The sequence below is a fragment of the Clostridium sp. UBA1652 genome (assembly GCF_002320975.1).
Lineage (GTDB): Bacteria > Bacillota > Clostridia > Clostridiales > Clostridiaceae > Clostridium_T > Clostridium_T intestinale.
Genome location: NZ_DCLI01000052.1, coordinates 1 through 57,671 on the forward strand (window position 1 = coordinate 1; position 57,671 = coordinate 57,671).

At 29.8% G+C, this 57,671-nt stretch carries 62 protein-coding genes (1 of these 62 running past the window's edge); 44 read left to right on the forward strand and 18 right to left on the reverse strand.

All coding sequences use genetic code 11. The annotated features are described in order from the left end of the window. The first annotated feature begins 394 nt into the window (after positions 1 to 394). The 18 genes from B3N22_RS10030 (at position 395) to B3N22_RS10115 (ending at position 18,528) form a co-directional block, all read left to right on the forward strand. Complete coding sequence (locus tag B3N22_RS10030) at positions 395 to 1,948, forward strand: sigma-54 interaction domain-containing protein (RefSeq protein ID WP_238902978.1); 1,554 nt, start codon at positions 395 to 397, stop codon at positions 1,946 to 1,948. A gap of 4 nt (positions 1,949 to 1,952) precedes the next feature. Beyond that, positions 1,953 to 2,141, forward strand: a complete 189-nt coding sequence (locus tag B3N22_RS10035) for a hypothetical protein (protein WP_286906765.1) — start codon at positions 1,953 to 1,955, stop codon at positions 2,139 to 2,141. 474 nt (positions 2,142 to 2,615) lie between these two features. After that, the gene (locus tag B3N22_RS10040) at positions 2,616 to 3,194 is read left to right on the forward strand and encodes a DUF1097 domain-containing protein (RefSeq protein WP_238902974.1); all 579 of its coding nucleotides are present in this window, start codon (positions 2,616 to 2,618) and stop codon (positions 3,192 to 3,194) included. A gap of 431 nt (positions 3,195 to 3,625) precedes the next feature. After that, positions 3,626 to 4,492, forward strand: a complete 867-nt coding sequence (locus tag B3N22_RS10045; RefSeq protein WP_238902972.1) for a hypothetical protein — start codon at positions 3,626 to 3,628, stop codon at positions 4,490 to 4,492. A gap of 337 nt (positions 4,493 to 4,829) precedes the next feature. Further along, positions 4,830 to 5,483 (forward strand): acetate CoA-transferase subunit alpha, encoded by a 654-nt coding sequence (gene atoD, locus B3N22_RS10050; protein WP_238902971.1) that lies wholly within the window; start codon positions 4,830 to 4,832, stop codon positions 5,481 to 5,483. Next, positions 5,483 to 6,142: a 3-oxoacid CoA-transferase subunit B gene (locus B3N22_RS10055; protein ID WP_073022398.1), complete on the forward strand. Its 660-nt coding sequence runs from the start codon at positions 5,483 to 5,485 to the stop codon at positions 6,140 to 6,142. The genes atoD and B3N22_RS10055 overlap by 1 nt, the downstream gene beginning before the upstream one ends. Before the next feature lie 24 nt (positions 6,143 to 6,166). After that, the gene (locus tag B3N22_RS10060) at positions 6,167 to 6,505 is read left to right on the forward strand and encodes a cupin domain-containing protein (protein WP_073022397.1); all 339 of its coding nucleotides are present in this window, start codon (positions 6,167 to 6,169) and stop codon (positions 6,503 to 6,505) included. 25 nt (positions 6,506 to 6,530) lie between these two features. Beyond that, positions 6,531 to 7,316 (forward strand): SDR family NAD(P)-dependent oxidoreductase, encoded by a 786-nt coding sequence (locus B3N22_RS10065; RefSeq protein WP_073022396.1) that lies wholly within the window; start codon positions 6,531 to 6,533, stop codon positions 7,314 to 7,316. Positions 7,317 to 7,396: 80 nt separating this feature from the next. Beyond that, the gene (locus B3N22_RS10070; RefSeq protein ID WP_073022395.1) at positions 7,397 to 8,332 is read left to right on the forward strand and encodes a cyclase family protein; all 936 of its coding nucleotides are present in this window, start codon (positions 7,397 to 7,399) and stop codon (positions 8,330 to 8,332) included. A 111-nt stretch (positions 8,333 to 8,443) separates the two neighbouring features. Next, on the forward strand, positions 8,444 to 9,280 hold the full coding sequence (locus B3N22_RS10075; protein WP_238902969.1) for a beta-keto acid cleavage family enzyme: 837 nt from the start codon (positions 8,444 to 8,446) through the stop codon (positions 9,278 to 9,280). Positions 9,281 to 9,304: 24 nt separating this feature from the next. Beyond that, the gene (locus tag B3N22_RS10080; protein WP_238902967.1) at positions 9,305 to 10,240 is read left to right on the forward strand and encodes a 3-hydroxyacyl-CoA dehydrogenase family protein; all 936 of its coding nucleotides are present in this window, start codon (positions 9,305 to 9,307) and stop codon (positions 10,238 to 10,240) included. Between the two features lie 195 nt (positions 10,241 to 10,435). Continuing rightward, the gene (locus B3N22_RS23705) at positions 10,436 to 10,504 is read left to right on the forward strand and encodes a hypothetical protein (protein ID WP_286906883.1); all 69 of its coding nucleotides are present in this window, start codon (positions 10,436 to 10,438) and stop codon (positions 10,502 to 10,504) included. 14 nt (positions 10,505 to 10,518) lie between these two features. Continuing rightward, positions 10,519 to 10,584, forward strand: a complete 66-nt coding sequence (locus tag B3N22_RS23710; RefSeq protein WP_238902983.1) for a hypothetical protein — start codon at positions 10,519 to 10,521, stop codon at positions 10,582 to 10,584. Between the two features lie 696 nt (positions 10,585 to 11,280). Then, positions 11,281 to 13,950 (forward strand): sigma-54-dependent transcriptional regulator, encoded by a 2,670-nt coding sequence (locus B3N22_RS10095; RefSeq protein ID WP_238902966.1) that lies wholly within the window; start codon positions 11,281 to 11,283, stop codon positions 13,948 to 13,950. A gap of 208 nt (positions 13,951 to 14,158) precedes the next feature. Further along, positions 14,159 to 14,476, forward strand: coding sequence for a PTS sugar transporter subunit IIA (locus B3N22_RS10100; RefSeq protein WP_286906771.1), 318 nt, complete (start codon positions 14,159 to 14,161; stop codon positions 14,474 to 14,476). 87 nt (positions 14,477 to 14,563) lie between these two features. Further along, complete coding sequence (locus B3N22_RS10105) at positions 14,564 to 14,869, forward strand: PTS sugar transporter subunit IIB (protein WP_021803337.1); 306 nt, start codon at positions 14,564 to 14,566, stop codon at positions 14,867 to 14,869. A gap of 49 nt (positions 14,870 to 14,918) precedes the next feature. After that, positions 14,919 to 16,196: a PTS sugar transporter subunit IIC gene (locus B3N22_RS10110; protein WP_286906774.1), complete on the forward strand. Its 1,278-nt coding sequence runs from the start codon at positions 14,919 to 14,921 to the stop codon at positions 16,194 to 16,196. A gap of 73 nt (positions 16,197 to 16,269) precedes the next feature. Next, a complete protein-coding gene (locus tag B3N22_RS10115; protein ID WP_238902962.1) occupies positions 16,270 to 18,528 on the forward strand; it encodes a glycoside hydrolase family 2 protein in 2,259 nt (752 codons plus the stop codon). A 300-nt stretch (positions 18,529 to 18,828) separates the two neighbouring features. Here B3N22_RS10115 and B3N22_RS10120 read toward each other — a convergent pair whose 3' ends face one another. After that, complete coding sequence (locus B3N22_RS10120; protein ID WP_238902961.1) at positions 18,829 to 18,990, reverse strand: hypothetical protein; 162 nt, start codon at positions 18,988 to 18,990, stop codon at positions 18,829 to 18,831. 450 nt (positions 18,991 to 19,440) lie between these two features. Between B3N22_RS10120 and B3N22_RS10125 the strand changes: the two genes are divergently transcribed. The 6 genes from B3N22_RS10125 to B3N22_RS10150 all read left to right on the forward strand — a co-directional run bounded on the left by B3N22_RS10125 (position 19,441) and on the right by B3N22_RS10150 (position 22,668). Beyond that, positions 19,441 to 19,704 carry a CD3324 family protein gene (locus B3N22_RS10125; RefSeq protein ID WP_286906777.1) on the forward strand — a complete coding sequence of 88 codons (264 nt, stop codon included), beginning with the start codon at positions 19,441 to 19,443 and terminating at the stop codon, positions 19,702 to 19,704. A 102-nt stretch (positions 19,705 to 19,806) separates the two neighbouring features. After that, positions 19,807 to 20,703, forward strand: coding sequence for a GNAT family N-acetyltransferase (locus B3N22_RS10130; protein ID WP_286906778.1), 897 nt, complete (start codon positions 19,807 to 19,809; stop codon positions 20,701 to 20,703). A 305-nt stretch (positions 20,704 to 21,008) separates the two neighbouring features. After that, positions 21,009 to 21,236 (forward strand): hypothetical protein, encoded by a 228-nt coding sequence (locus B3N22_RS10135; protein WP_238902958.1) that lies wholly within the window; start codon positions 21,009 to 21,011, stop codon positions 21,234 to 21,236. Positions 21,237 to 21,248: 12 nt separating this feature from the next. Continuing rightward, a complete protein-coding gene (locus tag B3N22_RS10140) occupies positions 21,249 to 21,992 on the forward strand; it encodes an AAA family ATPase (RefSeq protein ID WP_286906779.1) in 744 nt (247 codons plus the stop codon). Positions 21,993 to 22,054: 62 nt separating this feature from the next. After that, positions 22,055 to 22,306, forward strand: coding sequence for a kinase to dihydroxyacetone kinase (locus B3N22_RS10145; protein ID WP_181602473.1), 252 nt, complete (start codon positions 22,055 to 22,057; stop codon positions 22,304 to 22,306). A gap of 53 nt (positions 22,307 to 22,359) precedes the next feature. Beyond that, positions 22,360 to 22,668 carry an MGMT family protein gene (locus B3N22_RS10150; protein WP_286906782.1) on the forward strand — a complete coding sequence of 103 codons (309 nt, stop codon included), beginning with the start codon at positions 22,360 to 22,362 and terminating at the stop codon, positions 22,666 to 22,668. Positions 22,669 to 22,794: 126 nt separating this feature from the next. On the opposite strand, the gene B3N22_RS10155 is transcribed toward B3N22_RS10150, so the two are convergent. The 3 genes from B3N22_RS10155 to uxaC are packed head-to-tail and all read right to left on the reverse strand — an operon-like array spanning position 22,795 to position 26,114. After that, positions 22,795 to 23,652 (reverse strand): SDR family oxidoreductase, encoded by an 858-nt coding sequence (locus B3N22_RS10155; RefSeq protein WP_286906784.1) that lies wholly within the window; start codon positions 23,650 to 23,652, stop codon positions 22,795 to 22,797. 1 nt (position 23,653) lies between these two features. Next, positions 23,654 to 24,709 (reverse strand): mannonate dehydratase, encoded by a 1,056-nt coding sequence (gene uxuA / locus B3N22_RS10160; protein WP_286906786.1) that lies wholly within the window; start codon positions 24,707 to 24,709, stop codon positions 23,654 to 23,656. Between the two features lie 13 nt (positions 24,710 to 24,722). Further along, positions 24,723 to 26,114, reverse strand: coding sequence for a glucuronate isomerase (uxaC, locus tag B3N22_RS10165; protein ID WP_286906788.1), 1,392 nt, complete (start codon positions 26,112 to 26,114; stop codon positions 24,723 to 24,725). A gap of 132 nt (positions 26,115 to 26,246) precedes the next feature. Between uxaC and B3N22_RS10170 the strand changes: the two genes are divergently transcribed. Then, positions 26,247 to 27,107, forward strand: a complete 861-nt coding sequence (locus tag B3N22_RS10170) for an AraC family transcriptional regulator (RefSeq protein ID WP_286906790.1) — start codon at positions 26,247 to 26,249, stop codon at positions 27,105 to 27,107. Between the two features lie 33 nt (positions 27,108 to 27,140). On the opposite strand, the gene B3N22_RS10175 is transcribed toward B3N22_RS10170, so the two are convergent. Beyond that, positions 27,141 to 28,370, reverse strand: a complete 1,230-nt coding sequence (locus B3N22_RS10175; protein ID WP_286906793.1) for a helix-turn-helix domain-containing protein — start codon at positions 28,368 to 28,370, stop codon at positions 27,141 to 27,143. 153 nt (positions 28,371 to 28,523) lie between these two features. Between B3N22_RS10175 and B3N22_RS10180 the strand changes: the two genes are divergently transcribed. Together B3N22_RS10180 and B3N22_RS10185 are read left to right on the forward strand one after the other, a co-directional pair. Next, complete coding sequence (locus tag B3N22_RS10180) at positions 28,524 to 29,171, forward strand: bifunctional 4-hydroxy-2-oxoglutarate aldolase/2-dehydro-3-deoxy-phosphogluconate aldolase (protein WP_286906795.1); 648 nt, start codon at positions 28,524 to 28,526, stop codon at positions 29,169 to 29,171. Positions 29,172 to 29,185: 14 nt separating this feature from the next. After that, entirely contained in the window at positions 29,186 to 30,133 is a 948-nt protein-coding gene (locus B3N22_RS10185; RefSeq protein ID WP_286906797.1) for a sugar kinase, read from the forward strand. A gap of 531 nt (positions 30,134 to 30,664) precedes the next feature. Here the strand turns inward: B3N22_RS10185 and B3N22_RS10190 are convergent. Continuing rightward, positions 30,665 to 31,501 (reverse strand): CPBP family intramembrane glutamic endopeptidase, encoded by an 837-nt coding sequence (locus B3N22_RS10190; protein WP_286906799.1) that lies wholly within the window; start codon positions 31,499 to 31,501, stop codon positions 30,665 to 30,667. A gap of 540 nt (positions 31,502 to 32,041) precedes the next feature. Here B3N22_RS10190 and B3N22_RS10195 point away from each other — a divergent pair. Further along, entirely contained in the window at positions 32,042 to 33,355 is a 1,314-nt protein-coding gene (locus tag B3N22_RS10195; protein ID WP_286906801.1) for a sensor histidine kinase, read from the forward strand. Between the two features lies 1 nt (position 33,356). Next, complete coding sequence (locus B3N22_RS10200; RefSeq protein ID WP_286906803.1) at positions 33,357 to 34,085, forward strand: LytR/AlgR family response regulator transcription factor; 729 nt, start codon at positions 33,357 to 33,359, stop codon at positions 34,083 to 34,085. 698 nt (positions 34,086 to 34,783) lie between these two features. Here B3N22_RS10200 and B3N22_RS10205 read toward each other — a convergent pair. From B3N22_RS10205 to B3N22_RS10220, 4 genes are all read right to left on the reverse strand, one after another. Next, positions 34,784 to 34,927: a hypothetical protein gene (locus B3N22_RS10205; RefSeq protein ID WP_286906805.1), complete on the reverse strand. Its 144-nt coding sequence runs from the start codon at positions 34,925 to 34,927 to the stop codon at positions 34,784 to 34,786. A 39-nt stretch (positions 34,928 to 34,966) separates the two neighbouring features. Then, a complete protein-coding gene (locus tag B3N22_RS10210; protein ID WP_286906807.1) occupies positions 34,967 to 35,164 on the reverse strand; it encodes a hypothetical protein in 198 nt (65 codons plus the stop codon). A 17-nt stretch (positions 35,165 to 35,181) separates the two neighbouring features. Further along, on the reverse strand, positions 35,182 to 35,397 hold the full coding sequence (locus B3N22_RS10215; protein ID WP_286906808.1) for a Blp family class II bacteriocin: 216 nt from the start codon (positions 35,395 to 35,397) through the stop codon (positions 35,182 to 35,184). Between the two features lie 79 nt (positions 35,398 to 35,476). Next, positions 35,477 to 35,944 carry a GyrI-like domain-containing protein gene (locus B3N22_RS10220; protein ID WP_286906809.1) on the reverse strand — a complete coding sequence of 156 codons (468 nt, stop codon included), beginning with the start codon at positions 35,942 to 35,944 and terminating at the stop codon, positions 35,477 to 35,479. A gap of 292 nt (positions 35,945 to 36,236) precedes the next feature. Between B3N22_RS10220 and B3N22_RS10225 the strand changes: the two genes are divergently transcribed. Beyond that, positions 36,237 to 36,533: a hypothetical protein gene (locus B3N22_RS10225; RefSeq protein WP_286906810.1), complete on the forward strand. Its 297-nt coding sequence runs from the start codon at positions 36,237 to 36,239 to the stop codon at positions 36,531 to 36,533. Positions 36,534 to 36,583: 50 nt separating this feature from the next. On the opposite strand, the gene B3N22_RS10230 is transcribed toward B3N22_RS10225, so the two are convergent. Then, entirely contained in the window at positions 36,584 to 36,772 is a 189-nt protein-coding gene (locus B3N22_RS10230) for a hypothetical protein (RefSeq protein ID WP_286906811.1), read from the reverse strand. 425 nt (positions 36,773 to 37,197) lie between these two features. Here B3N22_RS10230 and B3N22_RS10235 point away from each other — a divergent pair, with 425 nt between their 5' ends. From B3N22_RS10235 to B3N22_RS10245, 3 genes are all read left to right on the forward strand, one after another. Continuing rightward, the gene (locus tag B3N22_RS10235; RefSeq protein WP_286906812.1) at positions 37,198 to 39,414 is read left to right on the forward strand and encodes a peptidase domain-containing ABC transporter; all 2,217 of its coding nucleotides are present in this window, start codon (positions 37,198 to 37,200) and stop codon (positions 39,412 to 39,414) included. After that, positions 39,404 to 40,819 carry a beta-barrel domain-containing protein gene (locus tag B3N22_RS10240; protein WP_286906813.1) on the forward strand — a complete coding sequence of 472 codons (1,416 nt, stop codon included), beginning with the start codon at positions 39,404 to 39,406 and terminating at the stop codon, positions 40,817 to 40,819. The genes B3N22_RS10235 and B3N22_RS10240 overlap by 11 nt, the downstream gene beginning before the upstream one ends. A 169-nt stretch (positions 40,820 to 40,988) precedes the next feature. Next, entirely contained in the window at positions 40,989 to 42,656 is a 1,668-nt protein-coding gene (locus B3N22_RS10245) for an AAA family ATPase (RefSeq protein WP_286906814.1), read from the forward strand. Positions 42,657 to 42,703: 47 nt separating this feature from the next. Here the strand turns inward: B3N22_RS10245 and B3N22_RS10250 are convergent, their stop codons facing one another. From B3N22_RS10250 to B3N22_RS10260, 3 genes are read right to left on the reverse strand one after another with little or no spacing between them, the layout of a single operon-like run. Next, positions 42,704 to 43,552 carry a class II fructose-bisphosphate aldolase gene (locus B3N22_RS10250; protein WP_286906816.1) on the reverse strand — a complete coding sequence of 283 codons (849 nt, stop codon included), beginning with the start codon at positions 43,550 to 43,552 and terminating at the stop codon, positions 42,704 to 42,706. A 24-nt stretch (positions 43,553 to 43,576) separates the two neighbouring features. Continuing rightward, positions 43,577 to 44,098: a YjbQ family protein gene (locus B3N22_RS10255; protein ID WP_286906817.1), complete on the reverse strand. Its 522-nt coding sequence runs from the start codon at positions 44,096 to 44,098 to the stop codon at positions 43,577 to 43,579. A gap of 11 nt (positions 44,099 to 44,109) precedes the next feature. Next, entirely contained in the window at positions 44,110 to 44,796 is a 687-nt protein-coding gene (locus tag B3N22_RS10260) for a triose-phosphate isomerase (RefSeq protein WP_286906819.1), read from the reverse strand. 260 nt (positions 44,797 to 45,056) lie between these two features. Between B3N22_RS10260 and B3N22_RS10265 the strand changes: the two genes are divergently transcribed. From B3N22_RS10265 to B3N22_RS10275, 3 genes are all read left to right on the forward strand, one after another. Beyond that, entirely contained in the window at positions 45,057 to 45,782 is a 726-nt protein-coding gene (locus B3N22_RS10265) for a GntR family transcriptional regulator (RefSeq protein ID WP_286906821.1), read from the forward strand. Between the two features lie 199 nt (positions 45,783 to 45,981). Further along, positions 45,982 to 47,121: a Gfo/Idh/MocA family protein gene (locus B3N22_RS10270; protein ID WP_286906822.1), complete on the forward strand. Its 1,140-nt coding sequence runs from the start codon at positions 45,982 to 45,984 to the stop codon at positions 47,119 to 47,121. A 76-nt stretch (positions 47,122 to 47,197) separates the two neighbouring features. Continuing rightward, a complete protein-coding gene (locus B3N22_RS10275) occupies positions 47,198 to 48,046 on the forward strand; it encodes an aldo/keto reductase (RefSeq protein WP_414632230.1) in 849 nt (282 codons plus the stop codon). A gap of 64 nt (positions 48,047 to 48,110) precedes the next feature. Here B3N22_RS10275 and B3N22_RS10280 read toward each other — a convergent pair whose 3' ends face one another. Further along, positions 48,111 to 49,058 (reverse strand): ketopantoate reductase family protein, encoded by a 948-nt coding sequence (locus B3N22_RS10280; protein WP_286906823.1) that lies wholly within the window; start codon positions 49,056 to 49,058, stop codon positions 48,111 to 48,113. 168 nt (positions 49,059 to 49,226) lie between these two features. Between B3N22_RS10280 and B3N22_RS10285 the strand changes: the two genes are divergently transcribed. Continuing rightward, a complete protein-coding gene (locus tag B3N22_RS10285) occupies positions 49,227 to 49,775 on the forward strand; it encodes a TetR/AcrR family transcriptional regulator (RefSeq protein ID WP_286906824.1) in 549 nt (182 codons plus the stop codon). Positions 49,776 to 49,857: 82 nt separating this feature from the next. Here the strand turns inward: B3N22_RS10285 and B3N22_RS10290 are convergent, their stop codons facing one another. Next, positions 49,858 to 50,070 carry a DUF2922 domain-containing protein gene (locus B3N22_RS10290; RefSeq protein ID WP_286906825.1) on the reverse strand — a complete coding sequence of 71 codons (213 nt, stop codon included), beginning with the start codon at positions 50,068 to 50,070 and terminating at the stop codon, positions 49,858 to 49,860. A 38-nt stretch (positions 50,071 to 50,108) separates the two neighbouring features. Beyond that, positions 50,109 to 50,336, reverse strand: coding sequence for a DUF1659 domain-containing protein (locus tag B3N22_RS10295; RefSeq protein ID WP_286906826.1), 228 nt, complete (start codon positions 50,334 to 50,336; stop codon positions 50,109 to 50,111). A gap of 282 nt (positions 50,337 to 50,618) precedes the next feature. Here B3N22_RS10295 and B3N22_RS10300 point away from each other — a divergent pair, with 282 nt between their 5' ends. The 5 genes from B3N22_RS10300 to B3N22_RS10320 all read left to right on the forward strand — a co-directional run bounded on the left by B3N22_RS10300 (position 50,619) and on the right by B3N22_RS10320 (position 56,198). Beyond that, entirely contained in the window at positions 50,619 to 51,065 is a 447-nt protein-coding gene (locus B3N22_RS10300; RefSeq protein WP_286906827.1) for a hypothetical protein, read from the forward strand. 179 nt (positions 51,066 to 51,244) lie between these two features. Beyond that, a complete protein-coding gene (locus B3N22_RS10305) occupies positions 51,245 to 52,624 on the forward strand; it encodes a 6-phospho-beta-glucosidase (RefSeq protein WP_286906828.1) in 1,380 nt (459 codons plus the stop codon). 294 nt (positions 52,625 to 52,918) lie between these two features. After that, a complete protein-coding gene (locus B3N22_RS10310) occupies positions 52,919 to 54,262 on the forward strand; it encodes a DNA cytosine methyltransferase (protein ID WP_286906829.1) in 1,344 nt (447 codons plus the stop codon). 140 nt (positions 54,263 to 54,402) lie between these two features. After that, positions 54,403 to 55,110: a PmeII family type II restriction endonuclease gene (locus B3N22_RS10315; RefSeq protein ID WP_286906830.1), complete on the forward strand. Its 708-nt coding sequence runs from the start codon at positions 54,403 to 54,405 to the stop codon at positions 55,108 to 55,110. A gap of 242 nt (positions 55,111 to 55,352) precedes the next feature. Beyond that, positions 55,353 to 56,198, forward strand: a complete 846-nt coding sequence (locus B3N22_RS10320) for a Cof-type HAD-IIB family hydrolase (protein WP_286906831.1) — start codon at positions 55,353 to 55,355, stop codon at positions 56,196 to 56,198. A gap of 126 nt (positions 56,199 to 56,324) precedes the next feature. Here B3N22_RS10320 and B3N22_RS10325 read toward each other — a convergent pair whose 3' ends face one another. Then, positions 56,325 to 56,681 carry a NifB/NifX family molybdenum-iron cluster-binding protein gene (locus B3N22_RS10325; RefSeq protein WP_286906832.1) on the reverse strand — a complete coding sequence of 119 codons (357 nt, stop codon included), beginning with the start codon at positions 56,679 to 56,681 and terminating at the stop codon, positions 56,325 to 56,327. Positions 56,682 to 56,913: 232 nt separating this feature from the next. Between B3N22_RS10325 and B3N22_RS10330 the strand changes: the two genes are divergently transcribed. After that, positions 56,914 to 57,570, forward strand: coding sequence for a 4Fe-4S binding protein (locus B3N22_RS10330; RefSeq protein ID WP_286906833.1), 657 nt, complete (start codon positions 56,914 to 56,916; stop codon positions 57,568 to 57,570). 76 nt (positions 57,571 to 57,646) lie between these two features. Next, a protein-coding gene (locus tag B3N22_RS10335; RefSeq protein WP_286906834.1) for a DUF134 domain-containing protein crosses the window boundary here: on the forward strand, positions 57,647 to 57,671 show its 5' portion. 428 nt of this gene lie beyond the right edge of the window; the window shows 25 of its 453 coding nt (coding positions 1-25); the start codon lies at positions 57,647 to 57,649; its stop codon lies beyond the right edge, outside the window.

Below are 57,671 nucleotides of genomic sequence, written 5' to 3' on the forward strand. Positions count from 1 at the left end.
AAAGTTAAAAAGTTAAAAAGTTAAGAAAAAAGGAATCTAATGAGGCTAGATAAGAAGCCTCTACAGGGCAGTAGTGCAACTTATAATATTAAAGAATTGAATGTCGGAGAATTTTGAGATGTATTAATACAGAAATGAATTAAAGACAATACATTTTTGTATTAAAATATTTGTGTGAAATCAAGATTCTATATTATAATAATACATATATGAATTATTTGTAGGGTCTCCTAAGAAGATATATAAATATGAGTAATAGGCTTAAGGTAAGAAGATTCAAGGCTTAAGCGGATATTTATAAATATATATTAATTGGTATCAAAATTGCTGATACATAATTGTATTATATGCTCGGTGTTATAAGATAAAATATTAGGATTTGAGGAGGAAATAAATGCCCAAAAGAACATTTGAAATTGAAAAGGATTTAAACAGTAAGATTACAAATTTAGAAGAAAAAGAAACTCTACAAGTTGATGAAGATACATTAAAGATAATTGAGAGTTACAAAGAAATAGTACTAAAGCAAAAAGAAGAGTTAGAGATTTTGAAAACGTATAAAGAGAGAGAGTTAGATGCCTTTTCTATAGGTGATGCTGTATCGGATGGTATATGTATAGTTGATAACAAAGGAATAGTCATAGCAGTTAATAAAGGCTACACAGAGATAACTGGAATAAGAGAAGAGGAATTAGTGGGTAAAAGTGTAGAAAGTGTAGTTATTGAAGGGTATTTTGATAATTCAATTTCTTTGCTTGTTATTGAACAAAAAAAGAAAATAACATCTCTAGCTACTGTAAATAACAATAACAAGGTACTTATAACTGGAAATCCAATATTCGATGAGAATGGAGAAGTTATTCAAGTATTAACTGTAATGAGAGATTTAACAGAGTTATTAAAGTTAAAAGATGAAATAGAGATGGCTGAAAAGAAAAATGAAAAGTATCTTAATGAATTAAATTACTATAGAAGCAAGTTTATTAAAAATAAAAGCTTTATAGGAGAAAGTGTAAAAATAAGAGAAATAAAAGAACTCATTAGTTATGTAGCAAAAACAGAAGCTACGATATTAATAACAGGTGAGACAGGCTGTGGAAAAGAGATAATAGCTAAAGAGATACATGAAAAGAGTGATAGAAAAGATAACCCATATATTAAAGTAAATTGTGCTGCTATTCCAGAAAGTTTAATTGAATCAGAACTGTTTGGGTACGAAAAAGGATCATTTACAGGAGCTTTAAATAAGGAAAAACTTGGTATGTTTGAAATTGCAAATGGTGGAACTTTGCTTTTAGATGAAATAGGGGAAATGCCTATGAGCTTACAATCAAAATTATTAAGAGTTCTTCAGGAAAAGGAATTAACTAGAGTAGGTGGAACAAAGAGCATAAAACTAGATGTAAGAGTTATTGCTTCCACTAACTGTAATTTAGAAGAACTAATAAGACAAGGGAAATTTAGAGAGGATTTGTTTTATAGACTAAATGTTTTACCTATAAAAATACCTCCATTAAGAGAAAGAAAAAGTGATATAAAACTTTTGATTAATGCATTTGTAGACAAGTTTAATACAAAATACAGTAAACAGAAAAAGATTGACTCTATGGCTATAGAAGGTTTAGAGTATTATGATTGGCCAGGTAATGTAAGAGAACTTCAAAACATAATAGAAAGACTTATTGTTATCGATGATAGCTCATATATAAACTATGATAATGTAGTAAACGTTCTAGGAAAAGATAAGATAAATTACAAAAAGAATAATGAAGATTTGACTTTAAAGGAAGCTGTAGAAACATTAGAAAGACAGATGATAGAGCAGGCGTTAAGAAATCATGGAAGTACGTATAAAGCTGCAAAAATATTAGGAGTAGCTCAACCAACTGTTTTTAGAAAGGCAAAAGCTTTGGGAATAAGATTAGGACAAGATTATATAGAGAATTAATATATTGATTAGATTCACTTTTTTGATGTTACTTATAGTAATAAATTTGTGTTATATATTGCAAGATATACTATATATAATTGGAATATCTAAAAAAGAAAAGGATAATTTAGTAGGATTTGAATATGGAAATGAAAGCATGAATGCAGAAGAGGTTATGGGATATCTTATATATCAATGGGAAAAGACTTAAGATATAAATATATTAAGTAAGATGAATTCTTACAAAAAAGAAGTAGTATTTTTGAGACTGCTTCTTTTTAATTTCTGGAAGAGTGATGAAAAAAAACATTACCATAATACAAAAATACATTAGTTAAAGATGGCTAAAATAAAGAGTTTTGATAATTGGTTAATAAGTATTAATTAAGAAAATTATTATATAAAGCAAATGTTACAATAACGTTTACAAAAATATATATGATAGAGTTGAAATATATCTGTAATAATAAAAAATATTAGTTACCAAATATAAGGTTTTTCAGTATTTTGATGGAATTAAAGCTGTTATTAAAGTTAAAAAAATATCAATGTGGCATATGTTTTGCATATTAGTATTATGTCCGTAATACTAATATGTTTTTGGAAAGAAAGGAGAATAATTCCGCTGTAAGAAAAAGACTACTAGATAGTAAGCTTAATATTATTAAAAAAAGGGGAGAATCATATGTCTACAAAAAGAAAAGCCTTATTAATTCAAGCTGCTTTTGGAGCAGTTATACTGACATTATTAATGCAGCCTATGGGAATGCTAGGGTTTCAAAATTATAGTTGGATGCTGTTTATCGTACTACTTCTATTCTTTGCATTAGGAGCAGACTTTAAGAAGATACCATCGATGATCATATGTTTTGGAGTAGGTATTCTTTGGGCAATGCTTAATGGTATCTTAATGGGAGCATTATCAGGTTTTCCAAGTTGGGTTTCTGGGATACTTCTTACTATGGTCATAATATTTAGTATATTAACAGTTCATGAAAATCTATTAAGAGATACGATTTTAGGATGTATACCAGCTTTATTTCTAGGCTTAGCTGAAACATTTTTTATGTTTTCTATACAACCAGCTAATGCAGCAGCAATAACACCATTACACTTATTCGGGTTCTTTATTTATGGAATTATAATGACAAGTATATTAGTTTTAGGTGGAGGATTTTTATGCACTATAATTTTAGGTAAAGACTGGCCTAAGTATGTATACGGAAATGAAAATGAAATTAGGGATAAGGCAGAAGATATTTAAAAATTATTGAGAATGGAATCTCTTGCACTAGGAACTCTTAGAGTATTGAAAAACGAAGAGCAATACAGAGAGTATGCAGAATAGTATAAGAATGAACATATAATTAAAGAAAAGGTATTACAAAGTGATTTTTTGATCATCTTTGTGATACCTTTTCTCTATGTCTCTAATACGTTAATACATTGAATTAATACATAACTGTATCGGAAAGAAAAGCAGAAATATATCTATTACATTAATAAAGTTAAATATTAATACCAATATGAATTGAAAACCTCCTATATACAAAATCAATTAAACTATAGAAAACCTAATAGAAATAAGAATTATCAATGCTTTTATAAAGAAGCAAATACCTAAAAAATAATTGGTACAATAATTGCTATAAAAGTAAATGTAAAAGTTAGAAGATGATTTTAAGGAGAAAATAAATGGAGAAAAATATTAAACTTATATCTAAGAATTTTGAAGATGAAGACATAGAATCATTAGAAGAATATGTAGATTCAGGAGGCTTTAATTCACTTAAGCTAATAAGAACTATGAGTAAAGACAACATAATTGAGGTTATAGATAAAGCTGGACTTAGAGAAAGAAATAGCTCTGCTAATAATATCGCTAAAAAGTTTAGGGAGTTAGTAAATGAAGAAAATACAGAAAAAGTAATTGCTTTCAGTATAGATGAAAAGAGTTTAAGAGATTTAACTCTATTAAAGAAGGACTCTTTTAGAGTACTAGAAGGAATGATTATAGCAGGGAATATTATAGGAGCTTCTGAAGGATGTATTTATCTTGGTAAAACTTATCCAGATATTAATAGTAAGATTGAAAAATATATAAATGAATTATTTAGAGAAGGGCTTTTAGGGGAGGAATTTAAGATAAAGGTATTATATGAAAAACTGGATGAGAAAACGCTACAAAGAAAAGAAAATCATAATATATGCGTGAATAATATAGAAACCCTAGCAGTACTTCCTACTATATTTTCATCAGATTTATACACTTATTTAGAAAATGGAACAAAAGAAAGCATAGGAACTAAGCTTATAAATATATTAGGAGATGTAAATGAACCAGGAGTATATGAAATACCTTTTGGAGTAACTTTAAGGGATATAGTATATGAGGTTGGTAAAGGAATTTTTGAAGATAAAAGATTCAAATTTATGATGTTATGCGAAGAGGAAGATTCCATAATTACTGAAAACCTATTAAATATAAAATATACCTATGAAGATTTAAGTAAATTTGGATTAAAAGTATGCTCAGAAATTGTAGTTATGTCTGATAATTAAAAGAATCAAGATTAAGTAAACGATACATTAATAAATTGAAGTGATACAAAAATGTATTAGAGACAAAACTGTTATTAAATCTATACTAACACTTAGTTTTTAAAGATTGATACAAAAGTGAATTAAATCTATAAGTAATTGAAAAAGGTTTTCAAATATAAATCAGAAGAAATTAAAAAAAACAACTTAACTATAAAAATACAAAAGCCCATAAAATAAGGGCTCATAGTGATTTAAGTTGTAAGAGGAAAAGAGTATAGAGATTTTTCAGAGGTTTGGCATACTAATTGCTATAAGTATAAGTGTTGAAAGATACATGATTAGAAGTAGGTGACTTATGAACAAGATAAAAAGTATTGATGAGGTAATGGAATACATCAAAGATGATATGACCATTATGGTAGGCGGATTCATGGGGGTAGGTACTCCTGAGTTTATTATTGATGCAATAGTAAAGAAAAATGTGAAAAACTTAACTATTATAGCTAATGATACTGGATTTCCAGACAGAGGAGTAGGTAAATTAGTTGTTAATAAGCAAGTTAAAAAGGTTATCGCATCTCATATAGGATTAAATCCAGAGGCAGGAAAGCAAATGAATAGTGGAGAACTTATTGTTGAGCTTGTACCTCAAGGAACATTAGTAGAACAAATTAGATGTGGTGGAGCTGGAATAGGTGGATTTTTAACTGAAACAGGTATAGGTACAATTGTAGAGGAAGGCAAACAGAAAATTAAGGCCCAAGATAAAGAATATCTTCTAGAACTCCCATTAAGAGCAGATTTAGCAATATTGGGAGGTTCAATTGTAGACAAGCAAGGTAATGTATTTTATAACGCTTCAACAAGAAACTTTAATCCACTAATGGCAACAGCAGCAGACAATGTAATAGTAGGTGCTGAAAGAATTGTGGAAGTTGGGGAACTTGATCCTAATCATGTTATGACCCCAGGGATATTTGTTGATTATATTGTTGGAGGTGAAGCGTAATGAATCCTAAAAATGCTAAAGAGTTTATTGCAAGAAGAATAGCAAAAGAACTTAAAGATGGAGATGTAGTTAATTTAGGAATAGGACTTCCAACAATGGTAGCAAATTATTTACCAGAAGATATAAATGTAACTTTCCAATCTGAAAATGGTTTTGTTGGGTTAGGAAGTGTGCCAGAAGAAGGTAAAGAAGATAAAGACATAGTAAATGCAGGAGCACAATATGTAACTATAAATAGTGGAGCAGCTTTTTTTGACAGTTCTACATCTTTTGGAATAATTCGTGGTGGACATGTAGACGTTACCGTTTTAGGTTCCTTAGAGGTAGATGAAAAAGGAAACTTAGCAAACTACATGATACCAGGAAAGATGGTTCCAGGTATGGGCGGAGCTATGGATTTAGTGAGTGGTGCAAAAAAAGTAATAATTGCCATGATGCATACTGCTAAAGGTGAAACCAAAATACTTAAAGAATGCAGACTTCCACTTACAGCTGTAGGTAAAGTAAATCTAATTGTTACTGAAATGGCTGTTATGGAAGTAACTCCAGAAGGGCTTTTTTTAAAGGAGATTGCTCCAGACTTAACAGTGGAAGAGGTAATAAATGCTACTGAAGCTAATTTAATAATAGCTGAAAATTTAAAGACTATAGATATTTAAGGGATATTGAGAGGAGGTGAAGAAATGAAACAAGTTAAATTTAACGAGGTTAAACCATATAAGGCTCCATTACATTTTGACTGCTCAACTTTAAAATTACATGGTACTGAAGAAACTGGAGCAAAAGAATTTTGGATGGGAGTAACACATTTTCTTCCAGGTGGTGGTGCAGAGTACGCTTATGAAGACTCTCCTACAGAAAAAATCTATGTTGTCTTAGATGGACAAGTAACAATAAAAACTAAGACTGAAGAATATGTACTAAATAAATATGATTCAATATTTATAGCTCCTAATGAAGGTAGATCAATTATCAATGAAACTAATATGCCTGCAACTATGTTAGTAGTAGTAAATTATTAAGGCATAATCGAGAAGGAGAATAGTAATGGATTCACAATTTGTAAATAAGTTATTTGATGTTACAGGTAAAGTTGCTGTTATAACTGGAGCTACTGGAGCATTAGGAAAAGCAGTTGCTTTTGGATATGGACTTGCAGGAATGAAGGTTTTTGTTACTGGACGTAGTGATGCAAAATGTAAAGCTTTATGTGATGAATTAGAAGCTCAAGGAATTGTCTGTGGATATTCAACAGGAGATCCAGCTATAGAAGCAGATGTAATTAAAGTGGTTGATGATGTTGTTAAAAGATTTGGAGAAATCAATGTATTAGTAACAGCAGCAGGATACAATAATCCGCAACCAATAGTAGAACAAGAGTTAAGTGAATGGAAAAAAATCATGGATTCCGATGTACAAGGAACATGGTTATTCTGTAAATATGTTGGACAACAAATGATAGAACAGGGAAAAGGCGGTAAGGTTATAATGGTATCTTCTGCACGTTCTAAGATGGGTATGTCTGGATATACAGGATACTGTACAGCAAAAGCAGGAATAGATCTTATGGCTCAATCCCTAGCTTGCGAGTGGACAGCTAAACATAAAATTAATGTTAATACAATAAACCCAACAGTATTCCGTTCAGATTTAACGGAGTGGATGTTTGATCCAGAAAGTGCTGTCTATAAAAACTTCTTAAGAAGACTTCCTGTAGGTCGTCTTGGAGAACCAGAAGATTTTGTAGGACCATGTATATTCCTAGCATCAAGTGCAAGTGACTTCATGACTGGAGCTAATGTAGCTGCAGAAGGTGGGTACTGGGCTAACTAATCTAACTTAATTAGGAATGTTTTAAGAATACTAGTTGATATAATCAGGTAAATAATTCGCAATTTTAGGAGGAAATGAAAATGACAAAAAAAGTATTTGTAGATTTAACACACCCATTCAGTGCTGATATTCCACGTTGGCCTTATTTTGTAAAACCAGTAATTGATTCTATGCACAGTTTAGCAAAAGGTGGAGTTCTTACACAAAGAATTGATTGCGTACAACACACTGGAACACACTGTGATGCACCACGTCATGTTATGGAAAAAGAATTTGATGGAAGAAGAGCTCGTTATACTCATGAAATGCCAGTTGATGCATATACAGGTGATGCAGTTTGTCTTGAAATAAATATTGAACCTTGGGGATTAATTGGGCCAGAACATCTTGAAGATGCATGTAGACGTGCAAATATCAAACCAGAAGAATTAGAAGGAATGGTTATCTGTTTAAATACAGGAATGCATCGTAAATTTGATGATTCAAAAGAGTACTATCATTACTCATGTGGTACAGGCGTTGAAGCAGGAAAATGGTTTGTAAAACATAAAGTTAAATGTGTAGCTATGGATATGCAAGCTCTTGATCATCCACTTCATACAGCTATGGGTAATAATGGAGCTACTAAATTAAACTTACTAGGTGCCTCAGGAAGACCAATAACAGAAGAATACAAAGAAAAATTTGGTGAAGAAGCATATGCTGAATTTGATAAAGATGAATACATTAGAATTCATGGAAAAGAAGCGTATGATGAAAAGTTCGGTGATTTAGAAGAAATCGGATGCTGGGGAACATGGGAACCTTGTCATAAACAAATGTTAGGACATGGTATTGTTGGTGTTGAAAACCTTGGTGGAAATTTAGATAAGGTATCTGGAAAACGCTTCAGATTCTTCTGCTTCCCAATCAGATGGTACATGGGAGACGGTTCTATGGTTCGTTGCGTCGCTGAAATAGATGAAGATCAAGTAAATGATGTTCCAGAAAGAACTTACACATACGGTGGATTTTAGCCCTAAATTAATAAGGTCTGAAAGCACACAAATATAAATAAGAATTAATTTTTGAGGATGCTCTTATAGAGTATCCTCAAAATTAAAATTAAGGAAAAGAGGAAATTAATTATGGGAAATTCAGAAGAGAAAGTTATATTGACAGTAGCAACTACAGGAGCTTGGCCTACAAAAAAAGAGACACCATATGTACCGCTACAACCTGAAGAAATAGCAGAGGAGATTTATCAATGCTATAAAGCAGGAGCTTCTGTTGCTCATATCCATGTTAGAGATGATGAAGATAAGGCATCTATGAGCTTTGAAAAATTCGAAAAGACAGTAAAGCTTGTAAGAGAAAAATGCGATATAGTAATAAACTTAACTACTTCAGGTGGAATAGGTCTTGATGATGATGTAAGAATGAAGCCTTTCATAGAATTAAAACCTGAAATAGCATCTTATGACTGTGGAAGTATGAACTGGCAGCATTCAACAGTGTTTGAAAATAGTCCACAATTCTTAGAAAAGTTAGGTATTGCTATGCAAGAAAATAATGTAAAACCTGAAATAGAAATATTCGATGCAGGAATGGTTTATAATGCATTACATTATTATAAAAAAGGAGTCTTAAAAGGACCGCTTCATTTCCAATTTGTATTAGGGGTACCTGGAGGAATGGCAGCAACTGTAGAAAACCTGGTATATCTTAAGAATCTGATTCCTGCGGATGCAACTTGGGGAGCTATAGGAATAGGCAAGCAACACCTTCCTATATTATATGCAACATTAGCATTAGGGGGAAACTTAAGAGTAGGAATGGAAGATAATATATTCTATAAAAAAGGACAGCTAGCTAAATCTAACGTAGAATTTGTTGAAAGAACAAAGAGAACTGTAATTGAAATGGGTAAAGAAATAGCAACTCCAGCTGAGGCAAGAAAAATATTAGGGCTTAAAAATTGCTAAATAGAATGTAGGAGGATTAATTTCGTGAACAATAAAATTAAAAACATTACAGTATTTGGACCGGGCATGATGGGAAGCGGAATAGCTCAAGTATTTGCTGGCTGTGAAGATTTAAAGGTAACTATATTTATTAGAGAAAAATTTGAACTTGAATGTATGTATAAGATAAGGACAAACCTTCAAGTGTTAAAAGAAAACGGTGTTTTTACTCAAGAAGAAGTTAACGCTACATTAGATAGAATAACTTTAACAGAGGACTTAAAGGAAGCAGTTAAGGATGCTGATTTTATTATAGAATGTATACCAGAAAAAATGGAACTAAAACAAGACCTATTTATGCGTTTAGAGCCATTATGCAAAGAAAGTGTAATATTTGCAACTAATACATCTGTAATGAGTATTACTGAAATATCGCAAAAAGTTAAAGATAAATCAAGGATTGTAGGAACTCATTTCTGGAATCCTCCATACCTAATACCTCTAGTTGAAGTAGTTAAATCTGATTATACTTCAGAAGAAGTTATGGATGACACTATGGAATTACTTAAGAAGGTAAATAAAAAACCAATAAGAGTAAACATGGATGTTCCAGGCTTTGTAGCGAATAGACTTCAACATGCACTTTGGAGAGAAGCTATATCTATTGTAGAAAGAGGAATAGCTGATGCTCAAACTGTTGACGAAGCAATTAAATATAGTTTTGGGCTAAGGCTTCCAAAGTTAGGACCTATGGAAAATGCTGATATGGTAGGGACAGATTTAACTTTATCTATTCATGATTATATATTGAAGCATTTAGAAAACTCTACTGAACCTTCTCCTATATTAAGAGAAAAGGTTGAAAAAGGAGAATTAGGCTTCAAGAGCGGAACAGGCTTTCAAAACTGGACTCCAGAACAAATAGAGAAGTCAAACGAAGAGCTTAGAACTTATTTAATTAAAACATTATACAAAAAATAATGCAAAAATGCATTTTGTTCGTGAAAATCTTAGGAATTAGTTCTTAGAAATCGAGGAATATAGGGCTTGGGTAACTTTAGAAAAGCTAAATTGATTTGTCATATAACTTGCTTTATCTTGTAAGAGAGATAAAAAAAAGTATACAACCTGATTATTGTATGAGTTTAAGAGGAATATAGATTTGGAACATGTAGAATGCAATTAACTGAACATTATCGGTTAATTAATTCAATGTCTGCTGAAATAAAAAAAATAAAGCATTAACTGAATACTTCCAAATGGATGTATTAAAGTGGCAAGGAGCTATACCAGATGACAATAAGATTGCAGTTCTTGAAGGATAGGAAGTAGATAATGTTGAGGGCGGTGATGCTAAGAACTCATCATGGGAACAATATGATGAGTTCTCATACTTGAAACCTAAGTTTGAAATATCTAGCTTATTCTAACAGATATAGCTGAAAGTGATAATTTCTCACAATATCGTGGATATATAACAATGAGATAAAAGAAAGAAAACATTTTTCTAATTTAGATATTGACCCCCAATATTTAAAATATATCATTCTATATAAAAAGGAGCTTAGCATTAACTTGCTGGGCTCTAGTTTTTTATAGTAAGAATTTTAAAAAATTAAAAGATTATACAGATAAAAAACAAATAAATCAGCGGTATGCAGGAGATTTGGAACAGTGAAGAGTTTTTATGCAAAAGCGCAGGAACAGCGGAGCATCGGAAAAGTGAAACATAAGAACAGCGGCAAAGTGGAAAAGTGAAACAGTGGAATGCTGGAGCAGTGGAATGAATATAGTATTAGTAAAGAAAAAACAGTTTCAAGTTCTAAAGAAATATGGACTTGAGACTGTTTTTTAATTAATTAAAAATTAAGTTCAATACTCTTCTGAATAATAGGTAATTTTATAATAAACGTTTATATTTTAAATAAGTGAAAATAGATAAAGTTAAATATATATGATAGAATCTAAATATATTTAAAATTCTTATTAAAAGAACCTAATGCAGAGAGGTGAACTATTAAATGAAAAGAATTGATTTAATTCTTAAGAAACTTATAGAATCAACAGAAACAAAACCTGATGGAGTTTCAGCGATAGAAGTTGCAGAGGAATTAAATCTACTTAGAGGAAATGTAAGTAATGATTTAAATAAATTAGTTGCTGAAGGAAAAGCGGTTAAGTTTAAAGGAAAGCCTACATTGTTTAAAGCGGTAAATGATACATCTATGATAAATATATTTTCAGAATTAAATCCAAGTTTATATACAGCTCTGGAACAGGCGAAAGCAGCAATATTATATCCACCTAATGGAATGAATATATTATTGCTTGGAGAGACTGGAGTTGGAAAATCAACCTTTGCAGGGTTGATATATAAATATGCTATTGAGATGGAAGTAAAACCTAAAGAGAGTCCTTTTATAATTTTTAACTGCGCAGATTATGCAAACAATCCACAGTTATTATTAGGACAAATATTTGGGGTAAAAAAAGGAGCATATACAGGAGCTGATTTTGATAAGGCTGGACTTTTAGAGCAGGCTGATGGTGGAATATTATTTCTAGACGAAGTACATAGACTTCCAGCTGAAGGGCAAGAAATGTTTTTTACATTTATGGACAGAGGAATGTATAGAAGATTAGGAGAGACTGTAAGCGAAAGAAGTGCACAGGTTCTTATAATAGCTGCGACTACAGAAGACCCCAACACAACTCTTCTTCAAACTTTTACAAGAAGAATTCCTATGGTAATAACAATACCAGCTTTGAGAAATAGAGGGATAGAAGAAAGATTTAATCTTATAAAGCAGTTTATGATTGAAGAGTCAGGGAGACTTGGAAAAAGCATAAAAGTATCTGTTAATTCAATAAAGTCATTTTTATTTTACGATTGTAAGAATAATGTAGGGCAGTTGAAATCAGATATACAACTAGCTTGTGCAAGGGCATATGCAGATTTCTTGTCAAAGAAAAAAGAAGAAATAAGTATAAGTAGCTTAGACTTACCAGGTTATATAGCAGAAGGATTATATAGGGAAGTTGAGCATAGACAGCTTTGGAATAAATTAAGTGATATTAATAAAAGATATTATATATTTGATAAAAACGAAGAGAAGATAATATTTGAAGAAACTGATTCAGATGAAAATATATATGAAATGTTAGAGAATAAAACTAGAGAACTTAAAGCTAGAGGAATAGAAGGCAGAGGCTTTGAGGAAGAAATACAGAGAAATGTAGAGGGTTACTTTAACAAATATATTGATAAGTTTAATTATAAAGTAGGTACTACAAATATAGAAAACATTATAGAGCCTCATATTATGAAGGTAATTGAAAACGTGATTAATTATTGTGAAGAAGAGTTAGATGTAAAGTTCAATGAGCAGATATACTATGGGTTAGCAGTTCACATTAATAATTCTATTGATAGAATAAGAAGAAATAAAAAGATTGAAAACTTAGAGTTAAATAGAATTCGTAAGCAATATAACAGAGAGTTTAATGTAGCTATAGACGTTTTAAAAATATTAGAGCAGTCCTTAGATATTAAGATTCCTGTAGATGAAGCTGGATTTATTACTATGTTTTTAACTTATCATAAAGAGAAAATAAGAAACTCTCATAGTAATGTAAATATAATAATCATATCCCATGGTGCTACAACAGCTACATCTTTAGCTGACGCTGTAAATGGACTTTTGGGAGTGAGCTATGCAAAGGGAATAAATGCTCCAATAGATGAGAAACCTCAAATGACCTTAGAAAAGGTTAAAGAGTATATAAGACAAAATAATATTAATACGGACATATTGTTTTTAGTTGATATGGGTTCACTTGCAAACTTTGGTAGAGAGATAGAGAAAAGCTTAAAAATAAAAACAAGAACTATTCCTCTAGTGAGTACGCTTCATTGTATGGAAGCTACTAGAAAAGCAATAATGGGCTACTCTTTAGATGAAATATACAGAGATACTTTAGAAGTTAATAATTTATATGATAACAATTCATTAGACTACATACCAGAAGTAGCTGAAGAAAAGAGATTATGTATAGTTACTATTTGCACAACTGGCGAAGGAAGTGCTAAAACCATGAAGAGTATCTTAGAGAGAAATCTTAAACTGGAAAACGAGTTACTAGATATAATTCCACTTAACTTTATAGGTAAAGAAAATATTTATGATAGACTTAAAAAACTATCAAATAAATATGAGATACTATGTATAGTTAGTCCTTTTGAATTAGATGCCGATTATATACAATTTAAGTTAAGTGATATTATTGAGGGAAGGGCCTCAGAAGATATACAAAATTTAATAGATAGAGAAAAAGTGTATATGAAGATGAAGGAAACCTTAGAGCATCAGTTAAAGAATATTGATGGCAGAACCATTGTTAATGACATAAAAAGGTTCTGTAGAAACGTAACTAAAGCTTTAGAGATACAGCTAACATCCAATGCTCTAATAGGAATAACCCTTCATATGGCTGTAATGGTTGATAGGTTAATTGATAATGGAAAAGTAGAAGAGTATATAGGTAAAGAAGAGTATATAAAGGAAAATCTAGAATTATATAGATTAATTAAAAGTGAATGTACTTTAATTAATACTAAATATACAATTACTATATCAGAAGATGAAATATGTTATCTCATGAATTTGTTTAGGATGAAAAGTAGAAAATAAAGCACATAATCGATGTGCTTTATTTTTTTAGCTTAAAATAAAGCACATTAATATAAATTTGAAAAAGTTTTAATATTCTCTTAAATCTAGTAAAAATGCGATGTGAGAAAAGAAGTTGTTGAAAAAAAGAGTAAAATTAAACTTGGCACGGGGATTGCTATATATAGAAGTGTAAGATACATAAATAACTTGAATAGAAGGTGAAGCAATGGAAATACTGTCAAAAGAACAAATAGTTATGGAATTAATAGTTAATAGTGGGGATGCTAGAAGTAAGGCAATGGGAGCTATTAAAATAGCAAAAAAAGGTGATCTACAAGCTGCTAGAGAAAAGATTAAAGAGGCAAATGAAGCCTTAAATAAGGCACATAACATCCAAACTAGTTTAATACAAGGAGAAGCAGCAGGAGAGGAATTTCAGATAAATTTGCTTATGATACATGCGCAAGATCATTTAATGAATGCAATTACTATACGTGATTTAGCTCTAGAAGTACTTGATATTTATGAAGAAGTTAGAAAATAGTAAATCTAATAGTTAATAATAATTAAAAGCAAGCTTGTTTTAATAATTAATAAAAAAATATAAAAATGAATCTTAGGAGGAAGAATAATGAGATATATTACCCTAATTTGTGCAGCAGGAATGTCTACAAGTATATTAATGAATAAGATGCAAGAAAGTGCAAAAGCTCAAGGACTTGATATAAAAGTAATAGCTATGTCAGAATCAAAATTTGAAGAATACGATGAACCTACAGAAGTTTTACTTTTAGGACCACAAATAGCTTACTTAGAAGATGAAATAAGAGAACAATATGAACCAAAAGGAATCAAAGTTGCAGTAATAGATATGATGGACTATGGAACTCTAAATGGTGAAAAAGTGTTAAAGGATGCACTTGCATTACTTGATTAATACAAATGAAAAGGTTATTAATGATAATATTTTAAAGGGGGATTTATAAATGGCTAATTTTGATGCGAAGGCGATATCAAAAAAGGTAGCGCCAGTATTAAACAAGGTTCAAAAAAGTAAATTAGCAAATGGAATAACTGGAGGAATGATGATAGCATTACCTGTTACATTATTCGGTTCATTTGCTTCATTATTTCAAAACTTACCAATACCAGCATGGAAAGCTTTTCTTGCTAGTTCAGGAATTGCAGGACTTCTAAACACAGGTATATTATTTACAACAAATTTTTTAGCTGTAGTATTTGTACTTACTATATCAGGTAGTTATGCAAAACAATATAAAGAAGATAGTATTATAGCATCGTTATTATCAGCAGTATGTTTCTTTATAATTACACCAACTGCAGTAAATAAAGTTAATGAAGTTAATGTAACTTCTATACCAGTAGAATGGTTAGGAGCAAAAGGAATTTTCTCTGCAATTATTATAAGTATAGTAGCAACTAGATTATATGTATATATTAAACAAGCAGGTTGGACAATTAAAATGCCATCAAGTGTGCCTCCAGTAGTATCAAGCAGTTTTAGCAGCTTAATACCAGGCCTTTTAGTTATTGCTTTATTCTTAGCTGTTGCAGGTGGTTTTGCAGCAACACCTTTCAAAACTATGCATGGATTCATTTATTCGTTTGTTCAAACTCCATTACAAGGTGTAGGTGGAAATATCATATCTATAATAATTTTATGGACATTCTCACAAATATTATGGTGGTTTGGAATTCATGGAACATTAGTTATTTACTCAGTTGTTCTTCCAATATTTACAGCAATGGACGCAGCTCAATTAGCAGCTTATGCGGCAGGAGAACCACTTCCTTATATAACTGGACGTGCTTTTATAAGTACTTATACTATGTCTGCAAGTGCAATAGGTTTTGCTCTACTTATGTTATTCTTTGCTAAGAGTAAACAATATAAGACATTAGGAAAATTATCTGCTGTACCATCTCTTTTTGGAATAAGTGAACCATTAGTTTTCGGTACTCCAATGGTTTTCAATGTTAGATTTGCAGTACCATTCTTATTCATGAATGCTATAAGTTTAACTATAGCTTATAGTTTAACAGCTATAGGTTTAGTTCCAAGAGTAGCAGGTATGACACCAATGAGCGGAATGCCTATAATATTTACAGGATTAATGGAAGGTAGCTGGAAAATAGCTGTACTTCAAGTAGTACTTGTACTTTTACAAATGGTTGTTTGGTATCCATTCTTTAAAAAGGCAGACAAAGAAGCTCATGAGATAGAAATGAAAGCAGAAGCTTAATATATTAAAAATATGCCACCACTTGCATGAGTGGTGGCTTGAATATCTTTAGAAGGAAAAGGAGAGAAGCACGTTGAAAACAATAAATATAAATGATAACTGGTTATTTATTAAAGATAAAAATGTAAGTGAGACTGTTACATTACCACATTGTTTTAATGGAATAGATGGACAAAGTGGTAATGGGATGTTTAAGGGAGAATGTTGTTATCAAAAAAGCTTAAACATAAATGAGGAAGAGTTAGAGAAGTTTATTTTTTTAGAAATAGGTGCAGCATCACTTGTATCTAAGGTATATGTAAATGGTGAACTTGCTGGAGAGAGCAGTTGTGGATTTTCTATGTATAGAGTGTTTTTAACTCCTTTCTTAAAAGCTGGGGAAAACACTATTTCAATTAAAGTAGATAATAGCCGTAATGATGCAGTATATCCACTAATGGCTGACTTTTCATTTTATGGTGGACTATATCGTGATGTAAATTTAATAATTGGGGAAAGTCTTCACTTTGATCTAATGGATAATAGTAGAGATGGTATATATTTAACTCAAAAGGGTATAGCTGAAGACACCTTTGAATTAAAGATAAACGGAAATATAATAAATGAATTATCTGAAACAAAAGAAGTAAAGGTGGATTTTAAGTTAATAAATAAAGAAAATCAAATAGTATGTAGTAAGATAATTGACGTTAATGTTTCTAAAGAAGAGAACTTTGAATTATTAGAAACAATAAATGATGTTATTGTTTGGCAAGGAATAGAAAATCCATACCTTTATAAATCACAAATTGAGTTAGTTTATGATGGTCAAACATATGATAAGAGAGTTATAGAGATTGGTTTTAGAACAGTAGAAATAACTCCAGATAGAGGAGTATTCTTAAATGGTAAGTCTATTAAACTTAATGGTGTTAGTAGACATCAGGATTTTGATGGAATAGGTAATGCTTTAACTAAAGAACATATGGAATTAGACATGTCAATAATTAAGGAAGTAGGAGCAAACAGCGTAAGACTTTCTCATTATCAACATGATGATTATTTCTACACTCTTTGTGATCGAGAAGGAATATTGGCATGGGCAGAGATACCATTTATAAGTGTTCCAACAACAGCAGATAAAGAAAACAAAAATGCTAAGGACCAGTTAGAAAGATTAATTAAGCAAGCATATAATCATAGTTCTATATATTGTTGGGGAGTTCAAAACGAAATTACAATAGCTATAGAAAATGAACAAATATATGAAATGGTTAAAGAACTTGCTACTATAGCTAGAGAGTTAGATTCAAGCAGATTTATTGCACAAGCTAATATCCATTCTGTAGCAAATGAAAGTCCATTAAATGATATAACAAATTTTGTTGGATATAATCTATATTATGGCTGGTATTATAAAGAGATGAAAGATCTAGCAATCAGATTAGATGAATTCCATAATGTAAGACCTAATATACCTGTTATGGTTACAGAGTATGGGGTAGATACTAACCCTGATCTTCATTCATACAGCCCAACAGTAAAAGACTATACTGAAGAATATCAATTGTTATTCCAAAATAACGCTCTAAAAACTTTTAATGAAAGAGAGTTTATTTTAGGTGGTTATGTATGGGCTATGTTCGATTTCGGTAGTGAAATTAGAAATGAAGGTGGCAAAAAAGGAAGAAATCAAAAAGGATTAGTAACTATAGATAGAAAGATTAAAAAGGACGCCTTCTATTTATGTAAGGCTTACTGGTCAAAAGAGCTGTTTGTAAAACTAGCAGGAAGCAGATTTGTAAATAGACATGAAGAATTAAATGATATAGTAGTATTATCAAATGTAGAGAATATCAAGCTTTATATAAATGAGAAATTTATAGCTGAACTAAATGACAAAGAGCCAATGAAGAAATTCTCTAATATTAAATTAGAATTAGGAAAGAATGTAGTAAAAGTAGAAGCTATAGATAGTGAAAATAATACTTATACTGATGAAATAATATTAAACAGAACTGAAGAAGCAGATGAAAGTTATGTCCTTAAAAAGCCAGAAACAACAACCCATGTAACTAACTGGTTCCAAAAATTTGACTTAACGGATGTTCAAGAAGTGACACTTAAAGAAGGATATTATTCAACTTTTGATACACTTGATGAATTATATAAAAACGAAGAAGCAAAAGCTGTATTTAAGAAATACTTTGGAGATATTGCAGAAAGCGATCAAATGAGTGCAATGAGAGGATTAATGACTATAGACAGTATGTCTAAGAGATCAAGATTCAATATACCAAAGGAATTACTAAGCGTTATAAATAAGGAACTAAATGTTATACCTAAAAATTAAGATAAGCTTCAGAGAATTGAACTTACTCTTGTAGTAAAGGTAAGAAATATAATAAGATATATAGGATAGGTAGTTAACTTTACTGCTGAATCCTATATCTTTTTTAGTAATTATTAAACATAATTTGTAATTTTATGTGATTTGAAATTTGAAAATAAAAATTAAAAGGTTTATTTTTTATAAAAATTTGATATAATATAAATAAGAGAAGCTTAGTGCGCTAACACTAAGCTAATCCTTAGAACATTTATTTTGTTTTAGGGCTATTGGATTTAACAGAATATAGTAACAAAAAGGATGCTAATCTTGTGAGGATGGAGCATCTTTTTGTTTGCTCTTAATTTCAATATCAAGACCAATAAATTTTATTGAAATCTTTAGATAATGAACAAAAAGGTTATGTTTCAAAATCAATCGTATAACATAAACAGTAACAACACTCTTTATAATTAATTCAAGCATATCCAATACCACCCCCTAACTATTGATGAATAGCACCAATAGTCCTAGGGAGAGAAAATGTCCAAAACCCCCGTAGCCATCCTACTACGGAATTTAGAATATTACTTTAGAATTATACCATAAATGGGTAATTATATACATAAGAATAAAATGGAAAAAGTATATATGAAGTATGTAATCAAGATATAGGAACTAAATCCTGTATCTCTTCTATTTACAAATAACTATAATTTTATAAAAATATGGTACAATTAAATATATATTAAATAAAAAATTTAGATGGAGGTGGCCCTAGATGTATATGATGATTAGATTGAGAAATGGTTTAAGACAAGCTTTATCCCATGCAGAGTAAGGTATAGTAATACTATTTCTGTATGGGAGTATAAGATTTACTATCTGCTGAGCTCTGCACTTTGTTTATAGATAAGTAGACAAGGAGTGGATAGTATGAAATATATAAATGCAGCAGAAGTACTGCCAAAACATTTATTGGTGGAAATTCAAAGACATATAAGAGGCAAAATTCTATATATACCAAGTAGTGAGAAACATTCAGCTTGGGGTGAAAAGAATGGCTCAAAAATCTATTTTGAAAATAGAAATAAAGAGATTAAAAAGCAATATAAGTTAGGCATTAGTATAGAAGATCTATCTCACAAATATGGATTAGCTTATGATACAATACGGAAAATAGTTTATAAGAAAACTTAAGTGATTTATCTATATTTTTAGGGAAAGAATGATTATATATAAAGTAGGAATATTTATAACTCTGTCATGAACATATAATGGTTTCATGAGAGGTGATATTATATGAATATATGTTTTAAAAGCTATACCAATATAGCAGGTATTACAGATGATTATCATAAAATTAGAGATTTTTTGATAAGACTTAGATATTCGGAATTTACTTACGCAAGATGGGATTGGATGATATCACACAGCTATTTGGATAGGTCTGCTATAAGTAAAATAGGAGTATGGGAAGAGTCAAATAATATTGTAGGAATAGCAACTTTTGACTGTCAGTTAGGAAAAGCATTTTGTTTGACATTACCTGAATATGATTTTTTAAAGATGGAGATGCTTGTTTATTCTGAAGACAAGCTTTCTAATAAAGGAGAATTTGGAGTAGTTATTTCAGATAATGACTTAAGATTCCAGGAGGTTGCATCAAAGCTTGGATTCTATGCTACGCCAGAAAAGGAAAATGACTCTATATTTTACTTAGATAACGCAGTTATGGATTATAGGCTTCCAGAAGGATTTTATATTACTGATATGAGAGAAACTTATAATCCTTATCAGTATCTACGTGTACTTTGGAAAGGCTTTAACCATGAGCTTGATGGAGAAGGAGAATTAAAATATTCAAGCAAGGAAGAACAATTAGTAAAGGAAGAAATGATTCGACCTAATGTAGATTTAAAACTTAAAATAGCTGTAGTTTCACCAGATGGAAATTTTGTTTCTTACTGTGGAATGTGGTATGATCCTAAGGTTGGGTATGCAGTAATAGAACCTGTAGCAACAGATCCACAATATAGAAAGATGGGATTAGGTAGAGCAGCAGTTTTAGAAGGAATTAAACGTATAGGAGAATTAGGAGCCAAAACTGCAATAGTAGGATCTTCACAGCAATTCTACTACAGTATCGGATTACGTCCATTTAAAACTTCGACTATTTGGAGAAAAAATTTATATTAAAGAATAAAAGATATTAATATTTAAGTCTTATTGTCAAAGGGTTAGTAAACTTTTCACTTAGTTTTATTAGCCCTTTTTATTTACAAGATTTAATAAGGCTATGAAAATTATGGTACAATTTAATTATGCACTTATATATTTAATATTAATAAAATTCAAAATAACTAAAGATGATTTACTTTAATTATAAGATTTCAAATAAAATAGGACTTATATAAGTAATTTTGAATACATAAAAATTGTATGAATATGCTATAATCTTTTAAAACTTATAGTATCAAAATAGTAAAAGGGTGGATGTATACATGAGTAATAAATTTGATAGAAAGATCTCATTAAATAATAAACTAATTAATTTATCAATTTTTATTGGATGGATTATAATAATATTTGCTGTGATTACTGGGTTCATAATGTGGCAGAAAACCAAAGATTTATTTCGTATTGCATTTATAACTATTGGTATTTTAGGTGTTCTATTCAATATATATCTTTTATCAAGAGCAAAAGATAAGAAGCAAAAGAAACAATGAGGTGATACATACATGATAAAGGATAATGTGTTTATAAAAGAAATCCGTTTAAAGAAAGAAATTTATAAAGAAGAGAGCTATATTAAAAACCTACCTGTAGTTAGTAATTTAGATAGCCTAGATTTATCAAGTAATGTAACTTTTTTTGTTGGTGAAAATGGAAGTGGAAAGTCAACGTTACTAGAAGCTATTGCAGTTAATAGCGGCTTTAATGCAGAAGGAGGAACTAAAAATTTCAACTTTTCATCAATGGAAACTCATTCTGATTTATATAAGTATATTACTGTAGTAAAAAGTGTGAAGCGGCCTAAGGATGGATTTTTTCTTAGAGCGGAAAGTTTTTATAATGTAGCTACGGAAATAGAAAGGCTAGATTTAGAAGGCGGGGGCCCACATATTATAGATAGCTATGGAGGAACCTCATTACATAAAATGTCACATGGTGAAAGCTTTATTACACTCATGACTAACAGGTTTGGTGGAAATGGATTATATATTTTAGATGAACCAGAGGCTGCACTATCACCATTAAAACAGATGTCTATGCTTACCGTTATTAATGAACTTGTGAAGAAAAATTCTCAGTTTATTATAGCAACTCATTCACCTATATTGATGGCATATCCAGATGCAGATATATTTGTTATTGATGATAATGGCATTATGAAAACCCCATATAAAAAGACCGATAATTACATGATAACAAGAAAGTTTTTAGAGAATCCTGAAAAGATGATGCATTATTTGTTTGAGTAAATTAGTATAAATATTTAGCTTTATATAATATAATAGTTCTAAAAAAGAAAAGGAGATAAGTTATGATAGAATACAAATTTGATACACAGTTATTAATTGAAGGGGAAAACCTTTCAGAAGATGAAATAAACGACTATATAACAAAGAATATTGAAGGAGATTCTTTACTTGCAGTTGGGGATGAAGAGTTAATAAAAATTCATTTTCACACAAATATTCCATGGAAAGTACTTGAGTATTGCTCCTCTTTAGGAGAAATTTATGATGTTGTTATAGAAAACATGGAAAGACAATCAAATGGGCTTCAAGGTTAAGAAATTTTAAAATATTTATGTATTTACTTTAGAAATAAGAGTTTGGAGAATACATGAAAAAGATTATGGATGAACAATTAATTTATGAAATACTTTCTGTTGTAGAGGAAATTCCAGAAGGAAAAGTAGCCACCTATGGACAAATTGCAAGGCTTATTGGTAGAGATAAGAATGCAAGACTTGTAGGTAAGGTTCTAAGTATGGCAGAATTTTATGGTAGATATCCATGCCATCGTGTAGTAAATCATGCTGGAAGGTTGGCACCAGGGTGGCAGGAACAACGATTTTTGCTACTAGAAGAGGGTGTGTCCTTTAAAGATGAAAATCATGTTGACATGAAGAAAAATCATTGGGATTATTAGGATAGAATGTAGAAAAAAATTGTGTTTTTAATAACTATGAAATGATGATTTATTTAATGAATACTTTTATATATAATAACAAAGTCCAGCTTTTGCTGGACTTTACTAATATACTTATAAATCTTATTAAACACCAGAATATGCTGAGAATCCACCGTCAATCGGAAGAACTACACCATTTATAAAGCTTGAAGCAGATTCATTTACTAAAAACAATAATGCTCCTATAAGCTCTTCTGGTTCTCCGAATCTTCCCATTGGAGTACTGTTTAGGATTTTGTGTGAACGCTCAGTTAAACTTCCATCAGGATTCTTTAAAAGAGCAGCATTTTGAGCTGTTACAAGGAATCCTGGAGCAATAGCATTTACTCTTATGCCTACTTTAGCAAAGTGTACAGCAAGCCATTGAGTAAAGTTTGATATAGCTGCTTTTGCACCTGAATATGCAGGTATCTTTGTAAGTGGAGTAAATGCATTCATTGAAGAAACGTTTATTATACTACAGCCTTCTCTACCTATCATATCTCTTGCAAATTCTTGTGATGGTAGTAAAGTTCCAAGGAAGTTAAGGTCAAATACAAATCTTACTCCTTGTTCATCTAAATCAAAGAAAGTAATTAAATCTTTGTTATCGTCAGCTAAGTCTTCTGGGAATAAGTATTCTTTTGTTGTTGTTCCCTTTGGATTATTTCCGCCAGCACCATTTATAAGTATGTCACATGGCCCGAATTTTTCTAATATAATTTCATGAGCTTTTTTAAGACTTTCTTTATTAAGTACATTTGCCTCAACACCTAAAGCTATCTTACCATTAGCTATAACTTCTGCTGCTTTTCTTTCAGCGTTTTCAAGTTTTAGGTCAAGTATTGCTACCTTTGCGCCACATTCTGCAAGAGCATCTACCCAATACCCCCCAATAACTCCAGCGCCTCCAGTTATAACAACTACTTTATCAGTTAAATCTATATTAAATGGAAGTTTCATTTTATTTTTCTCCTCTATCTGTTTTAGTTAGTGTTTCCCATATTCCAGTTAAGTACATTGCTCCTAAAGCACGGTCATATAATCCATAACCAGCTCTTCCTGTTTCTCCCCAAATCATTCTTCCATGATCAGGACGAAGATATCCTTCATAATTGTGTTTATGAAGTGCTTTCATTATTTCTACAAGGTCTAAAGAACCACAAGGTGAATAGTGTGCACTTTCTTCAAAGCTGCCATCTTCTAGAAGCTTTACATTTCTAACATGCATGAAGTGGATACGTCCTTGAGCAGCATATTTATCTATCATTTTTACTACATTATTAAAGCTTCCAGATCCAAGAGAACCAGTACAGAAAGTTAAACCATTGTATTCACTATCAACTAGTTTTAAGAATCTATCTAGGTTTTCTTCGTTTGTAATTATTCTTGGAAGGCCAAAAATATCATATGGTGGATCATCTGGATGAATTGCCATCTTAACGCCAGCTTCCTCAGCAACAGGTATTATTTCCTTAAGGAAATATTCAAGATTGTTCCATAAATCCTCTTTAGTTACTTTTGAGTATTTATCAAATACTTCTTTAAGACTTTCTTTTGTATAACTTGAATCCCAGCCTGGTAAAGAAAGTTCACCAGTAAGAGGGTCCATATCTTTAATTTGATCAACGTAATAAACTAAAGCAGTTGAACCATCATCTAATACCTTATCTAATTGAGTTCTTGTCCAGTCAAATACAGGCATAAAGTTGTAACATATTACTTTAACTCCAGCTTTACCTAAGTTTTTGATATTTTCTTTGTAGTTTTCTATATATTTATCTCTTGTTGGTAAACCAAGTTTAATGTCTTCATGTACAGGAACACTTTCAATTACATCAAAATTTAAACCCGCATTTTCAACTGTTTCTTTAAGAGATAATATGCTGTCCATGCTCCATTTTTCACCTACAGGCACATCATATATTGCAGTTACAATACTGTGCATGCTTGGGATTTGTCTAATATATTCAATTTTTACAGGATCGTCATTTCCGTACCATCTAAATGATAATTTCATAAATTTATTCCTCCTACATTTCTAAATATTTCTTTATATTTTTAAAACATATAGCTTCAACTATTTCTTTAAGAAGTTCGTCATCTTTCTCAAATTCACCAGAATCCACAAGATTTCCTATAAAGCTGCATAAAATTCTTCTAAAGTATTCATGTCTAGCATAGGATAGAAAACTTCTTGAATCAGTAAGCATTCCTAGAGAATAAGCCAACATTCCTTGTTCTCCTAAGGAAGTTAAGTGATCAGTGATACCTCTTTTGTGGTCATTTAACCACCAAGCTGTACCAAATTGTACTTTACCTTGAATACCATCTTCACTAAAACATTGAGGAAGAGTTGATAAAACTATATTATCTTTTGGGTTTAGGGTATAAAGTATAGTTTTTGGTAAGGAAGCTTCATTATTAATATCATTAAGTAACTTTGAAAGATGTGGTGCGATTTCAAAATCATTAGTAATATCAAAGCCAGAATCAGGACCTGTCTTACCTTGCATTACTTCATTATTGTTTCTAAGAGCTCCTATATGAAGCTGCATTACCCAGTTTCTATCATTATATTCTTTAGCAAGCTGTTTTAAAGTAAAGAACTTATATTTTTCTGCCTCAAATTGGGAGATTGCATCACCTTTTAATCTTTTATTAAAAATTAGGCTTACTTCAGCTTCATCTGTGGAAAAGTACTCTAAACTTTCAAGAGAGTGGTCTGAAAGTTTACAACCAGCTTCATGGAAATAAGTAACTCTTGATTTTATAGCATTCAAGAAATCTGAGTAAGTTTCAATATCTATAGAAGCTACGGTTGAAAGATTTCCAATATAATCATCAAAGTCTTTATTTAATAAATTTAGTGATTTATCTGGTCTAAAGGTTGGAAGTACTTTAAAAGTTAAATCACTTTTTTCAGCTAATAGTTTATGATATTCTAAATCATCAATTGGATCATCAGTAGTACATATAAGTTTTACATTAGAGTTTTCTATAAACTTTACAGGAGATAGATTTTCATCTTTGATTTTCTTATTGCAGTAATTATAAATTTCTTCAGAATTACTTTCTTTTAAGATTTCAGTTACACCAAAGAAGTTTTTAAGCTCTAAATTTGTCCAATGATATAAAGGGCTTCCTATTAATCTTTCACAAGTTTTGGCCCACATTTTAAATTTACTAAGATCATCTGAATCTCCTGTTACATATTTTTCAGGCACTCCAGCATACCTCATTGCTCTCCACTTATAGTGATCAAATCCAAGAAAAATCTTAGAAATATTATCAAATGTGTTGTCTTCATATATTTCTTTCCCAGATAAATGACAATGGTAGTCATAAATCGGAGCATTTTTTGCAATACTATGATAAAGATTTTGGGCCGTTTTTCCATTTAATATAAAATCGTTATCTAACAATAACATCACCTCAATTAATTTTGAAAGTATAATCTTTTTTACAAATTGATTATAGCAATAACAAAAATTAAAAAGTATGTTATTATTGCTGTATAACATGCAAAAATTGCTCAAATAATGAAGGAGTTTTAAATGAGAAATAAGGTTCAGCAGTACTCAAACAGACAGTATATGCTTTCTACTGATTATGAAATATTTCATTATAAAAACACTGAAATGACAGGAGTAAGTCTCCATCATCATGATTTTTATGAATGTTATCTTTTTATTTCTGGAGATGTAACTTATCATATAGAAGGTAGAATATATAACTTAGCACCTGGTGATATAGTACTTATTAATTCAAAGGAACTTCACAAGGCAATCATAAATAACAAAGATGCAGCTTATGAGAGAATTGTATTATGGTTAAACAGGTCTTTTTTAAGAAATATATCAAGCGAAGAAACAGATTTGACTCTTTGCTTTGAAAGTAATAAGAAAAAAAATGTTTTAAGAATGGATTTTGAAACTCAAAAAAATATAAGATTAGTATTAAATAAGATATTAAGTATTCAAAAAAATAAAGGCTTTGGTTATGAACTTTTATACTCAGCTTATATTACTGAGCTTATGGTTTATATAAATACCATACTGTTTAATAAAGATATTGTGCTTGATATAGATATAAAGAAGAGTAATTTAATAGATAGTATAATAGAGTACATAAATAATAATATTGAAGAGGACATAACAATAGATGAACTTGCAGAATATTGCTACCTTAGTAAATTTCATCTTTCAAGAGAATTTAAGAGACATACAGGTACAACAATTCATAAATATATAGTTCAAAAGAAGCTTATTCAGGCAAAGGAACTTATACTTAGCAATATATCTATAAAAGAAGTATATAAAAAATGCGGATTTGGGGATTACTCTAATTTCTTTAGAGCCTTTAAAAATGAGTATGGAGTAACACCAAAGCAATTCTATGAAAGTATGTATAAATAGTAAAAGGCTTAAAGCTGATTTAGGTAATCAGCTTTAAGCCTTTAGCAAATATTCTTTTGGAGTGCAGGAAGTTAGTTTTTTAAATACTGAACAAAAATAATTATGGTTTTCAAAACCTACCTTTAAAGCAATATCTGTAATAGAAAGCTCATTCTGCTTTAGTAGAAATTTTGCTTCTTCAATTTTTACTTTATTTATAAATTCAGTTATAGTAACTTTAGTTTCCTTCTTAAACTGTCTTGAAAGGTGAGAAGGGCTTATTCCTATTTCACTGGAGATAGTCTTTAAAGATATCTTGTTATAGAAATTTATTTTTATATAATCAATACATTTTCCTATTATAGGACTATAGTGAGAAGTTGAAAAATTCCTTACCAGCTCGCAATATTCTAAAGTCATCTTTTTTAATAAACTATCTAATTCTGCCTTACTTGTTACTTTTTCTATTAATATAGCAAACTTATCAGAAATATTATGTATATAAATAGGGGAAACACCACCTCTATCTGCACCTATTCTAAGGAGAGTATTAATAACAAAACCATAATTTTTCCATGCTCTTAAAGGATTATTAGGAACTCTGTGGGTTGGATTAAACTCAAAGCTGTTCATAAGTTTGATTGCTTCGCTACTTTCACCTTTAGCCACTGAATTCTGTATTTCTCTTTCTAATTTATATCTAAATTCTATATCAGAATAAAATTTTCTATCATCTAATTCAGAAGAACTTTCCACGTTAACGGTAGGAGTATTGTTCTGAACAAAAGAGATATTTGTATTAATAAGAGGATTTGAGGATAGATTTACCATAAGAGATCCTATATTTTTATAGGTTTTACTATCTAGTATAGTAAGAGATTTATAAAATTCTTTAAGCTCCTGTCTATATCCAAGAGGAAGATTATTTAATTGAATAACCTTAGAGATTAGTAAGTCATCTGGAATATCTGAAAGAAAAGGACCTGCAATTATTGTACCAGAATAGCTTTGCTGAGAGAAAATGCCTAAACACAAATAATTTAGATTAAAATTATCAGTGTAATACAATAAATCATTAGCTTTTTTATTCTTAAGAAGGCTTTCCATATCCAATATGCTTGAAAACCTTAAGTCTTCTATTATAAGAGGTTTTTGGAATTTGAACAATTGAAGTGAAGAATTATGAGAACTATCAAAAAACTCCACATCTATATTAACTAGATTATGAATTAATGAGCATAGATTATAAATCCCTTCGTCTATAGTATCAATTCCAACATTCATAGTGAACCTCCGTAAGTTTTTATATTTTTTATATTATAAAAATTTTATAATTAATGCAATAATTTTATACTTTATAGCAAAAAACTGAAAGTAATAATTATTTAAAAGTTATAAATTTAAGATATGAATAATTATAAGGGAGGATATAATCAAATGAAACGTTCAGAGATTATAAAAAACATAGTTGATATAGGGGTAGTTGCAGTTATAAGAGCTGAATCAAAAGAGGAGGCAATTAAAATAATTGAAGCAGTTAAAAATGGAGGTATTAAGGCACTTGAGATAACAATGACTGTGCCTGGTGCTGTAGACATAATCAAGGAATTATCTGAAACATATAGAGGGGAAGATATAATTATAGGAGCAGGAACTGTACTTGATCCTGAAACAGCAAGAGCTTGTATACTAGCTGGAGCAGAATTTATTGTTAGTCCATGCCTAAGTATAGAGACTCTAAAAATGTGTAATAGATACGGGGCAGCTGTTATACCAGGAATAATGACAGTAACTGAAATCGTAGAAGCTTTAGAATATGGTGTAGAAATATTAAAAGTATTTCCGGGAAATGCTTATGGTCCATCCATTATAAGTTCCTTCAAAGCACCTTTACCACAAGCTAATTTTATGCCTACTGGAGGAGTAAATTTAGATAATGTAGCTGAGTGGATAAAAGCAGGAGCTATAGCAGTAGGTACAGGTGGTGATCTTACTAAAGGAGCTAAAACAGGAAACTATGAAGAAATCACAAAAGTAGCAGCTGAATTCGTAGAAAAAGTAAGAGAAGCTAGGAATAATATTTAGGTGGGTGTATAAAGATGAAGGAAGTATTAACATTTGGAGAAACTATGGTACTTTTTAATCCTCAAGCTAATGGTCCACTAAGATTTGTAGATAGTTTTAGCAAATCTATAGGAGGAGCAGATTCTAATGTTGCTATAGCGCTTGCAAGATTAGGACATAAAGCAGGATGGTTTTCGAAAGTTGGAGATGATGAATTTGGAAGATACATTCAAAATACAGTTCGTGGAGAAGGTGTAGATGTATCAAGATTAAAAGTTGATAAGAGAGCTAGTACTGGAATACTTTTTAAAGAGAGATTTAATAATGGAAATCCAAATGTTTATTATTATAGAGCAGGATCTGCTGCAAGTAGATTATCTATAGAAGATTTAGACATAGAATATATAAAAGACACTAAAATTATTCACGTTACAGGAATAACACCAGCCTTATCTGAAAGCTGTAGAGAAACTGTATTTAAAGTATTAGAGATTGCAAAAGAAAATGGAATAACCATTTCCTTTGATCCTAATATAAGATTAAAATTGTGGACTTTAGAAGAAGCAAGACCAGTACTTCTAAAAATTGCAGAATTGGCAGACATCATATTCCCTGGAATAGAAGAGGGAGAGATGTTATTAGGATTAGAAAATGAGAAAGACATCTCAGAAAAATTTTTAGAAATGGGCTGCAAAACAGTAGTAGTTAAGCTTGGAGAAAAGGGCTGTTATGTAGCTACTAAGTCTGATAAGGAATATATAGAAGGATTCCAAGTAACAACAGAAGATACGGTTGGGGCAGGGGATGGCTTTGCAGCAGGATTTTTATCAGGAGTATTAAGAAACTTAAGTATAAGAGAATGCGGCATTTACGGAAATGCAGTTGGTGCTATGGCAACACTTGTAAAAGGTGACATGGAAGGTTATCCGTATTATGAGCAGCTTATGGCGTTTATGGGGAAGAAAAAAGGGATAGATAGATAAATAACAATAAGAGTTCAGCGAGGATTAATTTATTTTCTTCCTTAACAAGAAGTAGAATAATAATAATAAATAATTTTATAGTAGATTTCATTTTGATAAATTTTCCTTTCAAATATTTAAAGTGATTTAAATTACATGAACAAGCATGATTTTAAAAATAAAATTATACATTAATAAATTAAATTAAGTATATAAGCAAAGCAGCCAACTATTTGGCTGTTTTGCTTATATCGTTATGTTTTATGATATCAAAAACAATATTTAGTGAGGAGATAAAAATACCTAGCCTGAATCCATTTGCTAGTAACTTGGAGAAGTCTGTCAGATTATTAGAGAACATATAGAATAATAAATCTATTGTAATTATGAGGATTATAGATAAAAAGAAAAATGATACTATATTTTTTCTTTTTATAAATTTATTTGATATTTTTTTTGATAAAGAAAGATTCTTATTAATTAGCATAACAAAAAAATATATAATTACAGATATAGCAAAAGGTACTAGAATTTCATTGGTTATCATTATTATCAATCTCCTTTTTTATAGTATATATAGGGTAGATTACTATTTTTTATTTTATAAAAATATAGAAGGGAAACAATTAAAAGTAGAATTCCAACAAGTAATTGATAAATATTAAAGTTTCCATAACTTACTCTTGGTACATTTGAATGAAACATAACTAAATAAAAATATAAGTTATTAATCAAGTGGATTAGTATAGTTATTAATAATGATCCTGATTTGATATAAATAAGACTAATTACAATACCCAAAAAGAAAGTATTTACTCCTTGTACAAGATTTAGATGAGAAAAAGCAAAAATCAATGCAGATATTAAAATGCTTATAAATTCATTGTATTTTCTTGATAATTTCTCTAGAATAATTCCTCTATGTAGTATTTCTTCAAAAACAGGTGCAAATAAAACAGTAGATAAGAACGCGTATTTTGAGTCTGCAACCAAGTTACTAGCTGCATCAATAAATGCTTGACTATATGGTACATTTATTAACAATAAATCAATACTAGTACTATAAGTTAGCACATAACCTATTAACAAAAGTACTCCCAAAAATAATAGTGATACTTCTATTTTTTTGCTAACTCTTTGTTTTAAAATACATTTTAAGCTACTTTTTTTAACAACATATCTTATTATTAGTATACTTGCAATTGTTCTTGCAAATAGAACTATATAATTGCTCAAGGAAGATGATAAATCTGGACTTAAAAGGAAAATAGCACCGTGACTTAATGCCATAAATCCAAAGCTACATATCTCCATAGCTACTGTAGTAAAAATAAAAATTAAAATACATTCTGTAATAGACCAACCTTTATATTCATTCGATATAGTCATCTTCTCGCTCCTTTAATCTAGTAGCAAGATGGTTACTTTGTGTCTCTCAGTTATCTCTGGATATAAACAAACAGCCATCTTATTTTCTTTATAATATCATATTAAAATTTCTTTGTGTTTACTTTGTAATAAACGTATTAGATTCATGATTAATCGTATGAAAAGAAGAGTTGTTTCTTTCACCTCCTATAAATATCAATCTAAAAAATTTTAATATTTATATTAAAGTATAGAACTAGTATATTCTAATTTTTTTCTGAATAAATAACCATTTTTAAACATAGCACGTCTACTCAGAGACCTTTTGGGTGAAGTTTACTACATTAGCATTAATAGTAGGTTGAAAGAAAATTGACATTTTATGGGGGTAAATATATAATAAAGGTTGGAAAAAATGTAATAATAGCTAATATTTCATCAAAATTATGCTATAATTCATAACTTAAATAAAAGATGTAGAAGCGTGTTTGGATTCTATAAGACATATGAGGAAGTTAATAGAAGAATATATAGCTAGATAAGATAGATGGGGTGCGGGCAATGTATCAATATAAAGACGTTATAGTATGTGTATTATATACATATATAGGAATAGTAAACTTAGCATATTTTAGAATAAAAGCTAAAGAAACTTTAGTTGCGATTATTTTAACAATAATAGCATCAATAGTGGCATTTGAAATAAATCCTAATTTAAAAATAATTCCGATGATGATTGGAAGTGGCATATATGTACATAAAAATACTAAAAATATATTACATAGTACATTATTTTCAATATCCTCAGCGATATTATTAATAATAATTGATTATGCTGTATGTGCAGTTTACTATATTCTATTTAGTACTAATGGAGAAATGCCAGAGTTTGGACTAGCTTTTATAGCCGTAGAAACAATAATTATGTTTTTAGTGAGTAGGATATTAGGAGAAATATTAAAAAAGTCAAAGCTAAAATTTATAGATATAATATTAAACTTCAGATTTTTAATATTAATGCTGATATCAGTAATCCTAATAGTCATAAAAGTTTACTCAGTTATTGGAATTCCTGATAATAGTGATGCTACTATGGTACATGTTAATGCAGTTCTATTTTTTATCTTATGTACATTAATAATAATAATAGTATATATAATCTTTAAAGGAGTTACAAAAGAGTCGGAATTAAAAAGTAAGCAAATGAATTTTAATATTTTACAAGATTACACTAATAAGGTAGAGAACTTGTATAGTGATATGAGATCATTCAAACATGATTATGCCAACATAATATCATCAATGATAGGATATATAGATGAGGATGATATGGCTGGCTTAAAAAAGCATTTCTATGATAACATCTTGCCATTAAGTCATGAGATAGGTAAAAATGACAGCAAAATAGCACTACTAAAGAATATGAAGATTTTAGAAGTTAAGGGGTTATTGTCTTCAAAGCTTATAAGAGCTCAAGAAATGGGAATAGAAGTCTTGATTGATATAAAAGACCCTATAGAAAAAATAAATATGCATATTATAGACTTAACTAGGGTGTTAGGAATATTATTAGATAATGCTATTGAAGAAGGAGAAACCAGTGATAAGCATAATATTAGAGTAGGATTTATACGAGAAGATAGAATTCTAATTATACTTATTTCTAATAGCTGTGGAGAAGAGGTTCCACCCATATATAAAATTAATAAAAAAGGATATTCAACTAAAGGTGAAAATAGGGGGATAGGGTTAAGCAACTTAAAGGATATATTAGATAGATATAAATATATAACCTTAGATACAATTATACAGGATGGAGAATTTATTCAGAAGATAACCATAGACAATAACTTTGGGGAAAATGAGAGGCAATAGAATGATTAGAGTATTTATATGTGAAGACAATGAGATACAAAGAAAAAGATATAAAAAGGTAGTGGAAAACACTATAGATATAGAAAATTTGGACATGCAATTAGTTATAGATACAGAAAAACCAGAGGAGATTATAGAATATGTAAAAACTAATAAAGGAATTGGATTATATTTTCTAGATATAGAGTTAGAAGGACAAAAAATGGACGGAATAAAACTAGCAGCTGAAATAAGGAAGTATGATCCGTTAGGTTTCATAGTATTCATAACAAGCCATGTAGAGATGAGTCATTTAGCCTTCAAATACAGAATAGAGGCCATGGAGTACATTGAAAAATATAAGTTTGATGAGATAAAAGAAAGAATAGCAGAGTGCATATTAGATGCAAATAATAGATATACATCTAGTAAGTCTGAAATAAAAATATTTAACTTAAAGATAGAGGGAAAGATAATAGCTATTGAACAAGATAGAATTCTATTTTTTGAAACATTAAGTGGAAAGCATAAGATATTATTACATGGTATAGGAAGACAACTAACGTTTAGCGGAAATCTTAATGATATAGAAAAAGAGTTAGATGATAATTTCTATAGATGTCATAAATCCTATATAGTTAATAAAAATAATATAAGAAAAATTGATACTAAGAACAAGATCATACATATGCTAAATGGAGAAGAGTGCATGGTGTCTTATAGAAAAATTAAGGGATTAGTAGTAAAATGATGCTATTTAAATTATTAGATTTTCATACATAGTTTTTTATTTTTATTAGAACTGTAGTAATATTTATGAAAATGTTATTTATATAGTTTATAAATAACCGATATTAAGAATATGGTTATAAGTGCGTATAGAGGTAGCATGCCATAGTCTTTAATTTTTACAAAATTGATTATGAGTAATACATCAACAAGAAGTAAAATAATGATAATAAATAATTTTATAGTAGATTTCATTTTAATAATTATTCCTTTCAAATATTTAAAGTAATTTAAATTACGAGAGCAAGTATGATTAAAAACAAAAGCATACTTGCTATTTAAACTTTGTTTTTATTAAATAAATAATGTAAAACACAAGCTAAAACTGCGGAAAAAATGATCATAACACCCTTTAATTGAGAATTAAATATTATATTAAATGATTCAAGTAAAAAAATAAAGGGTATAAATAAAAGTGGAAGTAACATTATAAGAGGCTGTAAATATTTTGATAGAAAATAAAGGAGTAATTGCTGATTAAAGCTATTACTCCTTTATTTAAATTGATTTTTAATGGGTTAAATAATATAAACCTTTGCCTATTTGTTTACCAAAATTAAGAACAGTCTATGTATGCTTTATATTTATATGAGTTTTTAAAGTTTACATAGACTACTTTATATTACTGATTTATAGCTAAAAATATTGATTTAGCCTTAGTTATTTATTTGTATTAGCTTTAACACTATAAATATATACCAATACAGCTAAAATAATAACTATACCTTTAATTAGGTTAGATAAATTCGTGAAATTTAGAGATACTAGTACCATTAGTGGTAGTAGGCTAATCAACTTTTTCATACTTAAACACCTCATATATAATTAATTTAGTATTTATATTTAATTACCATAAATATATGAATTATATGTTTGTGGTGAGCTAGTACAGATATTATAAATATTAGCCATATTATTTTGAGCTAATTTATAAGCACCAACAGCTGCTACACCAGCCCCAAAAGCTCCTAATAATATCAGATATTCTGCAATTCCACCATTTATAGTTTTTAAGTCATTTTGATTTAAATTTTGTAACATAATTATTACCTCCAACTTTAATATAATATATAGTATCCAACAGAAGTACCTATTGCAAAAGCTCCTAAAGCAGGCACCCATATAGGGGCAGTTACAACTCCTGCAATTCCAATTAATGCACCACCAGCTATGGCAACACCATTAAAAACTCTATCCCAATTAACACCACCATCAATTGTGATAAGTTCATCGCTATTAATACTCATAAAATTAGAATTTAAAGTTATTTCCATGGTTGCATTCCTCCATATTTTAATATATTTATAATAAACTCCTAATTTTGGCGCCTTCTAAGGAGAGTATTAACTAAAATTAGATAATATTTGGATTAACTCCAATGTACATATCAATTTGTACATTGTTTATTTCTTCTGGTGTTTTAGCTTCTTTAATAGTTACATTATATAAAGAAGTTATGGGTTGCAATTTTTTATCTTGTATAAATTTTTGAACTTCACTGACAGTCTGTTGAAGCAAGACAGGATTTCCTTTATGAGAAATCTTTAAAGCATTAACTAATCTAAATTTATCTTTAAATATATATCTATTATTAGAAACAGGTTGTCCCTCTATTGGAATTAATACTTCTATGTCCATAGTAGGAATCATAGCTTGTTGAATAGCATAGGTAGTTGTTATGGTAGGACCAACTTTTTTTAAGCTATTGGTTTTCATAAAAAGTTCTATACTTTTCATTTCTTCTTGAAGCTCTTGTTGAGTAACTTTACTTCTAAAAGAGAGTAAGTTTTCAAATTCTAATTCATTATCTAAAGTTATCATTTCATCATCTCCTAGTAAAATCAAAGATTATGTAATCATTATATCAGCATAGAAGGACAAAATTACATTTTTATCCTAAAAGACTAAAAAATGTGCATAATCGTAATTTTTTATTTTACAAAAATACGTTTATGATAAAAAAGTGGACGTTTAGGAAAAATTTAATATACAATGGTACTATTGTGATAAACTACTAGTATAATAAATTTTATTTACACATAAGACTTAAATAATTATGTTACTAGTATAATATTATTTAGTAATTTTTAAATTTAAATATGAGGTGATTTTTATGAATTTCTTTAATGAAGAAAAGTTTTATAGAGTTAAAATTATAGAAACATGTCCTATTATGAACTTAATACAATCTATATTTAGCAATGGATATTTACCAAGTAATAAATCTTTTAATAAAGGTAGCTTTGGTTTTATTCCAGTTGGAATTACAGGATGGATAATTAAAAAATTCAACAAAAAATATTTTTTACCAGATGAGAATCAGGAGGGACTAGATTTATTTATACCTACTAATCAAACGAATGTATTAATTTCTTATTATAAGATAGAAAAGTACTGTGAAAAGGTATAAATTCACAGTACTTTTTTTATTATTAATATATTTTAAGGGAAATAAGTGTATTAGTTAATGCCGTGAGCATGGTTATAAACATCTTGATAATAGCTGTGACCCATATCAGTACCATTATTAGAAAAGTTCGGACCAACATAATACCATGGGTCTGCCATTATACTAAATATTTCCCATGCAGTATTAAGCAAATTTCCTCCGTCTATATTATTCAATTCTTCTAAATTTAATTCAATCATTTGAAAAGTCCCCTTCTAGTTTGTATTAATTATTTTATAATAAACTTCTTTGAGCTCGTGAAGCTATTAGCTAATTATATAAAGACTAAGATATTTTTAAGAAAATCAATCTTGAGTTCTCAGTAAATGAAATCAAAGATTATGTAATCATTATATCAGTATAAAAATACAAAATTACATTTTTATCCTAAAAGATCAAAAACAAGCATAAACGTAATTTTTTATCGTACAAAAATACGTTCAGGATTAAAAAATAAACGTTTAGGAAATATTATCCGTTAAATACATTAATTATGTTAAATTTATAGTGTCATTGATTTTCCTGATGTCTAGCCACTGTAACTCTCTCCTTTAGGGTAGAGATAACATTGGCACTACCCTAGATAAGTGAAACTTGATAACATTAAAAGTATTGGGAGGATAATATGAGGATATTAAAAAAGTATGTTTGTATAAAACAGCATGATATTAAGGATTGTGGGGCAGCTTGTTTAGCTACTATATCTAAGCAATATGGTCTTAAGATTCCTATTTCTAAGATAAGGGAAGTAGCAGGAACAGATACACATGGAACTTCTGCATATGGAGTTATTAAGGCAGCAGAAACTTTAGGTTTTACAGCTAAAGGAGTTAAGGCTTCTAAGGTAGAGGATATTTTTTCTGAGTATCCTAAACCAGCTATAGCTCATGTTATTGTGGATGGATCCCTTCTTCATTATGTAGTTATACATAAGGTAACCAAGGAAGAAATTATAATAGCAGATCCCGCTAAAGGTATAGTTAAAATGAAACCAGAGGATTTTTATAAAATATGGACAGGTGTTTTAATTTTAATGGTTCCTTCTGCAAGCTTTGAAAAAGGTGATGAAACTAAAGGATTATTTCAAAGATTTTGGGGGCTTATTAAGGTTCAAAAGAACCTTTTAGTTAATATATTTATATCATCTATTTTAATAACTTTACTTGGAATTATAGGTTCTTTTTATTTTAAATTTCTTTTAGATGATATATTACCTAATACATTAGATAATAGTTTATTAGTTATTTCTTTAGCCATGATAGGACTGGCTGTTTTCAAGATTTTAACTGAGTTCTTTAGAACGATGCTTCTAATACACTTATCACAGAATATAGATATACCTTTACTACTTGGATATTACAATCATGTAATTAGTCTTCCTATGAATTTCTTTGGAACTAGAAAAGTAGGGGAAATAATTTCAAGATTTAATGATGCTAGTAAAATAAGGGATGCTATATCTTCAGCAACGCTAACCTTAATGATTGACACATTAATGGCTATAGCTGGTGGGGCAATATTATTTAAACAAAATTCAAAGATGTTTTTCTTATGTTTTATACCTATAGTTATTTATATACTATTAGTTTTTGTATTTAAGAAACCTATAGAAGATGTGAATAGAGATACTATGGAGGATAATGCTAAACTAACCTCATATTTAGTTGAATCCTTAAATGGTATTGAGACCGTAAAAGCTTTTAATGGGGAAAGAAAAGTAAATCTAGAAACAGAAAAGAAATTTATAAGACTTATAAAAAGTGTTTTTAAGTATGGCTTCGTTAATAATCTACAAGGCTCTATAAAAGGAACAGTAAAAGGTGTATTTGGTATAGCAGTCCTTTGGATGGGAGCTTATTTGGTTATAAAAGGAGATATAACAATAGGTTCATTAATTAGCTTTAATGCTTTACTAGCTTATTTTATAGAACCGATAGAAAGAATGATAAATTTACAGCCTACCCTTCAAAGTGCTATGGTGGCTGCTGATAGATTAGGAGAAATCCTTGACTTAGAAGCTGAAAAATCAGTAGACGAAGACAAAAAAATAAATCCAACTACACTAAATGGAGAGATTATCCTGCAAAATGTAGATTTTAGATATGGAACTAGACAGCTTATTTTAAATGATATCAATATGAAGATAGGAAAAGGAGAAAAGATAGCCTTAGTAGGGGAAAGTGGTTCAGGGAAAACTACTATAGCAAAGCTTCTTATGAATTTTTATCAATGCGAAAAGGGAGAGGTAATCTTAAATTCTTATAATATCAAAGATATAAATAGAGAAACTCTAAGAGATAAAATAGCTTATATTTCTCAAGATGCATTTTTCTTTTCAGGAACAATTAAAGAAAATTTACAGTTTGCGAATCCTGATGCTACTTATGAAGAAATTATAGAAATCTGTAAATACGCTCAGATTCATGAGTTTATAAATAACTTACCTACAAGATATGATACTATGCTTGAAGAAAATGCTACCAATCTATCTGGAGGACAAAGGCAAAGATTAGCTATAGCTAGGGCCTTACTTAGAAAACCAGAAATACTTATAATGGATGAAGCTACATCAAATCTTGATTCTATTACAGAAAAAGCTATAGAAAGAACTATAGAGGAATGTACAAAAAATGTTACTACAGTGATAATAGCTCATAGATTAAGTACCATAATGAGGTGCGATAGAATATATGTAATTGATAAGGGTCATGTAGCTGAATATGGAACCCATGAGGAATTAATGAATTCCAGAGGATATTATTATAACTTATGGAGTCAGCAGATACCTGTTAGTTATGAGGAAGTTGCAGCAACTGAAGGGAGAGATAGTAATGAGATATAGTATAGAAAATCTTAATGATATTACAGATAGTAGAGAAATTATGAACTCAAGACCAAAAGGATTTACTATGTATATGATGTATATTATTATTTCATTATTAACTATAACTATAATATGGTCGGCTGTTGCAGATAAAGAGATAACAATAAAAGCTAGTGGTATGGTTAGACCTAACAATGAAATAATAAAAGTAGCCAATAAGAGTATGGGTAGTATTACAGAATTGAATATAGCTGAAGGTATGGAAGTTAAAAAAGGAGATATACTTCTAACTATAGATTCTGAGGAGCTTAAGGTTCAGAAAGCTGCATTAGATAAAACTATCGAAGATAAAAATAATAGTATAAATAACTATGAGAAATTAAAGAAATCTATTTTAGATAATAATAACTACTTTGACAGTAGCAGTGAAAGCGAAAAAGAATACTACCAAAAATACGAACTTTATATATCTAGTAAAAATGATGCAGGAAAACAAAAAGAGTTAATTCAAAGCCAAGTTGACTCTTTGAATAAAAGTATATCAGACTTAAATCTATTATTAAAATCTATGGATGAGGGTAAAAATTACTTTGATAAATCAAATTCTATGTATTATCAATATGAGGACTATGCTTATAATATTAATGATTTAAACAACACAATAAAAAGTAATGAAGATACTTTAAATAAACTAAAAAAGCAGGAAGGTGTATTAGAAGAGCAAATAAAATCAGCTCAAGATACTTTAGATAGTAGTAAACAAGCTTTGGAAAAATATAAAAATAATCAGAAGATGAGTGTCTTAAGCACTATATCTCAAACAAAACAAAAGATTGAAGAAGCTAATATAAGTGGAAGCACTAGTAATACTACTAAAGAGCAGTATATATCTCAAATAGATGATAGTATAAAAGCTTTAGAAAGTAGTAAAACTGAAATAAATGTAAACATTGAAAGCTTAAAAAGTAAAATTGAAGCTTCAACTGTAAAAGCTGAAAGTGATGGGATACTAAATATAATAACTCCAGTAAAGGTAGGAAACTATATACAAAGTGGTACAGAAATAGCATCAATTATTCCACAAGATACTTCAAACTATAAACTTGAAATATATATACAAAATCAAGACTTTGGAAATGTAAAAGAAGGACAAACTATAAATATAGCATTTGCAGGTTTACCACAAAAGGACTACGGTATTCTTAAAGGAACTGTTGAAAAAATAAGTGCAGATTCAAAAGTAAATCAGAAAGATGGATCAAGCTATTATACAGCAGAGACCTATATAAATACTAATTTTTTAACAAATAAAAAAGGAGAAAAATCAGAAATAAAACCTGGAATGATAGTAGAAGGAAAGATAGTAAATAGAAGAGTATCTTATTTAAGATACTTCTTAGAAAAGATTAATATACTGGAATAAGATAGGTGATAAGTGATTATTATCAATATTTTTGTGATATAATTAGGAGATAATAATAAGCAAAAAAAGCGAACTTATGGTTAATATAGATGATAGATTAGATGACTTAAAGATGTATTTCTAGAGCTAGTATGTAAGCCGTAGAACTTAATTAAGGCAGGTGATATTAATGAAGAAAATACCAATAGGAATAAGTGATTTTAAAAAATTAAGAGGTGAGGATTATTTATTTGTTGATAAAACTTTATTAATAAAAGAGTTTTGGGAAAGTGATGGAGAAACAATATTAGTCCCAAGACCAAGACGATTTGGAAAAACTCTTAACATGAGTATGTTAAAGTATTTCTTTGAAAATAGCAGCGAAGATAATAGTTATCTTTTTCAAGGTCTTAACATAGAAAGTCATAAGGATATTATGTATCTTCAGGGGAAATATCCAGTTATATACTTAAGTTTTAAGGATGAAAAGCATAGTTCTTTTGAGTATTTAAGAGAAAGTTTAGGTGAGTTATTCAGTAAACTTTTTATTGACCATGAATATTGCTTAAGTAATACTAAGCTTCATGAAATAGATAGGCAATATTATAATTCTGTTATTAACAAAAAGGCTTCTATAATAGAATTATCAGCCGCTCTTAAGAAGTTATCTGAATATATTTATACTTACTATAATGAAAAAGTGATAATTTTAATAGATGAATACGATGTGCCAATTCAAGCAGCATATGTAAACAACTATTACAATGAAGCTATAGAGTTTATGAGGAATTTACTAAGTGGTGCATTTAAGGATAATAGTTCTTTACAAAAAGCAATGATTACAGGAATACTTAGAGTGGCTAGAGAATCAATATTCTCAGGATTAAACAACCTTAAAGTAGAAAGCATACTAAGTTACAATCTTTCTGATAAATTTGGATTTACTGATTTAGAAATTCAACAATTAGTTTTTGATTATAATATAAAAGAAGAGCTTAACAATATACGAGATTGGTACAATGGTTATTACTTTGGAGAGACGACAATCTATAATCCATGGTCAATATTAAATTATTTGTCAAGTCCTAAATTAGGCTTAAGACCATATTGGGTAAATAGTAGTTCAAATGATTTAGTTAATATACTTTTATCTAAAGGTTCAGAAGAGGTAAAAAAGGATTTGGAAGCTTTGATAACTGGAAGCCCTATAACTAAAATAATAGATGAAAATATAGTTATGGGTGACATTGAAAAATCTACTGATAATCTATGGAGTTTTTTATTATTTACAGGATATCTTAAAGCAAAAGAAGCTTATAGAAAAGATGAAGATATATTCTATGAGCTAAGAATTCCTAATAGAGAAGTAAAAAGTCTATATAGAAATATAATAGAAAGTTGGTTTAAGGCTACAATTACTAAAGAAACTTATGATATTATGATTAATAGTCTTGTAACTGGGGATATTAAAATATTTGGCAAATTATTAAAGCAATTTGTTCTAAAAAGTATAAGTTATTTTGATGTAGGTGGTTATGAAGGAGAAAAGGTATATCATGCTTTCGTATTAGGGATGTTAATCTCTTTAAATGATACCCACGAGGTTTTATCAAATAGAGAAAGTGGTTATGGCAGATATGATGTAATGATAATTCCCAAAGATATTAATAAACTTGGAATTGTTATAGAATTTAAAAAGCTAGATCCAGATGATGAAGAGACATTAGAAGAAACAGCAGATGAAGCTTTAAAGCAAATTGCTGAAAAGAAGTATTCCAGTACATTGGAACAGAGAGGAATAAAAAATATAAAAGAATTAGCTATAGTGTTTAAGGGAAAACAAATATATATTAAATAAATCCAGTAGGTATTTTTTATCTACTGGATTTATTAATAGTATATATATTATTTATATTCCTTCGAAAACACCCTAAAATAATGTCTAAGAATTTTTGCCATGCCTTCATTGGAAGCTTTTTTTAATGCTATAAAATCTGATGGTTTTACCTCATCAATTTCCTTCATTGCACCTACTAAAAAGTCAGTAAAAACATTAATTTTAGAGATACCTCCTGTTGCACATCTATGAAGATTGTCATCTCCTGTTCCTGAACCTCCATGGAGAACTAATGGAACTTCTATAGCTTTTGCTAATTCATTTAGTCTTTCAAAATTTATTTCAGGATTCTTATTACCTTTATAAACTCCGTGGGATGTTCCTATAGAAACTGCTAAAGAGTCTACACCAGTTTGATTAACAAAAGACACGGCTTCTTCAACTGTTGTATATATGGAAGAAGTTCCGCTTTGACCTTCACCTTGTCCAATAATTTCTCCCTGGCCAACATGTCCAATCTCAGCTTCAACTGTTATACCTTTTGGATGTGCAAGCTCAACAACTTCTTTTGTTTTACGTACATTTTCCTCAAAACTATCCATAGATGCATCTATCATTACAGAAGTAAAACCTAGATCAATAGCTCGCTTAATGTATTCTATATCTTCGCCGTGGTCAAGATGTAAAACTATTGGAACCTTAACGCTTTCAGCCATGAATTTTCCTACAATAGCTGCTTCTTCTAGAGAAATTATATTACGATGTGCTTGAGCAAATGATAGGATAATAGGTCTATTATATTCTTCTGCAACTTCAACAAAGGTTCTAGCAGAATCTAAATCTAAAAAATCAGGTGCTGGAACTCCATAGTTATTTTTTTTAGCATTCAATAATATTTCTTTTGAATTAACTAACATTTTTCTCCCTCCATCTTAAATAAATTATTCACCCATTATTATAATTTTACATTTACGAGTACGAGATCTTGTACGATCAAAGTCCACGAAATAAACATAGCCTGTTGTACCAACTCCTAAGTCTCCATTATCAACTTCAAAAGTTTCACTAGAGCCAAGAAGAGTTGCTTTTAAATGTGCATCACAGTTAAATAGCGCAGAACGATCTCCATTTGGAAGATAACTTAAGGCATCTGGCCATGATTCAACAGCTTTATAATGCTCTTCCCCAGGATAATTGTATTGTCCAAGTGCAACATTATCTGGAATTATTTTTTTTAGTACATCATTTAAATCTACTTGAAGAAACTCATCCCCATTTTCAGTGTAATCATGAACAAATTCTTCAAAGAATACTGAACAGGTAGTGTGTGGAGAAATTACAACACAGATACCATTTTGTATGTTACTTTTCTTTATTGCTCCTCTTACTTGTGGAGTAATATCAAAAAAACTTGGTGTTTCTCCGTGAGATGTTAAACTTATTTGTTCTTTATAAATGCTCATACTATAATCCCCTATTCCTTATCTTTTATTGCTTTAAGCATTGCCTCAGCCCATTCGTCTATACGCTTTTTAGGGTCTGGAGCACCTAAAATACCATTTGTTCCGCCAGTACCATCAGCTCCAAGCTTAATTACGTTATAAACATCCTCAGCAGTGGTAACCCCTGAAGCTATCATAACTAATGTATTAGGGCTTATCTCTCTAATCTTCTCAGTAGTTTCTATTACATAACTGTTATCTGCTGTTTTACCTGTTCCAATTAATTCTGTAGGTTCAGCTAAGATTATATCTGGATTAAACTTAGAAAGTGCAACAGCTTCAGAAACAGAATCAGCACATACTATAGTTGCCATATCAAGTTCACGTGCCCGTTCAATTGTCTTAGAAAGTTCAGCTACAGTCATTGGATTCTCAGCATGGTTTAAAAACACAGCTTTTGCACCAGCTTCCTTTAATGACTCTGGTAATACATGTCCCATTCCACGCCCTGGTTTTAAGGATTCCATATGTTGAGCAGTTACAATTACGTTAGTAGTATTTTCGCTAATATAACGAATATCTGCAAATGGACATGTAAAGAACATTTCTATACCTGTTTCTTTAGCTATTTTGTCAGCAGCTAATGCTAAATCTAGAGAACGTTTTCCGTAAAGATAGGATTTTGGATTTACAACTAAAAATGGTGTTCTTATTTTCATAAATTTATAGACCCTCCTTTAATTTATATACTTACCACTGGTAAAATAATTGTACCATAGGTAAAAATGGTCATCAATATGAAAATAGAAAATATTATAAATTTTAGGACTTGAGATAAAGTGACAAGTGGAGTATAATTATTACCACTGGTAAACAAGAAAGGTCTTTTACTTGATGATTTTTCTTAAATATATTATTATTAAGTGAAAATAAATTTTAAGATAGATGATTTTAATTAATAGAAAGGGGCCGATTTTGTATGAAGAGAACAGGTACTCCGCTACATTTGGAGATTCAGGATGAAATGATAGCCTATTTTTCTAAATTTGAATATTATTCACCATTACCAGGTGAACGAGATTTATCTAATATGTTTAATGTAAGTAGACCAACCATTAGAAAAGCATTAGAAAAATTAGAGGATGAGAATATAATTGTAAGAATTCAAGGAAAAGGAACCTTTTACATAGGAAATAAAGTTCCAATAGATTATTCAGATTCTAATAATAATGGACTTGGATTATCTAGTATTTTAAGTTCTGCAGGGAAATTCACTAAAAATCGTGTACTTAAACAAGCTGTTGAATTCCCAAAGTCCAATGTAGCATCTTATCTAAATATTTTAGAAACTGATTTAGTATTTCACTTAAAGAGAGTTAGATATGTTAATGATGATTTGTATTCTCTAGCAGATGATTATATTCCATTAAAAATATGTCCTAAATTAATTGACATTGATTTTACAGAACATAATCTTTTTAGAACACTTGAGGAGCATAATGTAACTCCATATAAAGAAGAAAAAAATATAGAGATAAGAAAAGCTGATATTCAAGAAGCTACTTATCTTAATCTAAAAGAAAATGATCCTATATCTATTACCCGTATTACTACCTACGATAAAGAGGGGAATATCATTCAATATGCAACTTCTAAATCAGATGCTTATAAAAGTACATTTAAAATAATATCTAAAAAAGAATAGAACAAAGCACATCACCTATGTGCTTTAAAAAGCCTTCAAGAAGTAAAGCACATAAATACTTTTTGAGGGCTTTTTTTATTACACCGAAATAGGGAAAATACATAAGTTAAATTAAGAATATAGAACTTTATAAGTGGCCTAAATCTTGGCATAGTGGTTGCTGATAGATAAGTAAGAAAGAAAATAGAGGAGGAGAAGAATGAAACAATTTCAAAAAGTTAAAACTGCTGTTATAGGTTGTGGAAAAATAAGTGGTATATATTTAGTCAATATGATTAATAGGTTTGAAATCTTAGATGTAATTGGGTGTGGAGCCTTAAGTCTTCAAAGGGCTGAGGAAAAAGCAAGGGAATTTGGAATAAAAGCTATGTCTATTAATGATATTTTAAATGATCCTGAAATTGAGTTGGTTGTAAACCTAACTCCTGTGACAGCTCATTATGAAGTAATAAAGAAATCCTTAGAAGCTGGAAAAAATGTATATACTGAAAAAGTTATAACTCCAGATTTAAAAGATGCTCTTGAACTTAAGGAGATTGCGAATAAGCAAAACTTAAGAATTGGGTGTGCACCTGATACATTTTTTGGTGCAGCTATACAGACAGCTCGTAAGGTCATTGATAGTGGTGGAATAGGAAAGATTGTTTCATGCCATGCAGCAGTAAATCGTGATATGGAGTTTTTATATTATCCAGGAGCATTTCATACGGCAAAGGGGGGAGGCATAGGTTTTAATGTTGGTATTTATTATATTACAGCATTACTTAGTATTTTAGGACCTGTTGAAAAGGTTAGTGGATTTGCTTGCAATACAACCCCAGAACATACAGTAGAGAATCCATCATTACCTAGCTTTGGTGAAACTTTCATGATTGAAAGTGAAAACGTAATGATATCAAATATGAAGTTTAAAAGTGGAGTATATGGAACAATGAACTTCACGTCAAATACCATATGGCCACAAGTACCAGTGTTAACTATTTATGGTACGGAGGGAATTCTAAATATTCCAGACCCTGATAAATTCGGAGGAAAGGTATTATTACAGAAAAAAGGAATGAAAGAATCCATTGAAATACCTAATTGTTATGGATATAGTGAGAATTCAAGAGGTCTTGGAGTTGCAGAAATGGCATGGGCTATGAGAAAAGATAGACCACATCGTGCCAATATTGATATGGGATGTCATGGGGTAGAAATTTTAAATGGTATTATTAAATGTACGGAAACAGGACAAGTGCAGACTATGGAAACTGAGTTTGAGTTATTACCTGTATTGCCAGAAGGATATTTAGATAATTATTTTGGTAGAAATCAAGAGAGTGTTTTAATTATATAATAAAGATCCTTTATTATGATAAACTAGTATTATAAGCGTATAAATCAATATATAATAAGGTTGGAGGATGATATAAATGAACAAAATGAACGATAGTTTTATACTTAGTAATGGATATAAAATTCCATGTGTTGGATTTGGAACCTGGCAGACACCAGATGGAGATACAGCAGTTAGTTCTGTAAAAGCAGCTCTTAGCTTTGGATACAAACATATTGATACTGCAGCGGTTTATGGTAATGAAAAAAGTGTTGGTACAGGAATTGCTGAAAGTAAGGTACCACGTGAAGAACTTTTTGTTACAAGTAAAGTATGGAATAAAGATCGTGGTTATGAGAAAACCATAGCTGCATTTAATAAAACACTTTCTGATTTAGGATTAGATTATCTTGATTTATACCTAATTCATTGGCCTGCAAACTCAAAACAATTTTCAAATTGGGATGAACTTAATCTTGAAACATGGCGTGCAATGACTCAGCTTTATAAAGAAGGAAAAATTCGTGCAATTGGTGTATCAAACTTTTTACCACATCATCTGAAGTCACTTATGAAAACTGAAATTCCACCAATGATTAATCAAATAGAATTTCATCCAGGTCAAATGCAGAGGGAGACTGTGGATTACTGCAAAAAACATAACATGCTAGTTGAAGCATGGAGTCCACTTGGTACAGGAAGAATGTTATCAAATGAAACACTTAAAGAAATTGCAGCTAAATATAATAAATCTGTAGCACAACTTTGTATACGTTGGGGCCTTCAAAATGAAGTGCTTCCTTTACCAAAGTCAGTTACTCCTTCTCGTATTAAAGAAAATACTGAGATATTTGATTTTGTTATTTCAGATGAGGATATGTCCACAATTAGTTCTATGGAGTATTGTGGTGGATCAGGAATGAATCCAGATGAGGTTAAGTTTTAGAAAAGTAAAAAAAATATATAAATTAGAAGAGCTCAAGAAAATTCTGAGCTCTTTATTTATATAATTATTTAAAATATGGTTCCAAGGATTCAAGTTTAGGCATTGAAACTCCAAGTAAACGAGCTTCTGCTAAAACATCACGAGGATATAAAGCTGTTAAATCATAAGCAGTGTGACCACTGTTTTCAGCTTGGTCCATTATGTGTCTTGCAAATGTACCTTTAGCTGTTGCTTTTTGTAATACAAATCCCGTTAAACCAGCAGGTAAATAAAGCATTATACGACTTACTAAACTGGTTTTATCTCCTTTAGCTTTCAACAAAGGTAACATTTCACGCATAACCAAAACACTTTCTTTAAAATATGATGGAGAGTCCATTAGATTTGAATAACCACCAACCTTTAATGCTACTGCTGCCATTCCAGTATTCATAGCAAAATGAAACCATAACCAACTTTTTAGGTCTTTTTTCTCGTTAATATTAAATCCCGCACTTTTAAACATAGAGTAGACAACTTTATATCTTTCTGAATTAGTATGATTATCTACATGACCTAGATAGATTATTTTCATAAAGCCACCTTTTAGAACATTATTTTCATAAAAGCCACCACCGCCGCCTGGAAAACCCCATACTATTTGATTAAGTGGAAGAGGTGCAATAGCTTTCAGTGGTTCTTCCCAAAAATTATTAAATACTAAAACAGTAGCTTTCCCAATACGAGGGGCTAGAAATTTAGCTGCTTCAGAAACCTGATTATGGTTTAAGCTCAATATAATTAAGTCGTAGTCATGATCAGCACTAAAATCCTCTATAAATGTTACAGACCATTTTTCATTAACATTAACTCTTGGTTTAGTTCTTCCATCAATAATATTCAAATTTATTTTGGAACCATATTGCATTTTTCTTCCTGGTCGTACATAAAATTCAACTGTGTGTCCCGCTTTCTCTAATGCCCAAGCATATTGTGTTGAAATAACTCCACGTCCAAATATTAAAATTTTCATAAATTCATATCTCCTTAAAATCAATTATTGTTGATTAATCAACATATGTTCGATATAATTAGTTTAGCACAGCTGTTTTATTTATCAATAATTAAAGATATGGAGTTTGTTGATAATTGAACAAATTAAGAGAAGATGTTGAGTAAGTTTTGTTTTAAGGAGAGAACAATGGATAGGCGCATACAGAAAACAAGAAAAGTTATAATGGAAACATTAGTTGGATTAATGTCTGAGAAAGAGTTTGAAAAAATCACAATTAATGAAATTGCAGAACAGGCTAATGTGAATAGAGGGACTATTTATTTACATTTTGTGGATAAATATGATCTACTTAATCAATGTGTTGAAGCATCTTTAACTGAGTTAGCAAAGCATTGTGAAATAGGAATGACTGAGAGGCTATCACCAAGAGAATCAATTGAAAATACTTTTAAATATATTGAAGAGAATGCTTTTTTGTACAAAACTTTGCTTATTAACAATGGTGTAACGGCCTTTCGTAATAAACTAATGGATATATTATTATTAAGTATTGAAAAGCAATTGAATATAAGCTACACAAAGAACATGATGCAAAATGAGGTACTTATGCAATTTATAGCTTCAGGAGCAGTTGGGGTAATGGTATGGTGGATTACAAATTCTATGCCGTATTCAGCTAAAGATGTTACAGAGCAAGTATGTCAATTACTTGAGAGAAATAAAATGCTTCCATAAGAGCAATGGTAGAGAGGTTATTAATAAAAAGACATATTAATTAAAAGAGTTCAGCATTAATTTTTGCTGAACTCTCTTTTTACTAAATTATAGTATCTTCTTCTTTTTTGACTACTTTAGCAGAATTAATTGCAACTAAAGATCCGTTTTTTGTTTCAAAGAAGTTATTATCTATAATAAGATTCATTAAATTTTCTACTTCAGCTTTAGTTATATTTTCTCTAACACCAGCTATAGATATAGAAGATTTTGAACCATTGGAGGTGATAAAACTCAACGATAGAGTGAAGCTCATATACAACCCACCTTTCTAATTTAATATTTTTAATATATCTAGTCATTTTTAACTATTTTAGATACGTCAAATACTAAGGCATCTCTGGTATCATTAGATAAAATACCTCTTATAGCTTCTGCAAGCGCATAAAGGGCATCTACATTATAATCAGGTCTTAGACCAGAAAAATTAAGCTTTCTATAAATAATTTCTCCTGACTTATTAACTCCATTTTCAACTTCGACAGTAAATTGAGATGAAGTTGCTATCTTTTCTATTGACATTTTTATCAACTCCTAATAATTTATTACTCTTTACTATATGAATAAAAATAAAATTTGGTCACAATTTATCAAAAAAAATCGAATGTGGAAAAATAGTGAGAAAGCCTTGTGGAATACTAGGTTAAATAAATTTATTTTAAGATTATGTTTAATAACCATATAACCATATAACCAGAAATCCAGATAACTGGATAACCAGATATCCAGAAATCCAGATATCCAGCTGAAAAATTGAATCTTTTAAGTTTTGGTAGAATATTATTTTAACAAGAGGTGATATTTATGGCTGAAAAAGTAAAGTTATCAGCTCATGAGGTTGATGAAATACTAAAAGAAGACGATGAAAAAGACTCTATTAATATAGAGTGGACTGATGAGGAAGAGATTGACGGGGAAGTAATAAATGAACTTATAAGTTCTAGGTATGAAGAGGTAACTTCTAAGAGTAAAAAAGAAACAGTTTTAATAAATAAAGAAGAAAAAGATTTTGAAGTTAGAAAAATAAATAGAGGAAAACGCAAGACTCCTGCAATAGATGGAGAGGAATTTGATGTAAAAAGAACATATATGATGAGAAAATCAACTGTTAGAATGCTCAATCAGCTCAAAGGAATGAGTGAAGATGTAGATATTCATATGAGTACAATACTTGATATAGTTATTCGAGATTATTTTAATCGTGCAACTGAGGATGAGAAAAGTAAATTATATTTAGGTAGGAAAGAATAATAAAGGGGAAGTAATTATATATCTATGAATAAAAGTTGCACATATTAAATGTATACGATATATAAGTTGTTAAAGATTAATTCTAAAAACATTTTCATAAAATGAAAATCTATTGAATGGATTTTAAAACTGTACTATTGTAATATTATAAGTTATTTAAAATTTAAGGAGGATTAACAATGGATAAGAAGCCAGTTAAAATTGTTACAATTGGGGGAGGAAGCAGTTACACTCCAGAATTAATGGAGGGTTTTATAAAGAGGTACGAAGAGTTACCAATTAGAGAAATTTGGTTAGTTGATGTAGAAGCAGGAAAAGAAAAGTTAGAAATAGTTGGTACTATGGCTCAACGTATGTGGGATGCATCACCATATGATGTTAAAGTTCACTTAACTTTAGATAGAAGAGAAGCATTAAAAGATGCTGATTTCGTTACAACTCAATTCAGAGTTGGTTTATTAAATGCCCGTATAAAAGATGAAAGAATTCCTTTCTCTCATGGATTATTAGGACAAGAAACAAATGGAGCTGGTGGTATATTTAAGGCTCTAAGAACAATTCCAATAATTTTAGACATAGTTGAGGATATGAAAGAACTTTGTCCGAATGCTTGGTTAGTTAACTTTACAAATCCAAGTGGAATGGTAACAGAAGCTGTAGTTAGATATGGTAAATGGGATAAGGTTATAGGACTTTGTAATGTACCAGTTGGAGCTATGATGCATGAACCTGGAATGATAGGTAAAACATTAGATGATTTAACTTACAAATTTGCTGGATTAAATCATTTCCATTGGCACAAAGTTTTTGATGATAATGGTAAAAATGTTACTGCAGAAATCATTGATAAAATGTACAGTGAGGATTCTGGAATTCCAAAGAATATCCATGCTGTTCCATTTATGAGAGAACAAATAGATCAAATGCAATTAATCCCTTGTGGATATCATAGATACTACTATTTACAAGAAGAAATGTTAGAACATGGTTTAGAAGAATACAATGGGGTTGGAACTAGAGCTCAACAAGTTAAAGTAACTGAAGCTGAGTTATTTGAACTTTATAAAGATCCAAACTTAAACTATAAACCAGAACAATTAACTAAACGTGGTGGTACTCACTATTCAGATGCTGCTTGTGAAACTATAGCATCTATATATGGAGACAAAAAACAACATATTGTTGTTTCTACTCAAAATAATGGATCTGTTCCAGATCTTCCAGCAGATTGTGTTGTAGAAGTTTCTGCTTATATTTCTGCAAGTGGAGCTTTACCAATAGCATTTGGACCTTTAGCACCAGCAGAACGTGGATGGTTGCAAGTTATGAAGAACATGGAACTTTGTGTATGTGAAGCTGCTGTTACTGGAGACTATGGTCTACTTATGCAAGCGTTCTTCCTAAATCCACAAATTCCAAGTGGAAAAACTGCTAAACGTGTAATGGATGAACTTTTAATTGCTCATAAAAAACACTTACCTCAATTTGCTGCTAAAATAGCTGAATTAGAAGCAGCAGGAGTAACTGTTAAAGATGAGATAGCTGGAAGTATAGATTAATTAGTTTACTAATTAAAAAATATAAAAAGTAAGGTAGATCAAATGATCTACCTTACTTTTTTCTTAAACTAATCTAACGGACTTTCTGCTTTATTTTGTTATGCGAAAGCTTAATCAAAGAAATTACATGAGATATGATAAAAATTTCTTAAATTATATATTTGAATATGAGAAGGACTATTTAGTTGACTTTTAAAAAAAAATTATTTAAATATTCCATGTTCGTATTTACAAAACCATATTGATTTGTTAATATATTTTCATAACTCAATTATGGTTTTAGGAGCGGATTTTATGAATGACTTGAAGATAAACAAAGAAAAAGTTAGAAAAGTTATGAAGGAAAAAAATATATCAACGCAAACAGAACTAGCAAAACTTCTAGGAATTACAAAAAATCAGCTATCTGTTATGTTATCTAGTAGATTTGATCCTATTAAAAGTAATGTGAGATCGTTTTGTGAGATATTAGGAGTCGAGCTTTTAGATATTCTTGATTTTGAAGAATTGATAAAAGTTGATGATTGTGCATATGAAAATATTAAAGAAAGTTCTATTAATGAAGAATATGAGAATTATATCATTCAAACATTAATTGATGATGATGTAGACATTTCTAATATTGTACCTAGAAGAGAGTATAATGTGTTAGAGTTGTTTGCTGGTGGAGGTGGTTTGGCTTTAGGATTAGAAGAAGCTGGATTTAATACAGCAGGACTAATAGAAGTGGATAAGAACTGTTGTAATACATTAAGGGCAAATAGACCTAATTGGAATATAATAGAGGAGAGTATTGTAACAGTTGCAGAAAGAGGAATTAGAAATTATATAGATAATGATATTGAAATAGACTTACTTTCAGGTGGATATCCTTGCCAAGCTTTTAGTTATGCTGGTAAAAAGCTGGGGTTAGAGGATGTTAGAGGAACTATGTTTTATTACTATGCAGCTATATTAAGAGATTTGATGCCTAAAATGTTTATAGCTGAAAATGTTAAGGGATTAGTATCTCATGATGGTGGTAAGACTTTACAAACAATGAAAAATGTATTTGAAGAAATTGGTTATAGAGTTGATTACAAAGTTTTGAATTCCATGAATTATGGTGTTGCTCAAAAAAGACAACGTATAATTATTATAGGAATAAGAAATGATATTGAAAACATATCTTTTAAATATCCAAAAGCATTTGATTATATTCCTAAGTTAAAAGATGTACTTATTGATGTTCCAACTTCTGTAGGTATTAAATATCCTGAAACTAAGAAAAAAGTATTAGAGCTTGTTCCACCAGGGGGGTATTGGAGAGATTTACCTAAAGAAGTAGCTATGGATTATATGGGAAAAAGCTATTATTCTGGTGGTGGAAGAACTGGAATGGCAAGAAGAATAGCTTGGAATGAGCCATGTTTAACTTTAACATGTAGTCCTGCACAGAAACAGACAGAAAGATGCCATCCAGAGGAAACAAGACCATTCACTGTTAGGGAGTACGCCAGAATACAAAGTTTCCCTGATGAGTGGAATTTTATAGGTTCTATAGGAGCGCAATATAAACAAATAGGTAATGCTGTACCAGTAAAATTTGCAAAAGTCATAGGTTTAGCAATCGTAAATACTTTGAATCAAATTGAATAAAGTAAAAGATGTATTTTATAGTTAGATATTAAGCACTCTCTTTTGAGTGCTTTTTTAATGAACTTGGTATTTATAAAATACGTAATAAATTACAGAGTATGCTATAATATAAGAGATATTGTAGAAATGGGGAGACTTATATGGACAAAAATGAAAAAGAACAAATTTTAAATAAGGCAAAAGAATTTTTTAAAGAATCAGTTATTGAAAGTCATAAAAGAAATACGAAGAAATGTAAGAAACTAAAAAACTTTAATGTTAATCCTTTCTTGGTAAGTTACCTAGCTAATTATTTAACTGGTAGCGATGATGCAGAGAGTTTAGCAAAAGCTTTAATATATCCAAGAGTTTTAGGAACCTCAATCACCACAACTTTTGGTAATAATATGCAGAAATTTTGCAGCTATGTTTTAGGTGGTTTTGCATCAACAACATCAGGTATAGATATAGAATTTATCGATCACATAGACAGACGAAGAAAATATTGCCAGATTAAGTCTGGACCCAATACTATTAATAAAGACGATGTTGAAACTATTACTAATCACTTTAAAGCTGTTAAAAATCTTGCACGTACAAATGGGCTAAGGATAGATGTAGATGATTTAATTGTTGGAGTGTTTTACGGAACTGAAAAACAATTAAGTGTACATTATAAAAAGGTGAATGAAACATATCCAGTAATTGTTGGACAAGACTTTTGGCATAGGTTAACTGGAGACGAAAATTTTTATAATGAACTAATAAATGCTATTGGAGAATTAGCTATTGAAGAGGATAGTAGCAAGTTAGTTAAGAAAGTAATAAAAGAATTAACCGAAGAAATAGAGGAGAATGGTTTATATTAGTCTAAATTTACCTTATTAAGGTTATGATTTATATAAAGATGTTCCTGAAGTTTTATCAGGCTTCCAATCAATTTTAATCATAAAATACCTCACTTAATTGTGGTTTAAGAAACAAAGGATACTATAGAAAGTTTTAGAAATCAATATAATAAGATTTCATTTTTAGAAAACAACAAGTCCTTTTATGCTTTATAATTATAATATAATGTACTTAAAAATTCTTATAATTATGAGGTGGGTCTATGACAGATAGAAAGATGATATTTATAGATGTTGATGGAACTTTGTGTAATGATGAAGGTTTAGTACCTGAATCTGCGGCTGTAGCTATAAAAGAAGCAAGAAAAAATGGACATGTAGTTTATCTATGTACAGGACGTTCAAAAGCAGAAATTTATGACTTTATAATGGAAATAGGTTTTGATGGAATAATCGGAGCTGGTGGTGGTTTTGTAGAGATTGGTGAAGAAATGCTTTATCATAAAAAAGTTAGTGAAGAGTATGTTAAGCATTTAGTTGACTTTTTTACAGAACATAAAGTGGATTTTTATATTGAATCTAATGGTGGATTATATGCAAGTGAAAATTTAATTCCAGAGTTAGAAAGACTTATTTATGGAGATATAGAAAGTGATCCAACTGCAAAACATAAAAAAGAAAATAATCCAAATCATTTTATTGAAGCATTAATTAGTGGACAAGATTTATATAGGAATGATGTTAATAAAGCTTGTTTCTTAGAACCTAAAGGAATTACTTTTGAACAGATTAGAGATGAATTTAAAAATGAGTTTGAAGTTATTCATTGTACAGTTCCAATGTTTGGAGATGATAGTGGAGAGCTTGGAGTTCCAGAGGTGCATAAGGCAACCGCCATCGAAACTCTTTTAGAGCATTTAAACATTGATGTTAAAGATACCATAGCTTTTGGGGATGGAATGAATGATGTAGAAATGTTTGAGTTTTGTAATTTAGGGATTGCAATGGGAAATGCAAAACCAGGTTTAAAAGAAATTGCTGATGAAATTACAGATACTCACGATGAAGGTGGTATTTATAATAGTTTCAAAAAACTTGGATTAATTTAGTAGACTTTTAGATATAAAGTTACTAAAAATTTATTTATAGAGTTGTAAAATGTAAAGAGTAGTAATGGAATTTATTTAGTCCAGTGCTACTCTTTTTAATATATTTAAGTTTAATGTTTTTGTTTGCTAGCTTTGACAATCATGATGGTGGCATAGTTCAGAAGAAGAAATTAGAGAACCATCAAGCCACTTTTGAGCAACTTCTTGTACATTTCCAGAGCAACCACGTAAAACTTCTATTCCAGCATTATTTAAAGTTTTTAATGCTCCTTCACCCATGTTACCAGCAAGTAGAACTTCAACACCCATATCAGAAAGTTTTGTAGAAATGTTTGATTTACAACCACAACCTTTAGGAGACTGTAGAATCTCAGAAGAGAGTATTTCTTTAGTATCATTATTAATAGTAAAGATAGTGTAATATTCACAGTGACCAAAGTGGTCATCGATAGAGTTATTACGAGATGGTAATGCTATTTTCATAAAATATACCTCCATAAAACTTAATAAAATACATAAAACAAAAAAAAGTTATTGTCATATGCCATTAATAATTATATTAAACTTGTTATTGTCATATGTCAATAATGATTTGAAAATAAGGTAAAATATGAAAAATATTTATTTGTATTTGATGTGGATAAGTAATTAAATCACAGAAATAAATGTTTATATTTTATAAAATATAAGAAAATGTAATAAGTGGGGGTAATAAATGAAAAGCATCTTTAACTGGTGGAAAAAATATTCGTTTCTAGTATTAATAGGATTTTTTATAGTAGGGTTAGTGGATTTAAGATTTGCTGTTATAGCAGCTATTTGCATGATTGCACCTGGGATTGTTTCTGTATTTAGAGGGAGATATTGGTGTGGTAATTTGTGTCCAAGAGGAAATTTTTATGATAATGTAGTTTCAAAATTTAGTAATAACAAAAAGGCACCTAAATTTTTAAAGTCTTATTACTTTAGAGCTTTAGTATTTATAATTATGATGACTATGTTTACTCTAGGAATCAAAAAAAGTTGGGGGAATTTATATGGGATTGGAATGGTGTTTTATAGGATTATTTTTATAGCAACAATAATAGGAATAGTATTGTCTTTAAGATATAATCATAGAACTTGGTGTAATTTCTGTCCTATGGGAACTTTGGCTTCTATTATATCTAAATTTAGAAAAAGCAAAAATGTATTACAGGTATCAGCTTCTTGTGTATCTTGTAAGTTATGTGAAAAGAAGTGTCCATTAGGATTGGTTCCCTATGATTATAAAGATGATATATTAAGTCATCCAGATTGTATACAGTGTGGTCAGTGTGTTAACGTATGTCCTAAAAAAGCAATAGGATATAATAAAATTACTATAAAATAGTTTATATATTTGAAGATTTATAGGTAGTTATATATAATTAAGTTAACAAACATCTATTGTCTTGAGGGGGTAAATGATGGTTAGACCAACAAAGTATAGAA

What these genes read in the sequence shown, in the direction of transcription:
- B3N22_RS10140 (WP_286906779.1), top strand. Translation starts at nt 21,249, where the DNA reads ATGATAAAGGATAATGTGTTTATAAAAGAAATCCGTTTAAAGAAAGAA.
- B3N22_RS10220 (WP_286906809.1), bottom strand. Translation starts at nt 35,944, where the DNA reads ATGATAACTTTAGATAATGAATTAGAATTTGAAAACTTACTCTCTTTT.
- B3N22_RS10270 (WP_286906822.1), top strand. Translation starts at nt 45,982, where the DNA reads ATGAAACAATTTCAAAAAGTTAAAACTGCTGTTATAGGTTGTGGAAAA.
- uxuA (WP_286906786.1), bottom strand. Translation starts at nt 24,709, where the DNA reads ATGAAATTATCATTTAGATGGTACGGAAATGACGATCCTGTAAAAATT.
- B3N22_RS10100 (WP_286906771.1), top strand. Translation starts at nt 14,159, where the DNA reads ATGGAAATACTGTCAAAAGAACAAATAGTTATGGAATTAATAGTTAAT.
- B3N22_RS10275 (WP_414632230.1), top strand. Translation starts at nt 47,198, where the DNA reads ATGAACAAAATGAACGATAGTTTTATACTTAGTAATGGATATAAAATT.
- B3N22_RS10200 (WP_286906803.1), top strand. Translation starts at nt 33,357, where the DNA reads ATGATTAGAGTATTTATATGTGAAGACAATGAGATACAAAGAAAAAGA.
- B3N22_RS10045 (WP_238902972.1), top strand. Translation starts at nt 3,626, where the DNA reads ATGGAGAAAAATATTAAACTTATATCTAAGAATTTTGAAGATGAAGAC.
- B3N22_RS10170 (WP_286906790.1), top strand. Translation starts at nt 26,247, where the DNA reads ATGAGAAATAAGGTTCAGCAGTACTCAAACAGACAGTATATGCTTTCT.
- B3N22_RS10060 (WP_073022397.1), top strand. Translation starts at nt 6,167, where the DNA reads ATGAAACAAGTTAAATTTAACGAGGTTAAACCATATAAGGCTCCATTA.
- B3N22_RS10265 (WP_286906821.1), top strand. Translation starts at nt 45,057, where the DNA reads ATGAAGAGAACAGGTACTCCGCTACATTTGGAGATTCAGGATGAAATG.
- B3N22_RS10105 (WP_021803337.1), top strand. Translation starts at nt 14,564, where the DNA reads ATGAGATATATTACCCTAATTTGTGCAGCAGGAATGTCTACAAGTATA.
- B3N22_RS10300 (WP_286906827.1), top strand. Translation starts at nt 50,619, where the DNA reads ATGGCTGAAAAAGTAAAGTTATCAGCTCATGAGGTTGATGAAATACTA.
- B3N22_RS10315 (WP_286906830.1), top strand. Translation starts at nt 54,403, where the DNA reads ATGGACAAAAATGAAAAAGAACAAATTTTAAATAAGGCAAAAGAATTT.
- B3N22_RS10190 (WP_286906799.1), bottom strand. Translation starts at nt 31,501, where the DNA reads ATGACTATATCGAATGAATATAAAGGTTGGTCTATTACAGAATGTATT.
- B3N22_RS10130 (WP_286906778.1), top strand. Translation starts at nt 19,807, where the DNA reads ATGAATATATGTTTTAAAAGCTATACCAATATAGCAGGTATTACAGAT.
- B3N22_RS10225 (WP_286906810.1), top strand. Translation starts at nt 36,237, where the DNA reads ATGAATTTCTTTAATGAAGAAAAGTTTTATAGAGTTAAAATTATAGAA.
- B3N22_RS10145 (WP_181602473.1), top strand. Translation starts at nt 22,055, where the DNA reads ATGATAGAATACAAATTTGATACACAGTTATTAATTGAAGGGGAAAAC.
- B3N22_RS10175 (WP_286906793.1), bottom strand. Translation starts at nt 28,370, where the DNA reads ATGAATGTTGGAATTGATACTATAGACGAAGGGATTTATAATCTATGC.
- B3N22_RS10205 (WP_286906805.1), bottom strand. Translation starts at nt 34,927, where the DNA reads ATGAAAAAGTTGATTAGCCTACTACCACTAATGGTACTAGTATCTCTA.
- B3N22_RS10235 (WP_286906812.1), top strand. Translation starts at nt 37,198, where the DNA reads ATGAGGATATTAAAAAAGTATGTTTGTATAAAACAGCATGATATTAAG.
- B3N22_RS10215 (WP_286906808.1), bottom strand. Translation starts at nt 35,397, where the DNA reads ATGGAAATAACTTTAAATTCTAATTTTATGAGTATTAATAGCGATGAA.
- B3N22_RS10120 (WP_238902961.1), bottom strand. Translation starts at nt 18,990, where the DNA reads ATGCTTGAATTAATTATAAAGAGTGTTGTTACTGTTTATGTTATACGA.
- B3N22_RS10070 (WP_073022395.1), top strand. Translation starts at nt 7,397, where the DNA reads ATGACAAAAAAAGTATTTGTAGATTTAACACACCCATTCAGTGCTGAT.
- B3N22_RS10155 (WP_286906784.1), bottom strand. Translation starts at nt 23,652, where the DNA reads ATGAAACTTCCATTTAATATAGATTTAACTGATAAAGTAGTTGTTATA.
- B3N22_RS10180 (WP_286906795.1), top strand. Translation starts at nt 28,524, where the DNA reads ATGAAACGTTCAGAGATTATAAAAAACATAGTTGATATAGGGGTAGTT.
- B3N22_RS10325 (WP_286906832.1), bottom strand. Translation starts at nt 56,681, where the DNA reads ATGAAAATAGCATTACCATCTCGTAATAACTCTATCGATGACCACTTT.
- B3N22_RS10030 (WP_238902978.1), top strand. Translation starts at nt 395, where the DNA reads ATGCCCAAAAGAACATTTGAAATTGAAAAGGATTTAAACAGTAAGATT.
- B3N22_RS10150 (WP_286906782.1), top strand. Translation starts at nt 22,360, where the DNA reads ATGAAAAAGATTATGGATGAACAATTAATTTATGAAATACTTTCTGTT.
- B3N22_RS10055 (WP_073022398.1), top strand. Translation starts at nt 5,483, where the DNA reads ATGAATCCTAAAAATGCTAAAGAGTTTATTGCAAGAAGAATAGCAAAA.
- B3N22_RS10280 (WP_286906823.1), bottom strand. Translation starts at nt 49,058, where the DNA reads ATGAAAATTTTAATATTTGGACGTGGAGTTATTTCAACACAATATGCT.
- B3N22_RS10240 (WP_286906813.1), top strand. Translation starts at nt 39,404, where the DNA reads ATGAGATATAGTATAGAAAATCTTAATGATATTACAGATAGTAGAGAA.
- B3N22_RS10310 (WP_286906829.1), top strand. Translation starts at nt 52,919, where the DNA reads ATGAATGACTTGAAGATAAACAAAGAAAAAGTTAGAAAAGTTATGAAG.
- B3N22_RS10245 (WP_286906814.1), top strand. Translation starts at nt 40,989, where the DNA reads ATGAAGAAAATACCAATAGGAATAAGTGATTTTAAAAAATTAAGAGGT.
- B3N22_RS10260 (WP_286906819.1), bottom strand. Translation starts at nt 44,796, where the DNA reads ATGAAAATAAGAACACCATTTTTAGTTGTAAATCCAAAATCCTATCTT.
- B3N22_RS10125 (WP_286906777.1), top strand. Translation starts at nt 19,441, where the DNA reads ATGAAATATATAAATGCAGCAGAAGTACTGCCAAAACATTTATTGGTG.
- B3N22_RS10305 (WP_286906828.1), top strand. Translation starts at nt 51,245, where the DNA reads ATGGATAAGAAGCCAGTTAAAATTGTTACAATTGGGGGAGGAAGCAGT.
- B3N22_RS10095 (WP_238902966.1), top strand. Translation starts at nt 11,281, where the DNA reads ATGAAAAGAATTGATTTAATTCTTAAGAAACTTATAGAATCAACAGAA.
- B3N22_RS10295 (WP_286906826.1), bottom strand. Translation starts at nt 50,336, where the DNA reads ATGTCAATAGAAAAGATAGCAACTTCATCTCAATTTACTGTCGAAGTT.
- B3N22_RS10040 (WP_238902974.1), top strand. Translation starts at nt 2,616, where the DNA reads ATGTCTACAAAAAGAAAAGCCTTATTAATTCAAGCTGCTTTTGGAGCA.
- B3N22_RS10230 (WP_286906811.1), bottom strand. Translation starts at nt 36,772, where the DNA reads ATGATTGAATTAAATTTAGAAGAATTGAATAATATAGACGGAGGAAAT.
- B3N22_RS10195 (WP_286906801.1), top strand. Translation starts at nt 32,042, where the DNA reads ATGTATCAATATAAAGACGTTATAGTATGTGTATTATATACATATATA.
- B3N22_RS10320 (WP_286906831.1), top strand. Translation starts at nt 55,353, where the DNA reads ATGACAGATAGAAAGATGATATTTATAGATGTTGATGGAACTTTGTGT.
- B3N22_RS10330 (WP_286906833.1), top strand. Translation starts at nt 56,914, where the DNA reads ATGAAAAGCATCTTTAACTGGTGGAAAAAATATTCGTTTCTAGTATTA.
- B3N22_RS10065 (WP_073022396.1), top strand. Translation starts at nt 6,531, where the DNA reads ATGGATTCACAATTTGTAAATAAGTTATTTGATGTTACAGGTAAAGTT.
- B3N22_RS10255 (WP_286906817.1), bottom strand. Translation starts at nt 44,098, where the DNA reads ATGAGCATTTATAAAGAACAAATAAGTTTAACATCTCACGGAGAAACA.
- B3N22_RS10185 (WP_286906797.1), top strand. Translation starts at nt 29,186, where the DNA reads ATGAAGGAAGTATTAACATTTGGAGAAACTATGGTACTTTTTAATCCT.
- B3N22_RS10250 (WP_286906816.1), bottom strand. Translation starts at nt 43,552, where the DNA reads ATGTTAGTTAATTCAAAAGAAATATTATTGAATGCTAAAAAAAATAAC.
- B3N22_RS10290 (WP_286906825.1), bottom strand. Translation starts at nt 50,070, where the DNA reads ATGAGCTTCACTCTATCGTTGAGTTTTATCACCTCCAATGGTTCAAAA.
- B3N22_RS10110 (WP_286906774.1), top strand. Translation starts at nt 14,919, where the DNA reads ATGGCTAATTTTGATGCGAAGGCGATATCAAAAAAGGTAGCGCCAGTA.
- B3N22_RS10075 (WP_238902969.1), top strand. Translation starts at nt 8,444, where the DNA reads ATGGGAAATTCAGAAGAGAAAGTTATATTGACAGTAGCAACTACAGGA.
- B3N22_RS10285 (WP_286906824.1), top strand. Translation starts at nt 49,227, where the DNA reads ATGGATAGGCGCATACAGAAAACAAGAAAAGTTATAATGGAAACATTA.
- atoD (WP_238902971.1), top strand. Translation starts at nt 4,830, where the DNA reads ATGAACAAGATAAAAAGTATTGATGAGGTAATGGAATACATCAAAGAT.
- B3N22_RS10135 (WP_238902958.1), top strand. Translation starts at nt 21,009, where the DNA reads ATGAGTAATAAATTTGATAGAAAGATCTCATTAAATAATAAACTAATT.
- B3N22_RS10210 (WP_286906807.1), bottom strand. Translation starts at nt 35,164, where the DNA reads ATGTTACAAAATTTAAATCAAAATGACTTAAAAACTATAAATGGTGGA.